The sequence below is a fragment of the Phenylobacterium sp. genome (genome assembly GCF_036821595.1).
Taxonomy (GTDB): Bacteria; Pseudomonadota; Alphaproteobacteria; order Caulobacterales; family Caulobacteraceae; genus Phenylobacterium.
The window spans coordinates 1-51,541 of the sequence record NZ_DAISJG010000021.1 but is presented as its reverse complement, the minus strand read 5'-3'; the positions used below and the strand labels follow the sequence as shown (position 1 = coordinate 51,541).

Annotated in this window: 60 protein-coding genes, 1 tRNA gene, 2 pseudogenes and 1 riboswitch; of the genes and pseudogenes, 36 read left to right on the top strand and 27 right to left on the bottom strand. The window is 70.7% G+C overall.

What is annotated here, in order from left to right; all coding sequences use genetic code 11:
- The coding region (locus tag V7Z97_RS11715) for a TonB-dependent receptor plug domain-containing protein (RefSeq protein ID WP_334163602.1) at positions 1-1,400 on the bottom strand (1,400 nt) is incomplete at its 3' end.
- Positions 1,401-1,754: 354 nt separating this feature from the next.
- Here V7Z97_RS11715 and V7Z97_RS11710 point away from each other — a divergent pair.
- A complete protein-coding gene (locus V7Z97_RS11710; RefSeq protein ID WP_334163601.1) occupies positions 1,755-2,390 on the top strand; it encodes a 2OG-Fe(II) oxygenase family protein in 636 nt (211 codons plus the stop codon).
- Positions 2,391-2,394: 4 nt separating this feature from the next.
- The gene (locus V7Z97_RS11705) at positions 2,395-3,138 is read left to right on the top strand and encodes a 2OG-Fe(II) oxygenase (RefSeq protein ID WP_334163600.1); all 744 of its coding nucleotides are present in this window, start codon (positions 2,395-2,397) and stop codon (positions 3,136-3,138) included.
- Here V7Z97_RS11705 and V7Z97_RS11700 read toward each other — a convergent pair.
- Positions 3,086-3,652, bottom strand: coding sequence for a hypothetical protein (locus V7Z97_RS11700; RefSeq protein WP_334163599.1), 567 nt, complete (start codon positions 3,650-3,652; stop codon positions 3,086-3,088). The two genes, V7Z97_RS11705 and V7Z97_RS11700, sit on opposite strands and share 53 nt — an antisense overlap.
- Before the next feature lie 177 nt (positions 3,653-3,829).
- Between V7Z97_RS11700 and V7Z97_RS11695 the strand changes: the two genes are divergently transcribed.
- The 3 genes from V7Z97_RS11695 to V7Z97_RS11685 are packed head-to-tail and all read left to right on the top strand — an operon-like array spanning position 3,830 to position 6,968.
- Positions 3,830-4,345, top strand: a complete 516-nt coding sequence (locus V7Z97_RS11695) for a hypothetical protein (protein ID WP_334163598.1) — start codon at positions 3,830-3,832, stop codon at positions 4,343-4,345.
- Positions 4,346-4,350: 5 nt separating this feature from the next.
- A complete protein-coding gene (locus tag V7Z97_RS11690; RefSeq protein ID WP_334163597.1) occupies positions 4,351-6,132 on the top strand; it encodes a putative 2OG-Fe(II) oxygenase in 1,782 nt (593 codons plus the stop codon).
- A gap of 50 nt (positions 6,133-6,182) precedes the next feature.
- A complete protein-coding gene (locus V7Z97_RS11685; RefSeq protein ID WP_334163596.1) occupies positions 6,183-6,968 on the top strand; it encodes a TIGR00730 family Rossman fold protein in 786 nt (261 codons plus the stop codon).
- 12 nt (positions 6,969-6,980) lie between these two features.
- On the opposite strand, the gene V7Z97_RS11680 is transcribed toward V7Z97_RS11685, so the two are convergent.
- Both V7Z97_RS11680 and V7Z97_RS11675 read right to left on the bottom strand, forming a co-directional pair.
- Complete coding sequence (locus V7Z97_RS11680; protein WP_334163595.1) at positions 6,981-7,616, bottom strand: sulfotransferase family protein; 636 nt, start codon at positions 7,614-7,616, stop codon at positions 6,981-6,983.
- Between the two features lie 73 nt (positions 7,617-7,689).
- The gene (locus V7Z97_RS11675; protein WP_334163594.1) at positions 7,690-7,974 is read right to left on the bottom strand and encodes a hypothetical protein; all 285 of its coding nucleotides are present in this window, start codon (positions 7,972-7,974) and stop codon (positions 7,690-7,692) included.
- A 156-nt stretch (positions 7,975-8,130) separates the two neighbouring features.
- Between V7Z97_RS11675 and V7Z97_RS11670 the strand changes: the two genes are divergently transcribed.
- On the top strand, positions 8,131-8,451 hold the full coding sequence (locus V7Z97_RS11670) for a hypothetical protein (protein ID WP_334163593.1): 321 nt from the start codon (positions 8,131-8,133) through the stop codon (positions 8,449-8,451).
- On the opposite strand, the gene V7Z97_RS11665 is transcribed toward V7Z97_RS11670, so the two are convergent.
- From V7Z97_RS11665 to V7Z97_RS11650, 4 genes are read right to left on the bottom strand one after another with little or no spacing between them, the layout of a single operon-like run.
- A complete protein-coding gene (locus V7Z97_RS11665; protein ID WP_334163592.1) occupies positions 8,448-8,816 on the bottom strand; it encodes an EthD domain-containing protein in 369 nt (122 codons plus the stop codon). The genes V7Z97_RS11670 and V7Z97_RS11665 overlap by 4 nt on opposite strands.
- Before the next feature lie 36 nt (positions 8,817-8,852).
- A complete protein-coding gene (locus V7Z97_RS11660) occupies positions 8,853-9,416 on the bottom strand; it encodes a demethoxyubiquinone hydroxylase family protein (RefSeq protein ID WP_334163591.1) in 564 nt (187 codons plus the stop codon).
- Positions 9,413-9,919 carry a disulfide bond formation protein B gene (locus V7Z97_RS11655; RefSeq protein WP_334163590.1) on the bottom strand — a complete coding sequence of 169 codons (507 nt, stop codon included), beginning with the start codon at positions 9,917-9,919 and terminating at the stop codon, positions 9,413-9,415. The genes V7Z97_RS11660 and V7Z97_RS11655 overlap by 4 nt, the downstream gene beginning before the upstream one ends.
- Before the next feature lie 28 nt (positions 9,920-9,947).
- Positions 9,948-10,526 (bottom strand): YqaA family protein, encoded by a 579-nt coding sequence (locus V7Z97_RS11650; RefSeq protein ID WP_334163589.1) that lies wholly within the window; start codon positions 10,524-10,526, stop codon positions 9,948-9,950.
- A gap of 114 nt (positions 10,527-10,640) precedes the next feature.
- Between V7Z97_RS11650 and hppD the strand changes: the two genes are divergently transcribed.
- From hppD to V7Z97_RS11615, 7 genes are read left to right on the top strand one after another with little or no spacing between them, the layout of a single operon-like run.
- A complete protein-coding gene (hppD, locus tag V7Z97_RS11645) occupies positions 10,641-11,741 on the top strand; it encodes a 4-hydroxyphenylpyruvate dioxygenase (protein ID WP_334163588.1) in 1,101 nt (366 codons plus the stop codon).
- Positions 11,741-12,814: an isoaspartyl peptidase/L-asparaginase family protein gene (locus V7Z97_RS11640; protein ID WP_334163587.1), complete on the top strand. Its 1,074-nt coding sequence runs from the start codon at positions 11,741-11,743 to the stop codon at positions 12,812-12,814. The genes hppD and V7Z97_RS11640 overlap by 1 nt, the downstream gene beginning before the upstream one ends.
- Positions 12,814-13,947, top strand: coding sequence for a homogentisate 1,2-dioxygenase (locus tag V7Z97_RS11635; RefSeq protein ID WP_334163586.1), 1,134 nt, complete (start codon positions 12,814-12,816; stop codon positions 13,945-13,947). Before V7Z97_RS11640 ends, V7Z97_RS11635 begins: the two co-directional genes overlap by 1 nt.
- On the top strand, positions 13,948-14,319 hold the full coding sequence (locus V7Z97_RS11630) for a cupin domain-containing protein (RefSeq protein ID WP_334163585.1): 372 nt from the start codon (positions 13,948-13,950) through the stop codon (positions 14,317-14,319).
- A gap of 1 nt (position 14,320) precedes the next feature.
- On the top strand, positions 14,321-14,593 hold the full coding sequence (locus V7Z97_RS11625; RefSeq protein ID WP_334163584.1) for a hypothetical protein: 273 nt from the start codon (positions 14,321-14,323) through the stop codon (positions 14,591-14,593).
- A gap of 15 nt (positions 14,594-14,608) precedes the next feature.
- Positions 14,609-15,613 (top strand): fumarylacetoacetate hydrolase family protein, encoded by a 1,005-nt coding sequence (locus V7Z97_RS11620; protein ID WP_334163583.1) that lies wholly within the window; start codon positions 14,609-14,611, stop codon positions 15,611-15,613.
- Positions 15,610-16,107, top strand: coding sequence for a MarR family winged helix-turn-helix transcriptional regulator (locus V7Z97_RS11615; RefSeq protein WP_334163582.1), 498 nt, complete (start codon positions 15,610-15,612; stop codon positions 16,105-16,107). Before V7Z97_RS11620 ends, V7Z97_RS11615 begins: the two co-directional genes overlap by 4 nt.
- Positions 16,108-16,116: 9 nt before the next feature.
- Here V7Z97_RS11615 and V7Z97_RS11610 read toward each other — a convergent pair whose 3' ends face one another.
- The 3 genes from V7Z97_RS11610 to V7Z97_RS11600 form a co-directional block, all read right to left on the bottom strand.
- Positions 16,117-16,437: a hypothetical protein gene (locus tag V7Z97_RS11610; RefSeq protein ID WP_325460169.1), complete on the bottom strand. Its 321-nt coding sequence runs from the start codon at positions 16,435-16,437 to the stop codon at positions 16,117-16,119.
- Between the two features lie 208 nt (positions 16,438-16,645).
- On the bottom strand, positions 16,646-18,520 hold the full coding sequence (gene feoB, locus V7Z97_RS11605; protein ID WP_334163581.1) for a ferrous iron transport protein B: 1,875 nt from the start codon (positions 18,518-18,520) through the stop codon (positions 16,646-16,648).
- On the bottom strand, positions 18,517-18,849 hold the full coding sequence (locus tag V7Z97_RS11600) for a FeoA family protein (RefSeq protein WP_442958029.1): 333 nt from the start codon (positions 18,847-18,849) through the stop codon (positions 18,517-18,519). Before V7Z97_RS11600 ends, feoB begins: the two co-directional genes overlap by 4 nt.
- A gap of 133 nt (positions 18,850-18,982) precedes the next feature.
- Between V7Z97_RS11600 and V7Z97_RS11595 the strand changes: the two genes are divergently transcribed.
- Positions 18,983-19,068: transfer RNA gene (locus V7Z97_RS11595), tRNA-Leu, on the top strand.
- A 19-nt stretch (positions 19,069-19,087) separates the two neighbouring features.
- Here V7Z97_RS11595 and V7Z97_RS11590 read toward each other — a convergent pair.
- Positions 19,088-19,342 (bottom strand): YgaP family membrane protein, encoded by a 255-nt coding sequence (locus tag V7Z97_RS11590; RefSeq protein WP_334163580.1) that lies wholly within the window; start codon positions 19,340-19,342, stop codon positions 19,088-19,090.
- Between the two features lie 14 nt (positions 19,343-19,356).
- The gene (locus V7Z97_RS11585) at positions 19,357-20,637 is read right to left on the bottom strand and encodes an NAD(P)/FAD-dependent oxidoreductase (protein ID WP_334163579.1); all 1,281 of its coding nucleotides are present in this window, start codon (positions 20,635-20,637) and stop codon (positions 19,357-19,359) included.
- 151 nt (positions 20,638-20,788) lie between these two features.
- Between V7Z97_RS11585 and V7Z97_RS11580 the strand changes: the two genes are divergently transcribed.
- From V7Z97_RS11580 to V7Z97_RS11565, 4 genes are read left to right on the top strand one after another with little or no spacing between them, the layout of a single operon-like run.
- Positions 20,789-21,148, top strand: coding sequence for a rhodanese-like domain-containing protein (locus tag V7Z97_RS11580; RefSeq protein ID WP_334163578.1), 360 nt, complete (start codon positions 20,789-20,791; stop codon positions 21,146-21,148).
- 18 nt (positions 21,149-21,166) lie between these two features.
- A complete protein-coding gene (locus V7Z97_RS11575; protein WP_334163577.1) occupies positions 21,167-22,213 on the top strand; it encodes an efflux RND transporter periplasmic adaptor subunit in 1,047 nt (348 codons plus the stop codon).
- Positions 22,210-25,461, top strand: a complete 3,252-nt coding sequence (locus V7Z97_RS11570; protein WP_334163576.1) for an efflux RND transporter permease subunit — start codon at positions 22,210-22,212, stop codon at positions 25,459-25,461. The genes V7Z97_RS11575 and V7Z97_RS11570 overlap by 4 nt, the downstream gene beginning before the upstream one ends.
- Before the next feature lie 47 nt (positions 25,462-25,508).
- Positions 25,509-25,835, top strand: a complete 327-nt coding sequence (locus V7Z97_RS11565) for an ArsR/SmtB family transcription factor (protein ID WP_334163575.1) — start codon at positions 25,509-25,511, stop codon at positions 25,833-25,835.
- Here V7Z97_RS11565 and V7Z97_RS11560 read toward each other — a convergent pair.
- On the bottom strand, positions 25,832-26,197 hold the full coding sequence (locus V7Z97_RS11560) for a DUF1428 domain-containing protein (RefSeq protein ID WP_442958028.1): 366 nt from the start codon (positions 26,195-26,197) through the stop codon (positions 25,832-25,834). The genes V7Z97_RS11565 and V7Z97_RS11560 overlap by 4 nt on opposite strands.
- 71 nt (positions 26,198-26,268) lie before the next feature.
- Positions 26,269-26,691 carry a hypothetical protein gene (locus tag V7Z97_RS11555; RefSeq protein ID WP_334163574.1) on the bottom strand — a complete coding sequence of 141 codons (423 nt, stop codon included), beginning with the start codon at positions 26,689-26,691 and terminating at the stop codon, positions 26,269-26,271.
- Positions 26,692-26,873: 182 nt separating this feature from the next.
- Here V7Z97_RS11555 and V7Z97_RS11550 point away from each other — a divergent pair, with 182 nt between their 5' ends.
- Positions 26,874-27,932 carry a hypothetical protein gene (locus V7Z97_RS11550; RefSeq protein ID WP_334163573.1) on the top strand — a complete coding sequence of 353 codons (1,059 nt, stop codon included), beginning with the start codon at positions 26,874-26,876 and terminating at the stop codon, positions 27,930-27,932.
- On the opposite strand, the gene V7Z97_RS11545 is transcribed toward V7Z97_RS11550, so the two are convergent.
- A complete protein-coding gene (locus tag V7Z97_RS11545; protein ID WP_334163572.1) occupies positions 27,929-28,678 on the bottom strand; it encodes a hypothetical protein in 750 nt (249 codons plus the stop codon). The two genes, V7Z97_RS11550 and V7Z97_RS11545, sit on opposite strands and share 4 nt — an antisense overlap.
- A 318-nt stretch (positions 28,679-28,996) precedes the next feature.
- Between V7Z97_RS11545 and V7Z97_RS11540 the strand changes: the two genes are divergently transcribed.
- From V7Z97_RS11540 to V7Z97_RS11510, 7 genes and pseudogenes are all read left to right on the top strand, one after another.
- Positions 28,997-30,298, top strand: coding sequence for an SLC13 family permease (locus V7Z97_RS11540; protein ID WP_334163571.1), 1,302 nt, complete (start codon positions 28,997-28,999; stop codon positions 30,296-30,298).
- Between the two features lie 41 nt (positions 30,299-30,339).
- The gene (locus V7Z97_RS11535) at positions 30,340-31,230 is read left to right on the top strand and encodes a DMT family transporter (protein WP_334163570.1); all 891 of its coding nucleotides are present in this window, start codon (positions 30,340-30,342) and stop codon (positions 31,228-31,230) included.
- Positions 31,231-31,335: 105 nt separating this feature from the next.
- Positions 31,336-31,899 carry a tetratricopeptide repeat protein gene (locus tag V7Z97_RS11530; protein ID WP_334163569.1) on the top strand — a complete coding sequence of 188 codons (564 nt, stop codon included), beginning with the start codon at positions 31,336-31,338 and terminating at the stop codon, positions 31,897-31,899.
- Between the two features lie 50 nt (positions 31,900-31,949).
- Positions 31,950-32,306 (top strand): hypothetical protein, encoded by a 357-nt coding sequence (locus V7Z97_RS11525; protein WP_334163568.1) that lies wholly within the window; start codon positions 31,950-31,952, stop codon positions 32,304-32,306.
- Positions 32,307-32,372: 66 nt separating this feature from the next.
- Positions 32,373-33,224, top strand: coding sequence for a KPN_02809 family neutral zinc metallopeptidase (gene ypfJ, locus V7Z97_RS11520; protein WP_334163567.1), 852 nt, complete (start codon positions 32,373-32,375; stop codon positions 33,222-33,224).
- A gap of 77 nt (positions 33,225-33,301) precedes the next feature.
- Positions 33,302-33,601 (top strand): hypothetical protein, encoded by a 300-nt coding sequence (locus V7Z97_RS11515; RefSeq protein ID WP_334163566.1) that lies wholly within the window; start codon positions 33,302-33,304, stop codon positions 33,599-33,601.
- A gap of 42 nt (positions 33,602-33,643) precedes the next feature.
- Positions 33,644-33,802: pseudogene (locus V7Z97_RS11510) on the top strand (neutral zinc metallopeptidase); the annotation flags it as partial.
- Position 33,803: 1 nt separating this feature from the next.
- Here V7Z97_RS11510 and V7Z97_RS11505 read toward each other — a convergent pair.
- From V7Z97_RS11505 to V7Z97_RS11485, 5 genes are all read right to left on the bottom strand, one after another.
- Positions 33,804-34,391, bottom strand: a complete 588-nt coding sequence (locus V7Z97_RS11505; RefSeq protein WP_334163565.1) for a hypothetical protein — start codon at positions 34,389-34,391, stop codon at positions 33,804-33,806.
- 70 nt (positions 34,392-34,461) lie between these two features.
- Positions 34,462-35,085, bottom strand: coding sequence for a hypothetical protein (locus tag V7Z97_RS11500; RefSeq protein ID WP_334163564.1), 624 nt, complete (start codon positions 35,083-35,085; stop codon positions 34,462-34,464).
- A gap of 166 nt (positions 35,086-35,251) precedes the next feature.
- Complete coding sequence (locus tag V7Z97_RS11495) at positions 35,252-35,956, bottom strand: aspartate/glutamate racemase family protein (protein ID WP_334163563.1); 705 nt, start codon at positions 35,954-35,956, stop codon at positions 35,252-35,254.
- Positions 35,953-36,969, bottom strand: coding sequence for a D-cysteine desulfhydrase (locus V7Z97_RS11490; protein WP_334163562.1), 1,017 nt, complete (start codon positions 36,967-36,969; stop codon positions 35,953-35,955). The genes V7Z97_RS11495 and V7Z97_RS11490 overlap by 4 nt, the downstream gene beginning before the upstream one ends.
- Positions 36,970-36,992: 23 nt before the next feature.
- The gene (locus V7Z97_RS11485) at positions 36,993-37,433 is read right to left on the bottom strand and encodes a DUF6491 family protein (RefSeq protein ID WP_334163561.1); all 441 of its coding nucleotides are present in this window, start codon (positions 37,431-37,433) and stop codon (positions 36,993-36,995) included.
- 90 nt (positions 37,434-37,523) lie between these two features.
- A riboswitch (TPP riboswitch) is annotated at positions 37,524-37,631 on the top strand.
- Positions 37,632-37,669: 38 nt separating this feature from the next.
- On the opposite strand from V7Z97_RS11485, the gene thiC reads away from it, so the two are divergent.
- On the top strand, positions 37,670-39,514 hold the full coding sequence (thiC, locus tag V7Z97_RS11480) for a phosphomethylpyrimidine synthase ThiC (protein ID WP_334163560.1): 1,845 nt from the start codon (positions 37,670-37,672) through the stop codon (positions 39,512-39,514).
- A 79-nt stretch (positions 39,515-39,593) separates the two neighbouring features.
- Here the strand turns inward: thiC and V7Z97_RS11475 are convergent, their stop codons facing one another.
- The gene (locus tag V7Z97_RS11475; protein ID WP_334163559.1) at positions 39,594-39,803 is read right to left on the bottom strand and encodes a hypothetical protein; all 210 of its coding nucleotides are present in this window, start codon (positions 39,801-39,803) and stop codon (positions 39,594-39,596) included.
- 207 nt (positions 39,804-40,010) lie between these two features.
- Here V7Z97_RS11475 and V7Z97_RS11470 point away from each other — a divergent pair, with 207 nt between their 5' ends.
- Entirely contained in the window at positions 40,011-40,193 is a 183-nt protein-coding gene (locus V7Z97_RS11470; protein WP_334163558.1) for a hypothetical protein, read from the top strand.
- Here the strand turns inward: V7Z97_RS11470 and V7Z97_RS11465 are convergent.
- The gene (locus tag V7Z97_RS11465; protein ID WP_334163557.1) at positions 40,190-40,486 is read right to left on the bottom strand and encodes a DUF1905 domain-containing protein; all 297 of its coding nucleotides are present in this window, start codon (positions 40,484-40,486) and stop codon (positions 40,190-40,192) included. The genes V7Z97_RS11470 and V7Z97_RS11465 overlap by 4 nt on opposite strands.
- A 68-nt stretch (positions 40,487-40,554) precedes the next feature.
- A complete protein-coding gene (gene greA / locus V7Z97_RS11460; protein WP_334163556.1) occupies positions 40,555-41,034 on the bottom strand; it encodes a transcription elongation factor GreA in 480 nt (159 codons plus the stop codon).
- 351 nt (positions 41,035-41,385) lie between these two features.
- Here greA and rnk point away from each other — a divergent pair, with 351 nt between their 5' ends.
- Positions 41,386-41,772, top strand: a complete 387-nt coding sequence (rnk, locus tag V7Z97_RS11455; protein WP_334163555.1) for a nucleoside diphosphate kinase regulator — start codon at positions 41,386-41,388, stop codon at positions 41,770-41,772.
- 75 nt (positions 41,773-41,847) lie between these two features.
- On the opposite strand, the gene V7Z97_RS11450 is transcribed toward rnk, so the two are convergent.
- Together V7Z97_RS11450 and V7Z97_RS11445 are read right to left on the bottom strand one after the other, a co-directional pair.
- Positions 41,848-42,855 carry a hypothetical protein gene (locus V7Z97_RS11450; RefSeq protein WP_334163554.1) on the bottom strand — a complete coding sequence of 336 codons (1,008 nt, stop codon included), beginning with the start codon at positions 42,853-42,855 and terminating at the stop codon, positions 41,848-41,850.
- A gap of 232 nt (positions 42,856-43,087) precedes the next feature.
- Entirely contained in the window at positions 43,088-43,795 is a 708-nt protein-coding gene (locus V7Z97_RS11445) for an HAD family hydrolase (protein WP_334163553.1), read from the bottom strand.
- Positions 43,796-43,934: 139 nt separating this feature from the next.
- Here V7Z97_RS11445 and V7Z97_RS11440 point away from each other — a divergent pair, with 139 nt between their 5' ends.
- From V7Z97_RS11440 to V7Z97_RS11425, 4 genes are all read left to right on the top strand, one after another.
- Positions 43,935-45,722, top strand: coding sequence for a long-chain-acyl-CoA synthetase (locus V7Z97_RS11440; RefSeq protein WP_334163552.1), 1,788 nt, complete (start codon positions 43,935-43,937; stop codon positions 45,720-45,722).
- 105 nt (positions 45,723-45,827) lie between these two features.
- Positions 45,828-46,436 (top strand): hypothetical protein, encoded by a 609-nt coding sequence (locus V7Z97_RS11435; RefSeq protein WP_334163551.1) that lies wholly within the window; start codon positions 45,828-45,830, stop codon positions 46,434-46,436.
- 2 nt (positions 46,437-46,438) lie between these two features.
- Entirely contained in the window at positions 46,439-46,744 is a 306-nt protein-coding gene (locus V7Z97_RS11430; RefSeq protein WP_334163550.1) for a winged helix-turn-helix domain-containing protein, read from the top strand.
- Between the two features lie 10 nt (positions 46,745-46,754).
- Positions 46,755-47,663, top strand: coding sequence for an alpha/beta fold hydrolase (locus tag V7Z97_RS11425; protein ID WP_334163549.1), 909 nt, complete (start codon positions 46,755-46,757; stop codon positions 47,661-47,663).
- On the opposite strand, the gene V7Z97_RS11420 is transcribed toward V7Z97_RS11425, so the two are convergent.
- Positions 47,660-49,162: a sensor histidine kinase gene (locus tag V7Z97_RS11420; RefSeq protein WP_334163548.1), complete on the bottom strand. Its 1,503-nt coding sequence runs from the start codon at positions 49,160-49,162 to the stop codon at positions 47,660-47,662. The genes V7Z97_RS11425 and V7Z97_RS11420 overlap by 4 nt on opposite strands.
- Positions 49,163-49,260: 98 nt before the next feature.
- Between V7Z97_RS11420 and uvrC the strand changes: the two genes are divergently transcribed.
- The 3 genes and pseudogenes from uvrC to V7Z97_RS11405 all read left to right on the top strand — a co-directional run.
- A complete protein-coding gene (uvrC, locus tag V7Z97_RS11415) occupies positions 49,261-51,117 on the top strand; it encodes an excinuclease ABC subunit UvrC (RefSeq protein ID WP_334163547.1) in 1,857 nt (618 codons plus the stop codon).
- A 10-nt stretch (positions 51,118-51,127) separates the two neighbouring features.
- A complete protein-coding gene (locus tag V7Z97_RS11410) occupies positions 51,128-51,400 on the top strand; it encodes a hypothetical protein (protein WP_334163546.1) in 273 nt (90 codons plus the stop codon).
- A 26-nt stretch (positions 51,401-51,426) separates the two neighbouring features.
- Positions 51,427-51,541, top strand: a pseudogene (locus tag V7Z97_RS11405) (CDP-diacylglycerol--glycerol-3-phosphate 3-phosphatidyltransferase); the annotation flags it as partial.

Below are 51,541 nucleotides of genomic sequence, written 5' to 3'. Positions count from 1 at the left end.
GCCAGGCTGGTGTCGCCGAGCAGCGAGTTGGAGCCGTGGGTGTTGCCGTACTGGATGTAGCTTTCCCACTGGCCCTGGATCATCTCCAGGTCGCCGCGGACGCCGGCCTGCAGCTGGTAGCCGAAGAAGTTGAAGTTCGAGACCCGCGGCCCGACTTCCGACAGGCGGCGGTTGAACGTGCCGGTCACGGTCTGGAACAGGCCGTCGCCGTCGGTGTCCGCGTCGGTGTAGGTGCCCGCCGCGTAGGGCGCGCTGCCGGAGGGGATGGAATAGGCGGTGGTAGAGCCCAGGCTATTGAGGGCCTGCTGCGCCGCCGGAGTCAGGAACGGGTTGCCGTCGAGGGTGAAGCGGAAGATCCGGTTGCCGATCGGCGTCGGCGCCAGCTGGGTCGTGACCTTCGAGTTGACGAAGTTGCCCTTCGCGAAGGCCTCGATGCTCTCCGTGATCTCGTAGCGGCCCATCGCCGTCACCGAGTAGCGGTCCTGCGGGGTCTGCAGGTAGTTCACGGGGGCGAAGTTGTAGGTGTCGGGGGCGCCGCGATACAGGCGCACGTCACCGTTCTGCTCGAACTGGGCGGAGTTCGCCGCGTTGTTGGCGACGCCCGGAAGCGTCACGAACCGGCCGGCCACGAAGGGGTTCACACGGCCGGGCTCGTTGGAGCCGGAGCCGGAGAAGATCAGGCCCGAGCCGGCGGCGCGTTGCGCCGCGGACGGTTCGCCGAGCGAGATGGCCAGGGTGCCGCCGCGCTCGCCCTGGGTCAGCGGCTCACGCTTGTTGTGCCCGAGACTCAGCACCACGTTGCCGCGGCCGTCCGCGAAGTTGGCCCCCATGGTGTAGTCCACGGAGTAGATCGGCGCGTCACCGTCGTCGGTGACGGTGTAGCCGGCCGTGAATTCGGCGCCCTCGAAGTTCTTCTTCATGATGAAGTTGACGACGCCGGCGATGGCGTCGGAACCGTACACGGCGGAGGCGCCGCCGGTCACCACTTCGATGCGGTCGATCAGGGCGGGCGGGATCAGGTTCAGGTCGACGGTGCCGGCCTGGGTGGTCGGGGTCTGCCGCTTGCCGTCCACCAGCACGAGGGTCCGGTTGGCGCCCAGGCCGCGCAGGTTGACCGTGGCGGCGCCGCCGCTGCCGTTGTTGACCGTCGAGGTCACGCCCGGCACCGCCTGGGGCAGGGTGTTCAGGAGGTTTTCGGTGTTGACCACGCCGGAGGCCTGGAGTTCGGCGGAGCCGACGGTGGCCACCGGGCTGACCGAGGTCAGGTCCTGGCGCACGATCCGCGAGCCGGTGACGACCACTTCCTCGACATCCTGCGCCATGGCGGGCGCCGAGACGAGAACCGCGCCGAGCACCGTGGACGCCAGCAGGCGTCCTCGGGTGTTCGTTCTGATGTGCATGAATAGCTCCAAAAATGACGCGCAGCGCCGCGCGCATCCCCCCGGGATTTGGTTAGACGCCGCTTCCCCCCGCCAACCTGCTTGGCGAGTCCTGTCATCCCGCGTGAAAGCGCCGCCGGTTACGGTCAAGCTCGCCATAGTCGCGTGCGGCAGCGATACCGCCGTTTTGCGTCACAACGCCTAACACTGTTACATAATGGTCACGCTGCAACGGCGCCGGCTCGCACCCGGAGCGCAGGGCGCATAACCTCGGCCGTGCGCCACCGGAGCGATTCCTTGACCCTGCCGCCCATCGCGATACGCCCCGGCCTCGCCCCGGAGCCCCTGGCCCGAGCGTTCCGGGAGGAGGGAGTCGTGCAGGCGTCGGACTTCCTCGACGCCGCGGCGGCCGAGGCGGTCGGCGCCCTGCTGCCCGGGCTGCCCTATGCGATCGTGGCCCCGGATCCGGGCGGCGAGACCCTGGTCATCACCGACGAGGTGGTCCGTCGATTCGGCGAGCAGCAAGTGCGCAGCTTCCTAGAGGACACGATCCGGCGCGCCTCCACGGGCTTCGCCTTCATCCACCGGTCCTACGCCCTGCAGGACGAGTACGCCCGCGCTCCGACGCATCCCGCCGCGCGGATCACCGAGTTCCTGCAGAGCCGCGCCTTCCTGGACTTCGGGGCGGCGATCATCGGCCAGCCGGTGGCGGGCGTCCGCGTCCAGGCCTCCCACTATCGCAAGGGAGACTTCCTCACCCTGCACGACGACAGCCACGGGCGCGACCGGCGGCTGGCGGCCTTCACCCTGGGATTCACCCGCGGCTGGCGACCCGACTGGGGCGGCCAGCTCCTGCTGCACGACGACGTCGGCGACGTCACCCGAGGCTTCGCGCCGAGGTTCAACGTGCTCACCGTCTTCCGCGTCCCGCAGAAGCACTCCGTGGCCCCCGTGGCGGCCTATGCCACCCAGCCCCGCCTGTCGCTGACCGGCTGGCTGATCGGAGACTGAGCCGGTGGCCCTGGAGCTGTCCCTTGCGTCCGGACTGCAGGCTCATCGCCTCCGGGCGGCCTATGAGCGTGACGGCGTGGTGCAGATCGAGGGGGTGTTCCCGCGCCCGGTGGCGGAGGCCCTGGCCGGGGTCCTGGAGCGGCAGACGTCCTGGTCGCTGGTCCATTCCGGCCCCGGCGGCGAGCACGTGATTCTCCCCCGCGAGGCGCTGGAAGCCGCGGGCGCGGAGGAGATGCGCAAGCGGCTGACCGAGGTCGCCCGGCGCGCCAGCCGCGGCTTCGGCTACGTGTACCTGGTCTACCCGATGATCGACGCCTACCTGGACGGCCGCGATCCCGGGCATCCCCTTCACGCCCTGACGGAGTTCCTGAACAGTTCTGAGTTCATGGACTTCGCGCATGCGGTGACGGGCGAGCCGGTGGTGAAGGTCGACGCCCAGGCGACCCACTACCGGCCCGGGCACTTCCTGACCCTGCACGACGACCGCGGCGTGGGCGAACGGCGCGCGGCCTACACCATCGGCCTGACCCGCGCCTGGCGTCCGGACTGGGGCGGCCAGCTCCTGTTCCACGACGCGCGTGGCGATGTCGCCCGCGGGTTTGCGCCGCGCTTCAACGCACTCACGCTGTTCAAGGTGCCGATGAGCCACTCCGTAGCCGCGGTCGCGCCCTATGCGGCCGCCCCGCGGCTGACGATCACCGGCTGGTTGCGCGACGACCCGCCGTATGCGCCGAGCGGGATGAGGTGAACATCAGGTCCTGGATCGCCCGCAGCTCGGTACTGGCCTGAGAATCGCCTTCCTGCGCCTGGCGTAGCAGCCGCTGCACGGCGGCGTAGGCGCCGCGTCCGCCCGCTGTCGGCCGTCCGCCCCTTACGCCCGCCAGGGTCAGGGCCCGCGCCTGGGTCACCTGGCGAAGGCTGACCGCCTCCACCTCCGCGGTGAGCCGCTCGAGGCGCGCGTCGGGCGTCTCGCTGGCCAGGGGCGCAAGCACGTCGGCGGACACGCCGAACTGCAGGAGGGCGCGCGCCTCCGAGGTGATCTTCTTCAGCCCGCCCCGTGTGGAGCGCTTCCTGGCCCCGAACGCCCGCGCCGCCGCCTGCAGCGCGTCTTCGCTGGCCAGCAGGCTTGCGCTCTGCAGGACCAGGGCGGCGATCGCCACCTGCTTCGCCGCGCAGGGCAGGCCGCCCGCCCGCCCCGTCAACTTGTCGAGCGCCGCCGCCGCCAGAAGGTCGGCGCGCGCATCATCTGCCTGTGAACCCAACAACGCCCCCAAACGACTTGGTTTGTTCGTATTCCCCCGCGCCGGAGTAACATCGTTATGGCCAAGCTTGGAAGACCGACGTTACGACTGCGCCGTAACGTCGCGTGGTTGGGATTTGCCGGCGAGGCGGCCCCACTCTAGCTTGCCGGCCCGTAAGGTCGGGCGGGGAGGGGATAGATGTTGCGGGCTCTGCTGGCGGTCGCCGCCGGGGTAGCGCTGGCCGCGGGTCCGGCCCTCGCCGACCCCGCCGGGGGGGAAGCGGCCCTCGCCGGGCTGGCGGCCTGCGCCGCGCAGCCGGAGCCTGTGCAGAAGTCGGCCTGCTACGATCAGGCCTATGCGACCCTGCGCGAGGCGGTGCGGACCGGCGATGTGGTGATCGTCGAGAAGCGCGAGGCCCAGGCGGCCCAGCGCGGCGCCTTCGGGCTCAGCGTCCCGGCCTTCAACCTCTTCGATCGCGCCAACGGCGGCAAGGCGCTCGAGAGCGTCGCCGGTGAGGTGGCCCAGGCGCGCCGGGACGAGCACGGCCGCTGGATCGTCACCCTGGCCGAGGGCGCGGTCTGGCGGCAGATCGACGACGAGCCGATGCGGGCGCCGCGCCCCGGCTCCGCCGTGGAGATCCGCCGGGCCGCCTTCGGCAGCTTCATGATGAAGGTCGATGGCCAGCGCGGCGTGCGCGCACGCCGCGACGACTAGCCTCCGTGACCCCGCAGGAGACCCGCGCGGCGCTGGCCCGGGCCAAGGCGGCCTTCGGCGCTGGCGACCTTGCGACCGCCGGGCGCCTCGCCGAGGCGGTGGCGGCCAGCGAGCCGGGCCTGGCGCTGGCCCGCCAGATCGCGGCCGTGGTCGCCCGCCGGCAGGGGCGGCTGGAGGATTCCCGCAGTCACTTCGAGGCGGCCCTGGGCGCGGCGCCGGCCGACGCCGGCATCCTCAACGGCTACGCCAACCTGCTTCGCGACCTGGGCGACCTGGCCGGGGCCGCGTCGGCCTACGAGCGCGCCGTGGCGGTCGCCCCAGGCGATCCCGAGGTCTGGGTGAACCTGGCGCTGGCCCGCAAGCGGCTGGAGGACGGCCCCGGCGCGCGTGCGGCCCTCCAGCGCGCCCTGGCCATCGCTCCTGACCATCCGCGCGGCCTGCAGGCCCTGGGCGTGCTGCTGCTGGAGGCGGGCGAGCCGGACGCCGCGGCGGAAGCTCTCGACCGGCTGCTGGCGCGTGAGCCGGCCAATCTGCTGGCGCTCCGCGCACGGGCGCGGGTGGCCGCCGAGACGGGCGACGACGCCGCGGCCTGGATCGCCCGGGCTCGTGCGCTGGCGCCGCAGGATCGCGGTCTCGTGCTGGAGGCGGCGGTGCAGGCCCTGAGGGACGGCGAGGCGGCGGAGGCGGAGGCCGCGCTCGCGCGACTGGTCGCGGACGACCCGGGGCTGGTGGAGGCCCACGACGCGCTGGCCAAGCTCCGCTGGGAGCGGGGCGACGGGGAGACCTTCACCGCGAGCTACGAGGCCGCGGTGCGGGACCGTCCGGAGGATCGGGACCTCTGGCTGGGCTACCTCGGCGCACTGATGCGCGCCGGCCGTCCGGAGGCGGCGCTGGAGCGGCTGCCGGCCGCACGCACTGCGCTGGGGCCGCTGGCTGCGGGACTCGAGGCGGCGGCCGCCAGCGAAGCCGGCGAGCTGGTCCGCGCCGACCGCATCTTCGCCGCGCTCGACCCGGCGGCGGACGCAGGGCTGAGGATCGCCTTCCTCCGTCACCTGCTCCGGGCCGGACGGCCCGAGGCCGTGACGCCCTTCGCCGAGTCGCTGGCCCGCGCTCCGGGCGGCGCGGACCTGTGGCCCTACCTCGCCACCGCCTGGCGACTGACCGGCGATCCGCGCTGGGACTGGCTGGAGGGGAATCCGGCCTTCGTGCGCGCCGTGGATCTGCCGATCTCCGCCGCGGAACTCGACGCCCTGGCCGAGCGCCTGCGCGCGCTGCACCGCACCCGCAACGCGCCCTACGAGCAGACCCTGCGCGGCGGCACCCAGACGCAGGGCAGCCTGCTCGCCCGCCGCGAACCGGAGATCGTCCGACTGCGCGCGATGCTGGGGGACGCCATCCGGGACTATGTGACCGCCCTGCCGCCGCCGGATCCGGACCATCCGCTGCTCGGTCGGCCGCGCGGCGGCGCCCGCTTCGCGGGCTCCTGGTCCGTTCGCCTGGAGGATGCGGGCTTCCACACCAACCATGTCCACACCACGGGCTGGATCAGTTCAGCCTTCTATGTCGTGACGCCGCGCGAGATCTCGGCCGGGGACACCGGCCAGGCGGGCTGGCTCACCTTCGGCGAGCCGCCGGCCGAGCTCGGCCTGGCCCTGAAACCGTTCGGCGCGGTCGAGCCGAAGCCCGGCCGGCTGGCCCTCTTCCCGTCGACCCTCTGGCACGGCACGCGGCCGTTTCGGCGGGGGGAGCGGATGACCGTGGCCTTCGACGTCGTCCCCACAGGCTGAACGGCGCGAAAGCGCTGGCGTGGGCGTCGCACCGGCGGCCATATGGCGGCATGTCCGAGCCCCATCCCAACACCCCCCAGATGGCGTCGCCGTCCTACCGGCTGGCCGTGTTCGACCAGGATTTCCTGCTCTCCCAGGAGATGCGCGGCGTCCGCTTCATGCTGGAGTTCTCTAAGGCGGACCTGGCGCTGAAGGCCTGGGGCGTGCGCTCCACCATCGTCGTCTTCGGCTCGGCCCGGATCGGCGAGAACGGCGATGGCCAGCACGCGCGCTGGTACGCCGCGGCGCGGGAGTTCGGGGCTATCGCCTCGAAGCGCGGCGGGGCCTTCCTGGAAGGCCAGCCGTTCCGCGACAATGTCATCGCCACCGGCGGCGGCCCCGGGATCATGGAGGCCGCCAACCGCGGCGCCTCAGACGTGGGCGCGCCCTCCGTGGGCTTCAACATCACCCTGCCGCACGAGCAGGAGCCGAACAGCTGGTCGACGCCGGAGCTGACGTTCCGCTTCCACTACTTCGCCATGCGCAAGATGCACCTGGCGATGCGGGCCAATGCGCTGGTGGTCTTCCCGGGCGGCTTCGGCACCCTGGACGAGCTGTTCGAGATCCTGACCCTGCGCCAGACCGACAAGGCCCCGAAGATCCCCGTGGTGCTGTTCGATGAGGCCTACTGGCGCTCGATCATCAACTTCGAGGAGCTGGCTCGGCACGGCATGATCTCCAAGGCCGACCTCGACCTCTTCTGCTTCGCCGAAACCGCCGAAGGCGTGTGGGAAGAGCTGCTGAAGCATGGCGTGAAGCCGCACCAGGATATCGAGAGCCTCCGCCCCACGCCCTAGGACCCACGCACCTCAGGCCGGCTGGCCGGCCGCCTGGGCTCGCATGCCCGCGATCATCTGCTTGAACTCCTCCGTGGAGTTCACCCGCGGCATCGGGGTCTCCGGCTCGGGGACGCCCAGGAAGGCGCAGAGCGGGCTCCAGCCTTCGGCCACCTGGTAGACCAGCAGGCGTTCCGGCGCGATCACCTCGCGGACCCGGGCATTGTGCGCCTCGTAGACCGAGATCAGCCGCTCGCGGTTGTGCATGTCCCGGCCGAACAGGTCGTCGATCACCTTCATCACCATGCGCGAGTGCGGATTGGTCTCGTCCTTGGGGATGAGCGGCCCGAAGATGGTCTCCTGCGTGCTGCGGAACCAGGCTTCGGGTTCGCGGACGGTGAGGATCACCCTGGCGTCTGGATAGGCCTCGGCCAGCTCCCGGTAGAAGGTGGCGCTCGGCCAGTCGACGGTGGCCCGGTAGCCCTGGAACACCTCTTCCCAGTCGACCGGCTCGCCGTCGGCGGCCGCCTCCCAGTAGGCGGGCGCCTTGGGGTTCTTGATCACCTCCAGCATGTGGTAGCAGGGGCCGAAGCCGAGCTGCTCCAGGGCAAGCTTGAGCGACAGCGTCCCCGTGCGGCCGAAGCCCGCGCCGATCACCGAAAGCGGCATTCTGGTCCTCCCCGTCGCTTCTCGTTGCGGGGAGCCTGTGCGCCGCGTGGCGCTGAGGCAAGTCGGAAGCCGGCTAGCGGAAGATGTAGATGCCGCCCGTGACGCCGGACGGGGCCTCGGCCAGGCCGTGCACCTCCAGCCGCACGCGGCGCGCGCCGCAGACGCAGCGAAGCCGGCCCTCCAGGTGCTCCACAGGCTGGCGCGCCAGGCCCTGGCAGATCCAGGGCGCGGGATCGACCGCTGCGGTGCGGCCGCAGCGGCACAGGGCCCAGAGACTGGCGCGGGCCTGGGTGGCCTGGGAGAGGCGCGGCGCGCCGAATGGCCGATCGCCGATGTAGTGCGTTGTCCCGTCCGCCATGGCGCGCCTCCGTGGATAGAACAAAAGCAGAACTCCTGTGCTCGTGCGACTCCCTGGAAGCTGTGATTTCCGGGGAGCGCAACCTGAAGGGAGGGTTGCGGGCCGGAACCCGCCCGTCGCTGTCCGGTTGTGGCGGCGACCGATGGGAGATGTCCGATGCAGAACCCCCGAGAGACCCGCACAAATGCGGCCGATTCCGCCCCCGGTGTCGACGACGGCCCGGCGCGCGGAAAGGGCGCGCCTGTGGACAGCAAGCCGGGCGGCCGCAAGATCGTCTGGCTGGTGGTGGCCGCGAGCGTCGCCCTGCTGCTGGTGATCTTCATCGCCCGGCCGATGCAGACCGGCCGGGAAGGCTCGCCGCCGGTGAGCGCGCCGGGCGCCGGCCCGGCGATGATCGGTCCCGGCGCCAGCCAGGGGGAGGTCGAGTCCAGCACCGTACCCGGCGCGGCCGACGACGGCCGCCCGGCGCAGCGCTAGCCGACGACCACCTTCTCCTCGCCGAACCACAGCGGCGAACGCGCGAGGTCGATGAACCTGCGCTCGTCCTCGAGCAACATGCGGCCGGCCGCCTGGGCCTCGGGTCTGCGCCCGTTCTGCGCCATGGCCTCCAGGCTGTCGAACCACAGCTCGGCGACGCCGTCGTAGGGCTCCGGCGCGCCGCGGCCGGCGCGCAGGCCCTCGCTGGCCTCCGGCGGCAGGCTGTGGAGCTGGACGTAGCGGCGGATCTGCAGGACCTCGGCGACGCTGGCGACCAGCGGCCCGTGGGTGTTGAACCAGTAGTCCTGGAACGCCTCGAGGCTGAGGTGCGGCAGCCGCACCAGGCAGAAGGTGAGCTTGATCATGGCGGCGCGAGCGTGCGCCCGCGACGCGGCGTCAGCCTAGACCTTCTCGCTGATCCGGATGGCCGCGCGACACCCCGTGCGGATGACGGCGGAGAGCAGGGCGTAGCCCGGCGCCTCGCGGGCTCCCTCGTCCACGGCGAGGTCGCGGTGGGCGAGCTCGTCCTGGCGGAACTGCTCCAGCTCGATCGCCAGCTCCGGCTCCAGCTCGGCGAGCTCGGCGACCTGACCGGCGTAGTGCTGCTCGATGACGCTTTCCACCGCTTCGGTGCAGGCATGGGCCGCCTTGTCGCCCAGGAGGGCGGTGCCGGCGCCCAGGGCGAACCCCGCCAGCCGCCAGACGGGGGCCAGGGCGGTGGGGCGCACCCGCCGCTCGGTCAGGAGCCGGTCGAAGCGGGCGAGGTGCTCGGCTTCGTGGGCTTCCATCTCGGCGAGCTGGCCGGCGATGCGTTCGTGCCGCGGCGCCTGGCCCAGCACCGCGCGCTGTCCGCGGTAGATGGAGACCGCGCCCAGTTCGCCGGCGTGGTCGACGCGCAGGATCTCGGCGAGGCGGGCGGCGAGCGCCCCCTGGCCCGGACGGGGCGGGATCGGCTTCCCGGTCATCGCTTGGACCTTTCGCGGAAGGCGGCCAGCACGCTCAGGACGGCCAGCCCGAGCGAGACCAGGACGTTCCAGCCAGCCATGGAGAGGCCGGCAAACACCCACGGGGCCTCGTCGCAGGCCGGCGGGCGGACCTGCGCGCCGCCGAGGAAGGCCTCCATGTCGCTGAGGCTGACGCCGCCGCCGGCCGAGGCGCAGGCGCTGGGGCCCGGCCACCACTTCCACTCCGCGCCCGCGTGGTAGGCGGCGACGCCCGCGCCGACGAGGAACACCAACCCCAGAACCCAGCAGGTCGCCTCGCGCCAGCGCGGTCCGCCGGGCAGGCGCACGATCACCATGAAGGCCGCGCCCAGGCCCATGGCCGTCCAGTAGACCTCGCGCTGCCGCAGGCAGAGCGTGCAGGGCGCATAGCCGCCGAAGGTCTCGAAGGCGTGGGCGGTGGCCAGCATGCCGGCGGAGGCGAGGAGCGCCGCAAGCCGCCAGCGGTCGAGGATCGGGTTCAGCATCGCGCGCGATATGACCCCAAGCGGGCCGTCACAGGAAGACCTTCAGGACGAGGATGCCGCCCACCGCAAGGATCAGCAGCACGATCGTGTAGAGTGTCAGGCGTCGCTCGAACTCCTGCAGCATCGCCGGGCCCAGGTACTTCAGGATCGCCGCGACGGCGAAGAAGCGCGCCCCGCGAGACGCCGCCGAAGCCCAGATGAAGGTCAAGAGGTCGAAATTCGCCATCCCCGACGAGATGGTGATGAGCTTGTAGGGGATGGGCGTGAACCCGGCGAGCACCACGAAGGCGACGCCGAACCGATCAAACAGAGCCTTGAACTCCGCCTCTCCTTCCGGGTGTCCGAAGATCTCCAGGATCTTGACCCCGACCGGCTCCAGGAAGAATCCGATGCCATAGCCGAACATCCCACCCGCGACGGAAGCCAACGTGCAGATCGCGGCGTAGAGGAAGGCCTTGTTGGGCCTCGCCAGGACCATCGGCCCGAGCATCACGTCGGGCGGGATGGGGAAGAAGCTGCTCTCGGCGAAGGAGATGGCGGCGAGCGACCGGGGCGCGTGGCGTGAGGCGGCGAGCCGCATCACCCAGTCGTACATCTTTCGGAACATTGGCGATCCGTGCGGGGAGGTGGCGCGTTGTTAGCAGGGGGCGCCGGCGCTGTCTCGCCCGCTGGAACAAACTGGTTTCAGATGATACGAGCCCCGCCGACAGGAGACATGGCCATGAACATCCAGGCGCAGCCGCAGACCCGCGACCTCTTCGAGAATCCGCTCGGCACGGACGGCTTCGAATTCGTGGAGTTCACCTCGCCGGAGCCGGAACGGCTGAAGGGCCTCTTCGAGCTGATGGGCTTCACGGCGGTCGCCAAGCACCGTTCGAAGAACGTGCTGCGGTTCCGCCAGGGCGACATCAACTTCATTCTGAACATGGAGCCGTCCGGCCAGCCGGCGGAGTTCCGGCAGGTGCATGGCCCCTCGGCCAACGCCATGGCCTTCCGCGTGAAGGACGCCGCCAAGGCCCTGAAGCTCGCCGTCGAGCGCGGCGCGAAGCCGGTGCAAGGCCTGGTGGGGCCGATGGAGCTGAACATCCCGGCCATCGAGGGGATCGGCGGCTCCAACCTCTACCTCGTGGACCGCTACGGCGCGCAGGAGATCTATGACGTCGACTTCGTGCCCATCGAGGGCGCGGCGGCGCAGGAGAAGGCCAATTCCAAGGGCCTGACCTACATCGACCACCTCACCCACAACGTGTTCCGCGGCAACATGGCCAAGTGGGCGGAGTTCTACGAGCGCATCTTCAACTTCCGCGAGATCCGCTACTTCGACATCGAGGGCAAGGTCACCGGCCTGTTCTCCAAGGCCATGACCAGCCCCTGCGGCAAGATCCGCATCCCGCTCAACGAAAGCCAGGACGAGCACTCGCAGATCGAGGAATTCCTCAAGGACTACAAGGGCGAGGGCATCCAGCACGTGGCGCTGGGCACGGACGACATCTTCCACTCGGTGGAGTCCATGCGCGAGCAGGGCGTCCGCTTCCAGGACACGCCCGACACCTATTACGAGCAGCTCGACGCCCGCGTGCCGGGCCACGGCGAGAACCTCCAGCGGCTGAAGGCCGACAAGATCCTGGTGGACGGCGCGCCGACGGAAGGCCAAGGCCTGCTGCTGCAGATCTTCACGGAGAACATGATCGGTCCGATCTTCTTCGAGCTGATCCAGCGCAAGGGCAACGAAGGGTTCGGGGAAGGCAACTTCAAGGCGCTGTTCGAGTCCATCGAGCTCGACCAGATGCGCCGGGGGGTGCTCCCCGCGACGGAGGGGTGATGCGGCGTATCGCGGTTCTGGTTTCGGTGGCGGTGATGGCGATGGGGACGGCGGCTCAGGCCCAGCCGAAGTGGGCGCTGGTGGTTCACGGCGGCGCCGGGGTCATCGAAAAGAAGGACCTCAGCCCGGAACAGGACAAGGCCTATCGCGAGGCCATGACCCGCGTGGCCAACACCGGCGCCGACGTCCTGAAGAAGGGCGGAACCGCGCTCGACGCCGTCGAGGCGGCGATCAGGCTCCTCGAGGACGATCCGCTGTTCAACGCCGGCCGCGGCGCGGTCTTCACCGCCGAGGGCCGGAACGAGCTGGACAGCTCCGTGATGGACGGTTCGAACCTGATGGCCGGCTCGGTGGCGGGCGTGACCACCACGCGCCATCCGATCAGCCTCGCGCGGGCGGTGATGGAGAAGTCGCCGCACGTCATGCTGATGGGCAAGGGCGCCGACGAGTTCGCGCGAACCCAGAACCTGGAGCAGGTCGACCCGGCCTTCTTCTACACCGAGCGTCGCTGGCAGGGGCTGGAGCGGGAGCTGAAGCGCCAGGGCCTGCCGATCCCCGCCAAGCCCGTCGGGGCGAAGCCGGGCGCCATGGCCGAGCTGGTCCATGACGAGGACGGCGGCCGCAACGCCGACCTGATCGACCTGAAGAAGAAGTTCGGCACCGTGGGCGTGGTCGCCCGGGACAGCCACGGCAACGTCGCGGCCGGTACGTCCACCGGCGGCACCACGGCCAAGCGCTGGGGCCGGGTGGGAGACGCGCCGATCATCGGCGCCGGCACCTACGCCTCCAACAAGTCCTGCGCGGTCTCGGCGACGGGGACGGGCGAGTACTTCATCCGCCTGACGGTGGCGCGGGAGATCTGCGCCCTCGTCGAGCACAAGGGCCTGAGCCTGCAGGCCGCGGCCGACCAGGTGATCCAGAAGGACCTCACGGCCCTGAAGGGCGACGGCGGGGTGATCGCCGTGGCGCCCAACGGCGACATGGCCTGGAGCTACAACACCTCGGGCATGTACCGGGCGAAGATCGCCGACGGCCAGCCGCTGAAGGTCGGGATCTACAAGGACGAACCCTGATGGCGAACCGCAACTGGATCCCCGTCCGGGGCGCGCAGGGGACCCACTCCCGCCAGGCGCATGCCGACATGCCGGAGGGGACCTACGAGCGGGAGATCTCCAAGGAGGGGTTCTTCGGCCCCGCCGCCTTCATCCACCACAGGCGCCCGCCGACCGGCTGGACCAGCTTCGAGGGGCCGCTGCGCCCCAGGGCCTTCGACCTCGCCCGGCTGAACGCCGCCGAGCCCAGCCCCTGGACGGCCGGGAAGGTGCTCCACAACGCCGCCACGGAGGTTCGCTTCTGGAAGCTGGCCGACCCCATGCCGGCGCTGGCCCGCAACGCCGACGGCGACCAGCTGCTGTTCGTCCACCAGGGTGAGGGCGAGCTCTTCTGCGACTATGGCCGGCTGGCCTACACGGCGGGCGACTACCTCTACCTGCCGCGCGGGACCATGTGGCGGCTGAAGCCGTCCTCGCCCACCGCCATCCTGATGATCCAGGCGACCAACACCCACTTCGGCCTGCCGGACAAGGGTCTCCTGGGCGGGCACGCGCTGTTCGATCCGGCCATGCTGGAGACGCCCGTGCTCGACGAGGCCTTCCAGGCCCACCAGGCCGAGGCCGGCGAGTTCCGGGTGGAGATCAAGAAGCGCGGCGAGGTCTCGGTGGTGACCTACCCGTACAATCCGCTCGACGCGGTGGGCTGGCACGGGGAACTCGCCCCGGTGCGGCTGAACGTGAAGGACATCCGCCCGATCGTCAGTCACCGCTACCACCTGCCGCCCAGCGTCCACACGACGTTCCTGTCGGATAGGTTCGTGGTCTGCACCTTCACGCCCAGGCCCTTCGAGACCGATCCGGGCGCGCTGAAGGTGCCGTTCTTCCACAACAACGACGACTTCGACGAGGTGCTGTTCTACCACGCCGGAGACTTCTTCAGCCGCGACCACATCGAGGCCGGGATGATGACCTTCCATCCCTCCGGCTTCACCCACGGGCCGCACCCCAAGGCGCTGAAGAACATGCTGACCCAGCCGAAGCCGGCCACCGACGAATATGCGGTGATGATCGACACGCGGGACCCATTGGAGGTTGGCGAGGCCGCCGCTTCGGTGGAAAATCCGGCCTATGTGGACAGCTGGAAGACCGCCTAGGTGACCGCGCCCCAGGCCATCGACCTGGCGGAGAAGTTTGCGGGCTTCTCCGAGCACTGGCGCCCGAAGATCGCCGCGCAGCTCAACGGCCAGGACGTGCGGCTGGTGAAGACGCAAGGCGTGTTCCCCTGGCACAGCCATGCCGAGGCGGAGGAGATGTTCCTCTGCTTCCAGGGGCGCTTCCGGGTTGAGTTCCGCGACCGGGTGGTGGAGCTCGCGCCGGGACAGATGGTGGTGGTGCCGCGCGGCGTCGAGCACCGCACGGCGTCCGACGAGGAAGCCCACGTGCTGATCTTCGAGCCGTCCGAGGTGGTGAACACCGGCGACGCCGAAGTCTCCGAGTTCACCGCGTCCGCCGGCGTGCGGGTGTGAGATGGACCTCTTCGAGCAGGACCTGCAGTCCGCGGCCCAGGAGGAGATCGAGCGCGCGTGCACGCTGGGTTGGCGCCAGCTCTCCGGCCACACGCCCTGGGGCGACACCTTCGAGGGCTTCACGCCTGCCGGCCGCGCCGTCTGCTTCGAGCGCAGCTACCTGTGGGACGGCGAGCCTGGCTCGGACATCCGCGTCGAGGTCACCGTCTATGAGCCGCACGCCTATGAGGCGGGCGTGAGCCTCGTGCGCACCATCCATCGCCAAACAGCCTGAGAAAGAGAAAAGCGAATGAAGCTGGCGTCCCTGAAGGGCGGCCGTGACGGGCGGCTGGTGGTGGTCTCCAACGACCTGGCCTGGTTCACCGACGCGAGCCACATCGCGCCGACGCTGCAATATGCGCTCGATCACTGGTGGCGGATGGAACCGGAGCTGCGCGGCCTGGCCGAGAGCCTGGAGCACGGCGCGGTGCCGAAGGAGCGCTTCCACGAGCACGCCGCGGCCAGTCCGTTGCCGCGCGCCTACCAGTGGGCCGACGGCTCGGCCTATGTGAACCACGTGGAGCTGGTGCGGAAGGCGCGCGGCGCGGAGATGCCGGAAAGCTTCTGGACCGATCCGCTGATGTATCAGGGCGGTTCGGACGGCTTCCTCGGGCCCCGCGACGCGATCCCGCTGGCCGACGAGGCCTGGGGCTGCGACCTGGAAGCCGAGGTGGCGGTGGTCACCGGCGACGTGCCGCAGGGCGTCAGCCGGGAGGAGGCGCTGGGCCTCATCCGCCTGGTCATGCTCTGCAACGACGTGAGCCTTCGGAACCTGATCCCGGGCGAGCTCGCCAAGGGCTTCGGCTTCTTCCAGGCCAAGCCGGCGTCCGCCTTCTCGCCGGTGGCGGTCACGCCGGACAGCCTGCCCGGCTGGAAGGAGGGCAAGCTCTCCGGGAAACTGGAGGTCGAGCTGAACGGCCAGCCGCTGGGCGAGGCCGACGCCGGCGTCGACATGACCTTCGATTTCGGGACCCTGATCGCGCACGCGGCGAAGACCCGCTCGCTCACCGCCGGCACCATCATCGGCTCGGGCACGGTGTCCAACCGGGGGCCGGACGGCGGTCCGGGCAAGCCGGTGGCCCAGGGCGGCGTCGGCTATTCCTGCCTCGCCGAGCTCAGGACGGTGGAGACGCTGACCGAGGGCGCGGCGAAGACGCCCTTCCTTAAGGCCGGCGACGTGGTGCGGATCGAGATGCGCGACGCCAAGCGCCACACCCTGTTCGGGGCGATCGAGCAGGAGGTGCGGCCGGCGTGAAGGATCTGGCGGTGAAGGATGGCGAGGAGGCGGGCCTGCGGCTCGACGCCTATCTGCCCTATCGCTTGTCGGTAGCCTCGAACGCGGTGTCGGGGCTGATCGCCCGCGCCTACCAGGACCGCTTCGGGCTGACGATCCCGCAGTGGCGGCTGCTGTGCGTGCTGGCCGAGGACGGCGGCCTGACCCAGGGCCAGATCGTCGCACGCACGGTGATGGACAAGGTGACTGTGAGCCGAGCCGCCCAAGGGCTGGTCAAGCGCCGCCTGGTGGCGCGCACAGAGCACGCCGCGGATGGGCGGTCGCACGTCCTGGCGCTGACGCCCGAGGGTGTGTCGCTGTTCGGCGAGATCGCGCCCCTGGCGCTGGCCTACGAGGCGGCCCTGATCTCGGGGCTCGCGCCCGACGAGGTCGCTCTCCTCAAGCGGCTGCTCAGCCGCCTGCAGGCCGTCGCGGGCCAACTGGCCGGGGAGGCGGAGCCGCCGAGGCTCGCCTGAAGGCTCGTCCTAGTGGACGAGCGCGGCCTCCCGGCAACCCCAGCGGTGCGAGCCCTCGCCGAACGGCAGGTGAAAGCCGTACGCGGCGCGCCTGCGCTCATCCCGCCAGTTCTCTTCGAACGTATGGATGAGGGCGGTCTGCAGCTCCTCGGGGATTTGACGGACGTCGTGGCCCAGGGTGCGGGCCACTTGCTCGATCACCAGAGCCCGGTGCGCTTCGCCGCCGAGCATCAGGAGGACCTCACGGACGTGCTTGGCGAGGGTTTGATTCCCGCGCCCCGGCTTTTTGCCGTTCGCAGTCTCGGAGGAGTTATCCAGGTTCTTTCCCATGGCATGCTTAGCTATGCATGCGTGGGTTTATCGAGCCGTTAAACGTCAAGGCGAACGGATGGTTAATCGCGACCTGGGGTTTCATCCCGGGATTCTCGCGGGGGCGGACCGCGCAGTCCGGCCATGGAATCCCGGAATAGTACGGGATCGGCGCAGTTCCTGACCCGGCGAAGGGCGCTGCAGGATCGGGGCCAGAGCGACCGCCGAACTACCCCCAGCCTAGCGCCACGGCCCCCCGATAGACCAGGAACGAGGCCAGGTAGGCCAGCGCCAGCATGTAGGCGAACATCACGCCCATCCAGGTCCAGGAGTTGGTCTCCCGCTTGACCACGCCCAGCGTGGCCACGCACTGCGGCGCGAAGATGTACCAGGCGAGGAAGGCCAGGCCCGTGGCCAGCGACCAGCTCTCCGCCAGCCGCGCGCCCAGCGCGCCGACGTTGGCCTCCGCGTCGCCGACGGCGTAGACCGTGCCGAGCGCGGCCACGGCCACCTCGCGGGCGGCGAAGCCCGGGATCAGGGCCACCACCATCTGCCAGTTGAAGCCCACGGGCGCGAAGACCGGCTGGATGGCGTGGCCGATCATGCCGGCGAAGCTGTAGTCGATGGCCGGCTCCGTCGCGCCCGGCGGCGGTCCGGGGAAGGTCGACAGAAACCAGACCAGCACCATAAGCGGTAGGATGATCCGCCCGGCCCGGCCGATGAAGATCTGCGCGCGCAGCAGCAGGTTGCGCGCGACGCTCTCGGCCGACGGCAGCTTGTAGGTCGGCAGTTCCATCAGGAACGGCTCCACCGCGCCGCGCCAGAACACCTTGCGGATCACGAAGGAGACCAGGAGCGCGCTGACGATGCCGGCGGCGTAGAGGCCGAACATGACGAGGCCCTGGAGGTTCAGGCCGGGCCCCACCGTGCGGTCGGGAATGAAGGCCCCGATGATCAGGGTGTAGACCGGGATCCGCGCTGAGCAGGTCATCAGCGGCGCCACCAGGATGGTGGTCAGACGGTCGCGCTTCTGGTCGATCACCCGGGCGGCCATGATCCCGGGGATCGCGCAGGCGAAGCTGGAGAGCAGCGGGATGAACGCCCGCCCGTGGAGGCCGGCGCCGCCCATGATCCGGTCCATCAAGAACGCGGCCCGGGCCATGTAGCCGAAGTCCTCCAAGAGGATGATGAAGAAGAACAGCACCAGGATCTGCGGCAGGAAGACCAGCACGCTCCCGACCCCGGCGATCAGGCCCTCCACCAAGAGGCTCTGCAGGAGGCCGTCCGGCAGTACGGCGGCGACAGCCTCGCCGAGCGTGCCAAAGCCGGCCTCGATCAGGTCCTGCGGCGGCCCGGCCCAGGAGAACACCGCCTGGAACATCAGGAACAGCAGGCCGAACAGCACCGCCAACCCCGCCACGGGATGCAGCAGGACGGCGTCCACGCGACCGGTCAGGGTGTCGGGCCGCTCGGGCGGGCGGACGTGGGCCTTGAGGATACGCTGGGCCTCGCGGTGGGCCTGGCGGATTTCCCCGGCGGTGGGCTCGCGCCAGGTGCTGGCGGCGCCGAGCGCGCCTTCGGCGGCCAGGGCGTCCACCTGGGCAACCAGGTCCTCGATGCCGCGCTTGCGGGTGGCGACGGTGGTGACGATCGGGCAGCCCAGCTCCCGCCGCAGGCCGTCCAGGTCGATGCGCAGGCCCTGGCGCTGGGCGATGTCGTACATGTTGAGCGCCAGCACCATCGGCCGGCCGACGGCCTTGAGCTCGAGGATCAGCCGCAGCACCAGGCGCAGGTTGGTGGCGTCGGCCACGGCCACCACCACGTCGGGCGGGACCTCGCCGGCCAGCTTGCCCAGCACGGCGTCGCGGGTCACCGCTTCGTCGGGGCTCCGCGCGCGCAGGGAATAGGTGCCGGGCAGGTCGAGGACGGAGAGCGTGCGCCCCCCGGCCGTCTGCACGAAGCCTTCCTTCCGCTCGACGGTGACGCCGGCGTAGTTGGCCACCTTCTGGCGGCTGCCGGTCAGCGCGTTGAAGAGGGCGGTCTTGCCGGTGTTGGGATTGCCGACCAGCGCGATGCGCGCCATCGGCAGGACGCCTTGACTCATCTGGACTCCAGCAGGACCCACACGTCCTCGGCGTCGCGGCGGCGCAGCGCCACCCGCATGTCGTCGAGCCGCACGGCGATCGGGTCGCGCCGGATCAGGCCCTCGTGCAGGACCTCAAGGTGCGCGCCTTCCACGAAGCCGAACTCAAGGAGCCGCCGCTGCAGCTCCTCCACGCCGACACCGTGATCGCCCGGCCGGCTCTCCGCCCGCACGTCGACGATCACGCCCCGGTCGCCGGGATTGGCGGCGCTGAGGCGCACCAGCCGGCCGTCCGCGTCCGCCGCATGGAGCGGCTGGGCGGCGACCGGTTCGGCGAGCATGTCGTGCATGGGACCCCCGAGGACGTCTTTATTGCGAACGATTATCAGTTACGAACGCAGACGTCCATGACCAAGCGGCGCGTTGACCGGCGCCGGCCCATCGCTAGATTGCCCGCCCGCCTGCGTCTTTGACGCAGATCGGGCCCCAGTGGCGAAATGGTAGACGCGGCAGACTCAAAATCTGCTTTCCGCGAGGGAGTGCTGGTTCGAGTCCGGCCTGGGGCACCAAGCGCGATCTAAGGCCCGGTCAGGGGCGCAGCGGCGTGACGGTGGGGTCCGCCACGACCGGCGCCGGTCCGACGCGGAACGCCGTGCCGGAGCTGAGGCCCAGCTTCCGGAACACCATCGCCGCCGGGCAGAAGCCGGTGAACGACGACTGGATGAGGTTCAGGCCCACGAAGGCGGTGAGCAGCATCCACCAGGGGCTCACGAAATAGGTCAGGGCAAGGCTGGCGAGGATCATCAGTCCGGCGAACAGCAGGACGGCGCGCTCGATGGTCATGGCGGTCTCCGGTCTCAGGTTTTCAGCTTGCGGGCGCCGATGAGGTCCAGCGCCAGCTTCTCGTAGAAGGGCTCGCCCTCGCCGCGCCGGACCTTCCCCAGGAAGTACTTCTCGAAGCCCACCTTCGCGAGGTGGACCCAGCGGCCCTCGGCGGACCAGTTGACGTTGCGCGGCGGGATCTGCGGCTGGGCCATGAAGGCGACGCCGCCGTCGCCGAAGTCCGCCAGGCAGATCGCGTTCCAGGTGGCCTCCGCGTCGGCCGGCCGGCCCTCGATGATGGCCAGCAGGTTGCGGGCGATGGCGGTCACCATGCTCTCGATCATGAAGCCGGTCTTGGGCACCCCCACCGGGACCGGGGTCTTGCCGACCGGCGGGATGGCCACGGCGACGCCCAGGCCGAAGACGTTGGGGAAGGCCGCATTGCGCTGGTTCTTGTCCACCAGGACGAAGCCGCGCGGATTGGTCAGGCCCTCGATGCCGCGGATCGCTTCCACGCCCCGGAAGGCCGGCAGCATCATGGAGAAGGCGAAGGGCAGTTCGTGGTGGGCCTTGACCGAGCCGTCGTCGGCGACCTCCTCCACGTCCATCACCCCCGCCTCCGCCTTCACGACGCGGGCGTTGGTGATCCACTTGATGTGGCGGTCGCGCATCTCGCTCTCGAGCAGGCCCTTGGTGTCGCCCACCCCGTCCAGGCCCAGGTGGCCGATGTAGGGTTCGGCGGTGACGAAGGTCATCGGCACCCGGTCGCGCAGCTTGCGGCGGCGTAGCTCAGTGTCGAGGATCATGGCGAACTCGTAGGCGGGTCCGTAGCAGGACGCCCCCTGGACCGCGCCGACCACGATCGGGCCGGGGTTCTGCGCGAAGGTCTCGAAGGCCGCGGCGGCCTTCTCCGCATGGTCCACATGGCAGATCGACTGGGTGAAGCCGCCGTGCGGACCCAGCCCTTCGATCTCGTCGAAGGCCAATTCGGGACCGGTGGCGATCACCAGGTAGTCGTAGGCGAGGCTCTGGCCGTCGTTCAGCTCCAGGCGGTTCTCGCCCGGATGAACGCGTTTCGCGCCCACGCCCATGAAGCCGATCCCCTTCTTCTTCATGACCGGCGGAAGGTCGACCTCGATGGCCGCCCGGTCGCGCCATCGGACGGCGACCCACGGATTGGAGGGGACGAAGTGGAAGGTGTCGCCCTGGTTGACGACGACGACCTCTGCTTTGGAGCCGACCGCCGCCTTGATCTCGAAGGCCGCGATGGTCCCGCCCAGACCAGCTCCCTGGACGGCGATGATGGGCTTGCTCATGACGGCATCCTGCTCCTCTCCCCGACCCTGACATTGAGCGACGTCAAGGCCGGAGAACGCTGATCGCCCTAACCCAGAACGGGCTTGAAAGGGCCTCGTCATTCAATATATGCGCAAATACGCATATAACAACACGAGCCGAGAGAGACCCATGTCGAACCCACAGATCCGCGACCTCAGCCCGGCCGACGTCCGCGGCATGGTCCAGCGAGACGAGATCGTGCTCATCGACGTCCGCGAGCCGGGCGAGTTCGCCGCCGAGCGCATCCACGGGGCGCTCAACTTCCCGCTCTCCACCTTCGATCCCAAGGCCCTGCCGACCGGCGGCCGCGAGGCGGTGGTGCTGCAATGCGGCTCGGGCAAGCGCTCGGCGATGGCCATCGAACGGTGCCGGGCGGCCGGCCTGCCGGTGGATTCCCACCTGGGCGGAGGCATCCAGGCTTGGGTCGCCGCCGGCCTGCCCACCGTCCGCTACGACGCCGCGACCGGCGCCGTCGTCGACCGCAGCTGATCTTCAGGGGACCCCGTCATGCGCGCCGCTGTGCCCAGTCTTCTCCTCGCCGCCGCGGTGGCGCTCGGCGCGTGCGGCGGAGAGTCCCCGCACGGCCAGGCGCCTGTCTCCGCCGCCAGCGGCGAGCGCCTGACGCTGGCGGAGCGGACAGTGGCCGACCTGAAGCCGGTCGCCGCCACCGTGACCACCAAGGACATGGGCGAGGCGCGCGCCCGCATCGGCGGCACGCTCACCCAGGTGCTGGTCAAGGAGGGCGACTACGTCCGCAAGGGGCAACTCGTGGCGCGGGTCTCGGACCAGCGGCTGACGCTGGAGACCCGCGCCTACGAGGCCCAGGCCGCCGCCGCCGCGGCCGAGGTCGCCCGGGCCGACGCCGACCTGGCGCGCGTCCGCACCCTCTACCAGAAGGGCATCTACGCGAAGGCGCGTCTCGAGCAGGCCGAGGCCGCGGCCAAGGCGGCGCGCGGACAGATGGACGCCTACCGGGCCCAGAGCGCCGCCAGCGCCGAGCTTTCCAACCAGGGCGCCGTGCTCGCGCCGTCGGCCGGCCGGGTGCTGCGCGCCGACGCGCCGGCCGGTTCGGTGGTCAGCGCGGGCCAATCGGTGGCCACCATCACCTCCGGCCGGCCGCTGCTGCGGCTGGAGATCCCGGAGGCCCAGGCCCGCGCCCTGCGGGTGGGAGACCGCATTCCCATCGTGGCGGAGGACCTGCCCGGCGTCGCGCCGGCTGGCGTGATCGATCAGGTCTATCCCGCCGTGACGGCCGGCCGCGTCCTCTCCGACATCACCGTCCCGGGCCTCGACACCGGCCTCGTCGGCCAGCGCGTGCGCGTCCGGGTGCAGGTGGGCCAGCGCCAGGCGCTGGTCGTGCCGCGCCGCTTCGTCTCCACGCGCTACGGGGTGGACTTCGTCCGCCTGATGGGCCGTGACGGGCGCGCCGTGGAGGTCGCCGTCCAGATCGCTCCGGGTCCCGCGCAGGACCAGGTGGAGGTGCTGTCCGGCCTGGCCGCCGGCGATGTCCTAGTCGGTCCGCAACGCACCCTGGCCCAGGGGCCGGCGCGATGAACCTCGGACTTTCCGGCCGCCTGACGCGGGCGACCATCGCCTCGCCGCTCACGCCGCTGTTCCTGCTGGCGGCCATCGCCATGGGCCTGCTGGCGCTGATCTCGATCCCCCGGGAGGAGGAGCCGCAGATCAGCGTGCCGATGGTCGACATCATGGTCCAGGCGCCGGGCCTGCGGGCGCAGGACGCGGCCGAACTGGTCGCCAAGCCGCTGGAGACCATCGTCAAGAGCGTGGACGCGGTGGAGCACGTCTATACCCAGGTCGAGGACGACCGGGTGCTGGTGACCGCCCGCTTCGATGTGGGCGAGGACCCCGACGACGCCGCCGTGCGCATCCACGAGAAGGTCCGCGCCAACTACGACAAGATCCCGGTGGGCATTCCGGAGCCGTCCATCGTCACCCGCGGCATCAACGACGTGCCGGCGGTGGTGCTCACGCTCAGCCCCAAGCCGGGCTACGCCGGCCGCTGGACCGACCAGGCGCTCTATGACCTGGCCGGCAAGCTGCGCACCGAGGTGGCGAAGGTCGAGGACGTGGGCCTGACCTTCATCGTCGGCGGCCGTCCGGACGAGATCCGCGTGGAGCCCGATCCCGAGCGGCTGGCGCTGCGGGGCGTGCCCCTGACCGCGGTCATCGAGGCCGTGCGCCAGGCCAACCGCAGCTTTCCCGCGGGTTCGATCCGCGAGGGCGGCGAGGCGGTGGACGTGGCCGCGGGGCGCACCCTGGCCTCGGCTCGCGACGTGGGCCTGCTCACCGTCGCCTCCGTGAACGGCGAGCCGGTCTATCTGCGAGACGTCGCCCACGTCGTCCAGGCGCCGCGGGAGGACCAGGCGCGGGTCTGGCGCTACGCGCGCGAGGGGGCGGCCTGGAGCCAGACCCCCGCGGTCAGCCTCGCCATCGCCAAACGGGAAGGGGCCAACGCGGTGGTGGTCGGCGAGCAGATCCTCGAGCGCGTGGAGAGCCTCGAAGGCGCGCTGATCCCCGACACCGTGGAGGTGGCGGTGACCCGCGACTACGGCGAGACGGCCAACGAGAAGGCCAACGAGCTGCTCTTCCACCTGGGCCTCGCCACGGCGTCGATCGTCATCCTGATCGGCTTCGCCATCGGCTGGCGCGAGGCGGCGGTGACCGCCTTCGTCATCCCCACGACCATCCTGCTGACCCTCTTCGCCTCGAACCTGATGGGCTACACCATCAACCGGGTGAGCCTGTTCGCCCTGATCTTCTCGATCGGCATCCTCGTCGACGACGCCATCGTCATGATCGAGAACATCGCCCGCCACTGGGCGATGAACGACGGGCGCAGTCGCCAGCAGGCGGCCATTGAGGCCGTCGCCGAGGTGGGTAACCCCACGGTGGTGGCGACGCTCACGGTCGTGGCGGCCCTCCTGCCCATGCTGTTCGTCTCCGGGCTGATGGGGCCGTACATGGCGCCGATCCCGGTGAACGCCTCGGCGGCCATGGTCTTCTCGTTCTTCGTGGCGGTGGTGATCGCGCCGTGGCTGATGATCCGCTTCGCCCGCAAGACCCTGGCCGCGAGCCACGAGCACGACGAAGGCCGCCTCGGACGCGCCTACCGGGGCCTGGCCGGCCGGGTGATCGCCACCCGCCGCAGCGCGACCCTGTTCCTGATCGGCGTTGGCGTGGCGACCCTGCTCGCGATGTCCATGTTCTACTTCAAGGGCGTGACGGTGAAGTTGCTGCCCTTCGACAACAAGTCGGAGCTGCAGGTCGTCGTCGACATGCCCGAGGGGACCAGCCTGGAGGCCACCCAGCGCACGCTGTCCGCCGCGGCCGGGATCGCCCAGCAGGTCCCGGAAGTGGTGTCGATGGAGGCCTACGCCGGGACCGCAGCGCCATTCAACTTCAACGGGCTGGTCCGTCACTACTTCCTGCGAACCCGCCCCGAGCAGGGCGACCTGGCGGTGGCGCTGTCCCACAAGTCCGAGCGGAAGCGGGCGAGCCACGCCGTGGCCCTGGATCTCCGCGAGCGCCTGGCGGCCCTGCCGCTGCCGAAGGGCGCGTCGGTCAAGGTGGTCGAGGCGCCGCCCGGGCCGCCGGTGATGGCGACCCTGCTGGCCGAGATCTACGGACCCGACCCGGAGACCCGCCGCGCGGTCGCCGCCGAGGTGAAGCAGCTCTTCAAGGGCGTGCCCTACATCGTCGACGTGGACGACAGCTGGGGCGAGCCCCGGCCGCGCCTGCGTCTGACGCCCAATCGCGAGCAGGTGGAGTTCTTCGGTCTGTCCGAGCGCGAGGTGTTCGACTCGATCGGCGCGGTGCTGGGCGGGTCCACGGTGGGCTATTCCCACCGCGGCGAGGGCCGCACGCCGCTGGAGATCGCGATCCGTCTGCCGCAGTCCGACCGCACCTGGAGCGAGCGCCTGGCCGTCACGCCGCTCGCCGTGGCCCAGACCGCCGAAGGTCGCCGACTGGTGGAGCTCGGCGAGGTCGTCGAGGCCAGCCGCGAGACCGGGTCCTATCCCATCTACCGGCGCGACGGCCGGGACGCGGAGATGGTCACCGCCGAGCTGGCCGGCCAGTACGAGGCGCCGATCTACGGCATGCTGGCGGTCGACAAGGCGATCGAGGCCCACGACTGGAAAGACCTGCCCAGGCCCGAGATCCGGCTCAACGGCCAGCCCGCCGACGAGAGCACGCCGACACTCCTGTGGGACGGCGAGTGGGAGATCACCTGGGTGACCTTCCGCGACATGGGCGCGGCTTTCGCCGTGGCCATCCTGGGCATCTATGTCCTGGTGGTCGCCCAGTTCAAAAGCTTCCGCCTGCCGCTGGTGATCTTGACCCCGATCCCGCTCACCCTGGTGGGCATTGTGATAGGCCACATGCTGTTCCGGGCGCCGTTCACCGCCACCTCGATGATCGGCTTCATCGCCCTGGCCGGCATCATCGTGCGCAACTCGATCCTGCTCGTCGACTTCATCCGCCACAGCCAGGGCGAGGGCCGGCCGCTGCGGGACGTGCTGCTGGAGGCCGGCGCCATCCGCTTCAAGCCCATCCTGCTGACCGCCCTGGCGGCGATGATCGGGGCGGCGGTGATCCTGTTCGACCCGATCTTCCAGGGGCTGGCGATCTCGCTGCTGTTCGGGCTGGCGTCCTCGACGGTGCTCACCGTGCTGGTCATCCCGGCCATCTACATCGTGCTGCGCGACGACGGCCGTCCGCCCACCGCGCGCGGCGGGACGGAAGCCGAGGCAGCACCGCCGCAGCTCCGGGCGGCGTCGTGAGCGTCGTGCGCCTTCCCGAGCGGGCAGGGGCCGGACATATTCCCCGCATGGACGCGACCGCCGAACCCACGCACTCCGAGCTGCTGGCGCTGGAGGCCAGCGCCAGCGCCGCGGCGCGGCTGATGAAGCTCTTGTCCAGCGAGCAGCGGCTGATCCTGCTGTGCCGGCTGATCGAGGGCGAATGCTCGGTGACCGAGCTGTCCCACTACGTGCGGCTGGCGCCGTCGGCGACCTCGCAGCACCTGGCGAAGCTGCGCGCCGCGGGTGTGGTGTCCACTCGGCGCGACGGCCAGACCATCTACTACCAGATCGCCGATCCGGCGGCGCTCAGGGTGATCGACACCCTGTGCGAAATCTATCCGCGCGCCGGCTAGAACTCCACCACGCTGCGGAAGCCGCCGTAGATCATCCGCTTGCCGTCGAACGGCATGTCGGCCGGCGGGGTCTTGATCCGCTCGTCCTGCATGACCTTGGCGTTGACCTCGTCGCGCTTCTCGCGGCTCTCGTAGGTGATCCAGGAAAAGACCACGACCTCGTCGTCCTTGGCCTGCACGGCCCGCGGAAAGGAGGTCAGCTCGCCGTAGGGCGTGTCGTCGCCGATACACTCCACATACGAGAGCGCCCCGTATTCCTTCCAGACCTCGGCGCCGAGCCGGGCCATCTTCCAGTAGTCGTCCAGCCGGTCCTTCGGCACCGCGAGCACGAAACCGTCCACATAGGGCATGGGAGCCTCCATCTGCCTGTCGTCCTGCCTAGGACGCGCGCGGGAGAGGCGATCCGACACCGCGGGCGGTGAAATGTGAAGGGTCAGGCGTCCGGGAACTGCAGGACGAGCCGCATCTGGCCGGCGGCCGGGGGGCTGAACGGAGCGGTCCGCGGCTTGGCCGGCGAGCCGGCGATCCGCCCCTCGATGCGGTAGGCGCCGGCCGGCAGCTTCAGGAGGAGCCAGGGGGCGTCGCAGCTGGCGCTCAGCACCTCGCGGCCGGCGCGGTCGCGGATCGTGACCTCCGACCCGACCAGGTACTCGTTGAGCGCGTTGGAGACCTCGACCCGCACGGGGTAGGCCAGCCACTTCGGGTCGAGCCGCGTCTGCCCGACGCCGGTGCAGGCGACGGGCACGCCGTTCACCTCGGTCTCCACGTCCACGGGAAGGGCGGCGGGCTGGGCGAACGCGGCGGGCGCGAGGACGAGCGCGGCGAGCGCGCCCAGGGCGGCGGGGCGAAGGGTCATGGAGGTCTCCGGTTCGCGGTCAGGGGACACCGCCGAACCCGCTCCCGCATTGATCACGCTCAAGCTTGCCGCGCCGCTCCGCCGCCCCGCGCAAAATGGCCTGCAGGGCTGACATCTGACGGCAAACTCGCGCCCGCAGTCTGAGGGAGATCCGGCGCGAGACCGGGTGGGAGGAAGAGACCATGACACTGAAGACAACCATCGCACTGGCGGCGCTGGCTGCCGGAGCCGCTGCGGCTGCGCCAGCCGCCGCCCGGGATGTGGGCGGGGTCGCCTGCACCAGCCCGCCGCCGGCCCGCTGCGTGGGCGAGGCCTGCGCCACGACCGGCGACCTCGCCAACCTCGGCAACGCCACGGACCCAAAGACCGGCCGCAAGTTCTTCCTCGACTACCCCTGCGACCTGAAGCCCGGGGAGAAGGTGGTCTTCATCCTCAACCTCCATGGGGCCGGCTCGGTCGGCAACTGGCAGCGCCACTACTTCCCGGTGGCCGACTACAAGGAGACATACCGGCTCGTCGTCGCCACGCCGACGGCCGCCACCATGGGGGCGATCACGGGGGGCCAGGGGCCGGGCGTGCGCCGCTGGGACGCGGCCGCCGACGACGAGCACCTGAAGAACGTCACCGACTTCGTGCTGGAGAGCTTCGGCCGGTCGAACATCCGGTCCTTCTGGCTCGCGGGCCACAGCCAGGGCGGCTTCACCTCCAGCCGGATCGTCTGTTCGGACTACTTCAGGGACAAGGTCGACGGCTGGCTCAGCCTATCGGGCGGACGGATCGGCCAGGCGCCCTTCGTGGCCGCCTTCGGGCCGCCGCAGGCGGACGGCTCACCGCCCGCGCCCCGGCCGCGCCCGCCGCTCAGCGGCGCAACACCGGCCTGCGACTTCTCCCACGTCTTCACGGTCGGCGAGCACGAGATCGAGACCCTGCCCGACACCTCGCCCTGGGCCGCGAAGTACGGATGCGCCGCCCGGGTGCGCCGGCCAGACATCGTCGACGACAAGCCCGGTTACGTCTGGGACTACCAGCGGGCGGGCTACAAGGTCTGGGGGACCAAGGCGCGGCCGGGCAAGGCCGAGGTCTTCGCCTATCCCGGCTGCCGCGACGGCCGCGTGGTCGCCGACGTGGTTCGCATCGACAAGGGCCACACCGAGGGCCTGGAGCCGAAGGTCACCGAGGAACTGGTCAAGCTGATCGTCTCGGCGCCGGGCGGCAAGCTGCAGCAGGTGTCAGCCGACTAGCGTCGCCACTCCCCGAGGACCTTGCCGCCGGCGGGGTCCTCGAAGGCGACGCGGTCGAACTCCACGGTGACCAGGCAGACCGGGCGACGGTCGGCGGTCTCGGCCCGGCAGCGCACGACGCGCCCGTCCGCGCCGGCGGCGATGCGGCCCTCCAGCACCAGATGGTAGACGTGCGGCCCCGTCGGCGGCTCGGACTTCTCGACCACCTGGTAGGGCCGCTCACCGCGCCGGAAGACCCGCGACCCGCCCTCCCGGAACACCTCCGCGAGGCCGAGCGTCTGGGCGGACGGCGAGGGGAGGGGCCGCGCGGCCGGAGCTGGGGCGGCCGCGGGTTCGGCCTTCGCCGCAGCCGGCCGGGGAGCCTGGGCCTTGGGAGGCAGCGCCTTGGCGGCCGGCGTCTGGTCCGGCGCGGGCTCGCCGGCAGGCGGCGGGACCGGCAGGGCCGGACAGCTCTCGCTCTCCAGCCAGGGCCGGGGGATCCAGAAGCCCTCCACCGCCTCGATCGCGGAGGCCTCGGGCAGGGAGCGGGCCAGCGGCGTGCCCGTCCAGGCCACGGTGCGGGCGGTGAGGGTGAGTGTCCCGCGCTCGGCGTCGTAGCGCCAACTCGCGGGCTCCGTGCCCGGCGAGACCCCGAGACAGCCGAAAGGCAGGCGCAGGCGGAATTGGCGGCCGGCCAGGGCGGCCTCGCTCGCCGGGCTTCCGCCCCCTGCTGCGTAGGCGGCTGTGGCCGCGCGGGCTGCGCCCACGAGATCACTGCGTCCGAGGGGCGGAGGCGGCGTCAGCGGGGTGGATGGCGGCGCCGGGACCGGTTCCGCAGGGGCAGGCGGCTCCGGCGGCGTCCGCCGTGGAGCGGCCAGCAGGACGGCGATCACGACGATCGCCAGGAGGCTCACGAAAACGCCAGCGACGATGGCGTTGCGGCGCGGGGTTCTCTGGTTATGTTCCGCCATGGCCCACAGGCTAGAGCATTTTCCGCCGAAGTGGCGGCCGGTCCGGCGTAGAAAATGCTCTGAGCCCAACAGCGCGCCTGCGCCGAGGGGGCTTCGGACCCTGGTGAGAGCGCGATGAGTTTCGAACAGCTCGCGGCGCTCGGGGTGCTGGCCGTCGTGGTCGGCGCGCTGATCTGGGGCCGTCTGCGGTCCGACGTGGTCGCTCTGGCCGGCGCGGCGGCGCTGCTCGCCCTGGGCGTGGTGCGGCCCGTGGAGGTGCAAGGCGCCTTCGCCAGCCCCGCCGTCATCGCGCTCGCCTCGCTGTTCGTGATCTCCTACGCCATGGAACTGACGGGCCTGCTCGGCCTGATCATCCGCGGCGCGGTGCGGCTCTGCGGGCGCTTCGGCCAGGCCGGCCTGTGGGCGGTGATCGCGCTCTCCGGCGCGGCCTCGGCCTTCCTGAACAACACGCCGATCGTGGTGCTGGGGGCCCCGGTGGTCCGCGACGTCGCCGAGTCCCTCAAGCTGTCGCCGCGCCGGTTCCTGATCCCGCTTTCCTACGTCACCATCCTCGGCGGCTCCTGCACCCTGATCGGAACCTCCACCAACCTGCTGGTCAACGACATGGCGCGCTCGGCGGGCCAGCCGACGTTCGGCATGTTCGAGATCACGAAGGTGGGGGTGATCGTGGCGGTGGCCGGCGGCCTCTACCTCTACCTGCTCGGCGGTCGCCTGCTCGAGCGCCCGGGGGGAGGGGAGCCCGTGCCCAACCCGATGGCCGATGACGGCGAGGCGGAGGGCGCCCTGGCCGAACCCAGCTTCTTCGCCGCGGATCGGCCGGTGCGGCCCCTGGGCGCGATCCTGTCGCTGGTCGTGTTCGTCGGGGTGGTGACCGCGGCCACCCTCGGCTTCGCGCCGATCGCCGCGTCCGCCTTCGCCGGCGCGGTGCTGCTCGTCCTCCTGCGGGTGATCAGCGCCGAGGAGGCGTACAAGGGCCTGCGCCCGGAGATCCTGCTGCTGATCGCGGGCATGGTGGTGGTCGGCCTGTCCCTGGAGCTCACGGGCCTGGCCGCCAGCGCCACCGGTGCGCTCGCCACCTGGGTGCAGGCGCTGGGGCCGCTCGCGGCGCTCGCGATCCTCTACCTGCTGACCTCGATCCTCACCGAGATCCTGTCCAACGCGGCGGTCGCGGTGCTGCTCACGCCCGTCGCCGTGGCGCTGGCCGAGAGCCTGGGCGTCAATCCGCGGCCGTTCCTCGTGGCGATCATGCTGGCGGCCAGTGCGTCCTTCGCCACGCCGTTCGGCTACCAGACCAACGTCCTCGTCTTTCAGATGGGCGGCTACCGGTACATGGACTTCGTGCGCATTGGCCTGCCGCTCAACATCCTGACCGCCGTCGTGGCGATCGCCGTCATTCCGGTGTTCTTCCCGTTCTGAGGCCGGTTGACCGGCGCGGCGACCCGCACCACACCGCGGGCGTGTCCTCGCCCGCAGCCCAGAACGTGATCCTCGGCATCGCCTACCGGGTGCTGGCGATGGCCTGCATGGCCTGCCTGTCCGCCCTGGTGAAGTGGACCGGCTCGCGCGGCATACCGGTCTTCGAGATCATCTTCTTCCGCAACGCCTTCGCCTTCCTGCCGCTCGGCCTCTACATCTGGCGCACGACGGGCTTCGAGGTGCTGAAGACGCAGCGCCCGCTGGGCCACCTCGTGCGCTCGGCGGTGGGGTTGACCGGCATGGTCTGCGGCTTCTCCGCCGTGCAGCACCTGCCGCTGACCGAAGCCACGGCCCTGCAGTTCGCCTCGCCCCTTTTCATGACCGCGCTGTCGGCCCTGATCCTGGCCGAGCCGGTGGGCCGCCACCGCTGGGGGGCGGTGCTCGTGGGGTTCGTGGGCGTGCTGATCATGGCCCGCCCGGCGCCCGGCCACTTCAACCTGCCGGGCGTGACCCTGGGCCTGCTGAGCGCGCTGGGCGCGGCGGGCGCCATGGTCGCCATCCGCCAGATCGCCAACACGGAGCGGGGCCCGACCATCGTCTTCTACTTCACCCTGGGCGGCACCGCCCTGGGGCTGGCAGGCAGCCTGATCTTCGGCTGGGTGACGCCCGACCCCACGACCCTCGGCCTGCTGGTGCTCGCGGGCCTGATCGGCGGCGTCGGCCAGCTGTTCCTCACCGAGGCCCTGCGGGTGGCGCCGGTCGGCGTGGTGGCGCCCTTCGACTACACCCAACTGGTCTGGGCGGCGGGTATCGGCCTCCTCATCTGGGGCGAGCTGCCGCGCGTCACCACCCTCGTCGGCGCGGTGATCGTGGCCGCCAGCGGGGTCTACATCCTGCACCGGGAGATGCGGCGGTTCCGCCGCGCCGACTGAAGGCGCGCCCACGTTGACTCCGCCCGCGGCGAGGAGGATTCTGCGGAAGAACGCCGGTACGCCGAGCCCTGCCCGCGCGGCGCCGGCCGTACGATGGAGCGGATCATGCGCAAGGCTCTGGCCGGGCTGGGTGTTCTAACGGCGGTGGCGGCGATCGCTTTCGCGGACGAGGCGTGGGCGGCGGTGACCGTGATCGGCGGCGGCCTGGCCGAGGCCTGCTCGAAGGCCGCGCTCGGCGGCGAGCGGGACATCCAGTTCGAGAAGCTCTGCACCGACGCCCTGGAGAACGAGCTCCTCAGCCCGCGCGACCGGGCGGGCACCTACGTCAACCGCGGGGTGATGAAGCTGCGCCGCTCAGGCTGGGACGGAGCGGTGAAGGACTTCGACACCGCCGTGCGGCTGCAGCCGGACCTGGGCGAGGCCTATGTGAACCGCGGGGCGGCGGCCATCGGCGCGCGGCGCTACGCCGAGAGCCTGCCCGACATCAACCGCGGCCTCGAACTCGGCGTGCAGGAGCCGGCCAAGGCCTATTACAACCGCGCGCTCGCCTACGAAGGGCTGGAGGACGCCAAGTCGGCCTATTTCGACTACCAGAAGGCCCTGGAGCTGAACCCCGAGTGGGAGCTGCCGCGCGAGCAGCTTGCGCGCTTCACCGTCAGCCGCCGCTAGCGGCGGAACGGGCGAGACCCCATCTTCCAGGGCCCGCAAGGAGGCCCGCCATGCGCGTCCTGATCCTCACCGCCGCCCTCGCCGCCGCAGCGCCGGCGTGGGCGCAGTCGCCGACGCCCTACACCGACCAGCTCCGCCTGGGCGAGATCCAGGCGCAGCAGGACCTGGCCCGCAACCGCATGGTGGCCCAGGAGAACGAGCTGATGGCGCTGGACGCGCGGCTGCGCACGGAACAGGCGCTGCGCGACATCCAGGTGCAGCGCAGCCTGCCGCCGCTGCCCACCCTGCCGGACGATCCGAAGCGCCCCCCGCCGGTGCTCGACGCCGCCCGCGTCGCCACCATTCCGGACGACCGGCTGGAGGCCTCCAACCAACGGGTGCGCGAGGCGTCGGAGACCCGTCGCTAGGCCGCGGGAGCGCAGTGGCCCTCCCGGCGTTATGGCCTCGGCTCAGGTAAGCGGCGGAGGCATTTCATGCGCTGGTCGGGCGGACGCGGCGGCGGGAACATCGAGGATCGGCGCGGCCTGGGGCCCGCCGGCGCCGTGGGCGGCCTGGGCGCCGGCGGGGTGATCCTGGCGCTGATCGGCTACTTCGTGTTCGGCATCGATCCCTCCACCACCATGAACGTGGTCGGCGGGGGCCAGCAGGTGGAGCAGCAAGCCGGCGTGCGCGGCACGCCCGCCGACGAGGCCGGCCGCTTCGTGGACGTGGTCGCCACCAATGTCGACGACGTCTGGACCCAGGTGTTCCGCCAGCAGGGCCGGCAGTACCAGCCGCCCGCCGCCGTCGTGATCTACGACCAGGCCACCGGCACCGGTTGCGGGATGGGCCAGTCGGCCATGGGCCCGTTCTACTGTCCGCCGGACCGCAAGGTGTACCTGGACCTGACCTTCTGGCAGGACCTGGAGACCCAGCTCGGCGCCCGCGGCGAGGCCGCGCGCGCCTATGTCATCGCCCACGAGATCGGTCACCACGTGCAGAACCTGACCGGGTCCATGGAGGACGCGCGGCGGATGGGCGCCCGGGGCGCCGAGAGCGGCGCCGTGCGACTGGAGCTTCAGGCCGACTGCTACGCCGGCGTCTGGGCGGCGCACGCCGCGGCCGTGTCGAACGGCCAAGTGGCGCTCGACCCGAAGGACATCGAGGATGGCCTGCGCGCCGCCGCCGCGGTCGGCGACGACACCCTGCAGCGCAAGAGCCAGGGCCGCGTCATGCCCGACGCCTTCACCCACGGCTCCGCCGAGCAGCGCATGCGCTGGTTCCGCGTCGGCGTGCAGTCGGGCGACCCGGCGGCGTGCGACACCTTCCGGGCCGCCCGGCTCTAGTTGCCGCGACCCGCGCCCCAGCCGTTGAGCGAAGGGCGCGTCTGCGCCATCATCGCGGCAGTCGAGAGGGGGCAACCATGATCAGATTTCCGCGCATGAGTGCGCCGGTGTTTGTTGCAGGTGTGGTCGTTGGCCTGGGCCTTGGCGCCACGGCGACCGCGGCCAGCCTGGTGTGGGACGGCGGTCCGGCATCCGCCTTTGTCATCGACAGCAAGTTACAGGTCGGAGTGAGGCCGAATAGTTCCGTATTCGTCTATTGCGTCACCCCGGCCGGCGACCCGCGACCGGATTTGCCACCGGCGGTCGGCGGGAACGGATTGTCAGTTTTCGCAGACGGTGCGCAAGCCGTCGTCACGCAGATGAGCTGCCCGCCCTGACGCGCTCTGCCGATCCGGCGTTCAAACCAGACCCAGCTCGGCGCGCGAGGCGACGACCCCCTGCGGCGCAAGGGCCAGGGCCGCGTCATGCCCGACGCCTTCACCCACGGCTCCGCGGAACAGCGCATGCGGTGGTTCCGCGTCGGCGTGCAGTCGGGCGACCCGGCGGCTTGCGACACCTTCCGGGCCGCCCGACTCTAGGTCAGGCGTTCGCCGAGACGTTCAGGGCCTCGGAGGCGGGCGCCGGGATGTCCTCGATCGTCCAGCACAGGTCGAGGCCGCCGGTGGCCGGGTCGACGTGGTCGCTGATGACCAGCGGATCGTAGACGTCCGGGTTCGAGCCGTCGTTCCGCGCGTGGCAGAGGTACCAGCCCGGATTGGCCAGCGACTGCAGGCGCGTGAAGACGCGCCCGTCGGGCCAGGTGAGCTGCTCGGCCAGCCACTCGCCCGCCTCGTCGGGCTCGTACCAGGAGCCCACGCCCCAGAGTTTGGGCGTCGTCTTCCCATTGATCCCGCAGAGGATCAGCGGCTGGTAGGCCCAGGTCATGAAGAAGTCGGCGCCGGCCGGCTGTCCCGAGCGCTGGGTGTCGATGGCCGTCAGCGTCCAGCGCGGCGGGCCGCCCGGCGTGATGGGGCTGAAGGTGTCGATCCGCCAGCGGCGCGAGAGCCCGGCATTGGTGGCGGTGGAGACCTGATAGTCGCTGCGGTCGGCATAGTAGCCGATGCGGCCGTCGTGGGACGGGAAGCGGTCGATCGGCAGCGCGCTCCTCAGCGCGGCGTAGCTGGTCATGCGGACTCTCCTTGTGAGGGCCGGCGCGCGGCCGGCGCATGAGGTCGGGGTGGCGGATCGGCGGCGCCGCTCAGGCGGGCGTCGCTTTCGCCAGGGCGGCCGCGGCAGGGGCCGAGGTGAACTCCATCGCCCAGTCGAGGTCGATGCCGCCGGTCTGGGGGTCCTCGGTGTTCTTCAGGGTGAGCGCCGACGTCACGATGGGTATGTCCGTGCCCGGAATGGGCCCGTTGTAGCGGTCATGGCAGAGGAACCAGCCCGGGTTCAGCCGCGACTGCAGCCGGACGACGTCCAGGGTCTTCGACGGATCGTCTGGATCGGGAATGGTGCGGTAGTCCGGCACCCAGTGGGCGTTCATCTCGTCGATGTCGAGGCCGATCGCGCCCAGCCGCACCGGCCCGCCCGGCGGGGCGGTGAGCAGCAGGGGCATGTAGGCCCAGGTCATGAAGAAGTCGCCGGGGCCCGGCGGCGGATCCGGCCGCTGGGTGTCCAGCGCCCAGAGGAGCCAGATCTCCTGCGACGTGGGATCGGAAGGATCGGCCCGGGTGATCTCGATCTGCCAGGTGCGGGAATAGGCCCCGTTTGCGGTCCAGACCTGGCCGTCGCTGCGGTCGGCGGCGTAGCCGATCCGGCCGTCGTGCAATACAGGGTTGTAGTAGTCATAACAGCTGCGCAGGGCGCCGATGTGGGTCGCCATGGGTCATGGTCTCCATATTGAGGCGCGCGAAGGCGCCGCCGCGGGAAGACGCTCACTGACTGGACTGACGCTGGACGCCGGAACCTTAGCACACTTCCGGCGCGCGATGATCTAGAAGGCGCGCGGAGGTTGCGTTGGTGACCTCGGTCACACCGGCGTGGGGGCGCTAGGCGCCGTGGTAGGCCGGCAGGGCTTCCCAGCCCAGGCAGACGGCGACGCAGCGGCGCGCGAGCAGGTCGCCGGGATCGACCATGTCCACGCGCAGGTCTTCCTGGGAGAGCACGAGCGGCACCTCGGTGCAGCCGGCGATGACGCACTCGGCTCCGGCCTTCACCAGGGCGTCCGCGTAGGCCTTCATCTCGCGGCGGACCTCGCGGCCGGTGTCGCCGCCCTTGATGCGGTAGAGGGTGGCCATAAAGGCCTCCTGCCGCTCGGCGTCGAGGGTGACCATGCCCATGGCCTGGGCGGCGAGATACTCGCGATAGAGCTTCAGGGCGCCCTTGGTGCCGAGCACCCCGGCCCGGGCGGCCCCCGTTTCGTGCGCCGCCCGCGCGCCGGTCTCGATCATGTCGATCAGCGGCAGGCCGGAGGCGCGCTGGATCAGGTCGGCGTGGGCGTGGGCGGTGTTGCAGGCGATGGCCAGCACGTCGGCGCCGGCGCCTCTCAGCGCCCCGGCCATCTCCGCCAGCACGGGCCCCGCCCCGGAGCCGGGCGTGTTGCGGTCGGGCACCTTGGGGTTGATGTCGACGATGACGCGGATGTGGTCCTGGTCCCGCTCGGCCGGGGTGTAGGCCTGGACCTTGGCCAGGAAGTCCAGCGTCGCCGCCGGACCCATCCCGCCCAGGACCCCCAGCGTCAGGGACTCGGTCACAGCCGCCCCTCCAGCACCGTCTGGTAGCCGAACAGACCCTGGGCGCCGCCGGTGTGCAGGAAGACCACTGTCTCCCCGTCGAAGGCGCCCTTCCGCGAGAGCGCGATCAGCCCCTTCATCGCCTTGCCGGTATAGACCGGGTCCAGGAGGATGGCGTCGGTCCGGGCGGCTAGCGCCAGGGCGTCGATCACCCCCTGGTCCACCAGGCCGTAGCCCTCACCGACGTACTCGCAGTCGGCGACCACCATCTCTCGGGTCACCCGCTCGCGGTAGCCCATGAGGTCGGCGGTGTCCTGGGCCAGGCGGAAGACGTTGGCCTCCTGCACGTCCTTCGGCGCGCGCACGCCGATGCCCAGGACCGGGATGTCCGCGCCCATCATGGCAAGGCCGGCGACGAGGCCGGCATGGGTGCCGGCGCTGCCGGTGGCGGTGACGATGCGGTCGATCTCCAGGCCCAGCTCATTGGCCTGCATCACCAGCTCCATGGCGCACTCTACATAGCCGAGCGCGCCGATGATGTTGGAGCCGCCGCCGGGGATGACGTAGGGCGTCCCGCCGCGCTCGGCGACCTCGGCGGCGACCTCGGCCATGGCCTGGTTCATGTCGGTCCCGGCCGGCACGGTGCGGAGCTTCGCGCCCAGCAGCTCGTCCAGCAGGACGTTGCCCGAGCGGTTGTAGTCGTGGGCGTCGGAGCCCGTCCGGTGCTCGAGGATCACCTCGCAGGCGAGGCCGAACTTCGCCGCGGCCGCTGCGGTCTGTCGGACATGGTTCGACTGCACCGCGCCCTGGGTCACCAGGGTATCGGCGTCGTTGGCGAGCGCGTCGCCCAGCAGGTACTCGAGCTTGCGGGTCTTGTTGCCGCCGCCGGCCAGACCCGTGCAGTCGTCCCGCTTGATCCAGAGCATGGGCCCGCCGCCCGGGGAGCCCGACAGGGCCTCGGTCAGCCGGGGCAGGGGCTCCAGCGGCGTGGGAAGGTGGGCGAAGCGGACGGGGTTGAAGCGGGCGAGGTGCATGCCCCCGCCCTAACCCCCAACGCCTACGGCCGCAACCGCGGCGGCAGGGCGTCCACCTCGGCCGGCGTCAGCCGCACGATGGATTCCACGATGCAGGGCGTGGAGAAGCTGCCGCCGCCCTTGCTGACCGAGATGTCCAGGTCGATCGGGGAGCAGGCGATCGGGCTGCCCGGCGGCTGGCGCATGATCAACGGGTCCGAGGAGGTGGCGCCGGCGAGGCACGCACCCGACATGCCGATCCGGTAGGCGCCGCGCCCCGAGACGTCCACGAACAGGGTGCGGTCGTCGCCGATGGTGTGGTTGCGGATGTCGGCGGTGCGGAAGCAGTCGCCGGGGGCCAGGGCGGTCCGCGCCGGCGGGGGCGGCGGGATCATCGCGCCGGGCGGCGGCGGCGGCGGATAGTAGTCGGCGCAGGCGGCCAGGGTGGTGGCCGCGCCGAGCGCCAGGGCCAGAGCGAGCTTCATTCGATTTCCTCCTCCGGATCACAACATACCACCGTTCCGCGCCGTTCCCGGATTGACCGATGACAAGCCGCCGCTTCGAGCGTAGCGTCGCCGCCGTCCTCGGGGGGCCGCGCTGGAGCGGCTGAGAGGTGGGTGAGCCCACGACCCGTCGAACCTGATCCGGGTCATGCCGGCGAAGGGAAGGAGCCGCTTCCGACCTGACGCCCGTGATCCGTCCCTGCTGAGCGGAGCGCGCGATGAACGAGCCCACCGGAACGCTGGAAGCGACCGCCATCCCCACCGGAGAGCGTCTCGGCTCGCGCAAGGTCTATGCGGCCGGCGAGCTGTTCCCCGACCTGCGCGTGCCGTTCCGCGAGGTGGCGGTGCATCCGAGCGCGAACGAGCCGCCGGTGACGATCTACGACCCCTCGGGCCCCTACACCGACCCGAACGCCTTGATCGACATACGCAAGGGCCTGCCTCGCACCCGGGAGCCTTTCGTGCTCGCCCGCGGCGACGTGGAGGCGGTAGCCGATCCTCGCCAGGTGCGGCCCGAGGACAACGGCGGCGCCACCGGCCCCTACCTCGCCCCGCAGTTTCCCGACGAGGGCCGCAGGGTCTACCGTGCGAAGCCAGGGTCGATGGTCACCCAGCTCGAGTACGCCCGCGCCGGGATCGTCACCGCCGAGATGGAGTACGTCGCCATCCGGGAGAACCTGCGCCGAGAGCAATCGGCGCCCTGCGTGCGCGACGGCGAGGATTTCGGCGCCTCCATCCCCGACTTCGTCACGCCCGAGTTCGTCCGCCAGGAAGTCGCCCGCGGCCGCGCCATCATCCCGGCCAACATCAACCACGGCGAACTCGAGCCGATGGCCATCGGCCGCAACTTCCTCGTCAAGATCAACGCCAACATCGGCAACTCGGCGGTGCTGTCGACCGTCGACGACGAGGTGGACAAGCTGGTTTGGGCGACCCGCTGGGGCGCGGACACGGTCATGGACCTGTCCACGGGCCGCAACATCCACAACATCCGCGACTGGATCGTGCGCAACTCGCCCGTGCCGATCGGGACGGTGCCGATCTACCAGGCGCTGGAGAAGGTCGGCGGGATCGCCGAAGACCTGACCTGGGAGGTGTTCCGCGACACCCTCGTCGAACAGGCGGAGCAGGGCGTCGACTATTTCACCATCCACGCAGGCGTGCGCCTGCCGTTCGTGCCCCTGACGGCGAAGCGCGTCACGGGGATCGTCTCGCGCGGCGGCTCGATCATGGCCAAGTGGTGCCTGGCCCATCACCGCGAGAGCTTCCTCTACGAGCGGTTCGAGGAGATCTGCGAGATCATGCGGGCCTACGACGTGTCGTTCAGTCTCGGCGACGGTCTGCGGCCGGGCTCCACGGCCGACGCCAACGACGAGGCGCAGTTCGCGGAACTCCGGACGCTGGGCGAGCTCACCAAGATCGCCTGGAAGCACGGCTGCCAGGTGATGATCGAGGGGCCGGGCCACGTGGCCATGCACAAGATCAAGGCCAACATGGACGAGCAGCTCAAGCACTGCCACGAGGCGCCGTTCTACACCCTGGGCCCGCTCACCACCGACATCGCGCCCGGCTACGATCACATCACCAGCGCCATCGGGGCGGCGATGATCGGTTGGTATGGCACCGCCATGCTCTGCTACGTGACGCCCAAGGAGCACCTGGGCCTGCCCGACCGCAACGACGTGAAGACGGGCGTCATCACCTACAAGCTGGCCGCCCACGCCGCGGATCTGGCCAAGGGCCACCCGGGCGCGGCCATGTGGGACGACGCGGTCTCCCGGGCCCGCTTCGAGTTCCGCTGGGAGGACCAGTTCAACCTCGGCCTCGATCCCGAGACCGCGCGCCTCTACCACGACGAGACCCTGCCGAAGGAGGCGCACAAGACCGCCCACTTCTGCTCCATGTGCGGGCCGAAGTTCTGCTCGATGAAGATCAGCCAGGACATCCGCGACGCCGCGCGGGGCCAGAACGAGATCGACACGGGCATGGCGGAGATGTCGAGGAAGTTCCGCGAGACGGGCGGCGAGATCCTGGTGCCGGTGGCTCCAGAGCCCGCGGAGTGACGGCGCCGCTTCCGCCGTGACGCGGGCATGAAAAAGGCCCGCGCGGGCGGGCCTTTCCTCGCGGTTGCTCAGCGCGGGATCAGTCGCGCTGCTCGGCCTTGGCCTTCTCGGCGGCCGGCCACACCCGCACGCACACCGCCAGGGTCACCGAACCCAGCACCGCGGCGGCCGCGCCCATCCACTGGACCGGACTCATGCCCAGGGAGGCGTAGTGCCCGGCCATGCCGCCCGAGGCGAACACCAGGACCGCCGAGCCCCACTCGGCCGCTTCCTTCGACGTGAAGTTCATGACGTGACGCCCTCAATCCAACCCAGACGAGACGATGGTGCAGGGCCGAGAAATAGCCGCCGGGCGCGAGGGTCCGCCATGCGGCACGGGCGCGCACGAACCCGGGCCCGCCGATGCTTCGCTTACGTACTTTCCACAGGGTGCGGTTTTCCGCCCGGTCTGGCAGGAAGCCCGCTGTTCGCCTGAAAGCAGTGTTTCTTCAACGTGATGCATAAGACCTACGAGCTCTATTTCCAGGACGACGAGCAAGCCCCGCCGGCGTTCGAGGCCCTGACGTGCGCCAATGACGCGGAGCTCGTGACGGCGCTGCGGCGTCGCCTGGCCGAGCGGCAGTCTAAGTCCGTGGTCGTCCACGAGTTCGGCCGCGAGCTCTTCACGCTGAACGCCTAGAGCAGGATCTCCACCGAGAGCCGCACCCGGTCACCGGCGGCCACGCTCTCCCGCGCTCGCACCTGCGCCTTCACCGGCAGCAGAAAGGAGCCCGATTTCGAATCCGGAAAGATCGAGGTGCGCCAGGAGGTCTTCCCGATGGTCGCCTCGACACGCACCGAGCCCCAGCCGCGCGTCCGTCCCCCGACCAGGGCGCGCACGCCCGCGGCGGTCTCGGCGGGCAGGGTGACAAAATGCCAGGCGGCCTTCTCCCCCGGCCACAGCCACAGCTCGCATTCGGCCTCGTACCGCACGGCTGCGTTCCTCTTGAGTCGCGCAGGCAGAATAGCAGCTGGGTCCGGCGTCCGGCGCAACCGGGGCCTCAGTCGACGGCGATGATCTCCACCTCGGCGCCGTTCACTTCCGCCACGTCGCCCACGACCCTGCCGAGCAGGGCGCGGGCCAGGGGCGAGACGTAGCTGACGCTGCCCTTCGCCGGGTCGGCCTCGTCCTCGCCGACGATGCGGAAGCGCTGGGTGCGGCCGTCCTCGCGCTCGATCTCCACCGTGCGGCCGAACTGCGCCTTGCCGGGCTCCGGCTCGGGTTCGGTGAGCTGGGCGCTGGCGCGGCGCGACGACCAGTAGCGCAGGTCGCGGGTCGCCCGCGCCATGGCCGTGCGGTCGGCGCTGATGCCCCCCTCGGCCTGGGCCGCCGCATAGGCCGCCCGCGCGGCGGTCAGTTCGGCCTCGATGGCCGCCAGCCCCGAGGCGGTGACCAGGTTGGCGTGCGCCGAGACCGGCCGGTCCGGCAGGTCCGCCGCCTGGGCCTCGTAGTCCTCTTCCTTGGTGAATGCGACCGCCATGGCTCTGGTCTAACGCGCGACCGCGCCAGACGGAACCGCCGCCGTTTGACTTCCCGGCCGGCGAGGCCCATCTTCAATGCAGCATGTCCAACTCGGCCAACATTCTGCGTCGAACCTGCCACGCCGGGCGTGTCGTCGCAGGCGGCTGACCCCGAGCCCATGTAGAGCCTGAGAGCCGGGCTCGGGGAATTCGAGAAAAAACCACCCTCACATCACGAGACTCCCTCGCGGCGGACCGGGTTCCGGCGCGCGGGACTTCATGACAACTGGATTCCGCCCAGCGACAGCTGTGCGCAGGCGAGCGCCTGCGCGCGTCGCGGCTTCCGGATCCCGATCGAAGGAGCCCCAGCCATGCTGGCCCAAGACCTGAAATCTCCCCCCGTCTATGTGACCGAGGCGGACTACGAGCGGCTCGCCAATCTGGCGGGCCTTGGCCGCACCCTGGGGGCCGAGCTCCTGGGCCGCGAGCTGGACCGCGCCGTGGTGGTCCGCGCCGACGAGGCCCCGCAGCGCTTCGTGCGGCTGGGCTCGGCCGTAACCTATCGCGACCTCACCTCCGGCGAGACCCGGCGGGTGACGCTCGTCTGCCCGGACCAGGCTGACATCGACGCCGGGCGGCTCTCCGTGCTCTCCCCGGTGGGGGCGGCGCTGCTCGGCCTCTGCGCCGGCGCCACCTTCAGTTGGAGCGGAGCCGACGGACGGCCGCGAGTGGTCGCCGTCGAAGCGGTGGAGGCCTGACATGGCGCTGAGCCCCAAGTGAAAAGGGCGGCGCCCTGCGGGAGCCGCCCTTCTCTTGGTCCCCAACGGAAGGGGTTACGGCTGGGGGGTCGCCTCGAGCGGCGTCGCGTCCGGCGTGGTCTCGGTCGTCGGGCTGGCGCTCGGCGCCGGGACCGGCTCCACCGGCGCCAGGTCGATGGCCGGCGGGGCGGTGGGCGTGGGCGTGACGGCCGGCGGCATGTCGGCGGCGGCCGAAGGTGTCGTGACCGCGGTCGAGCCGCTCAGCGTGGAGTAGGGCACCGGGCCGCCCGGCAGGGTCGCTGTCGTGCTGGCGTTCACGCCGACGTCGTCAGCCGCCGGGGCCGTGGCGGCGGGGCGGGTCCGGGCGGTGGCCGCCGTCGTGCTGCGGGCCGTGCTGCGCGCGACGGGCGTGCTGCGCTCGGCCGGGGCGGTCGCCGCCGGGGCGGTCGCCGCCGGGGCGGCCGGCGTCACCGGCGGGGCGGCGGTGTTGGCGGCCATCTCCATCGGAGCCGGGGCGGCCATGGTCGGGCCGGCCGCGGCGGCCATCCCTGTCGGCTCGCCCGGCGCAAGCTCGGCCACGCCGGTGTCCTGCGGCTGGCTGGCGTACCAGCCCGCGGCGGCCAGACCGCCCAGGGCGACGACGCCCGCGGCGAGCGCGGCCGCCGGAAGGCTGGACTTCTTGGCTGCGGACGTGGTGCGGGCGGCCGGCGCCGCCATCGGCTCGGGCTCACGCGTGTGGACGGTCTCCGCACGCGTCGGCTCGACGTAACCGGCCTGGGTGCGGTTCGCCGGCTCCACATGGGCCGGCTCGATCCGCTCCGGCTCCACGAAGGTGCGCGGCTCGGTCATCGGCCGCGTCGTGGTGACCGGCGCGTCGAGCGGATTGACGGTGGAGGCGGTGGTGGCCCGCGTGGCGATGGGGCGATCGAGCGGGTTTGCGCCGGCCGCGACGGCGGCCGGCTTGTCGAGCGGCGCGTCTAGCGGATTCGGGCCGGACACGGCGGCGCCGGTGATCGGGCGGTCGAGCGGCGCATCCAGGACAGAGTCGCCGGTGCGCGAGGACGGGGTTTGATTCATGGACATGCTCAGTCCCTCCAGGAAATCTGTGGAGGTGGAAACCCGGCACGGCGCAGCCGGTTCCGCAATCGTGATCATTCAGCTTGGCTATTCTAGACTATCCACCTGCTCTCCGGATCAAAGTCATCAGGAATGGCGGATCGGGTTAGTCTTGAAATACAGAGACGTGGCGCTGTGAATGCCTACATCGTCTCCGCCAAGGCGGCGGGAATCTGGCGAGCGTCGCCGTGGAATGGCCTTATTCTACAAGCTCGGCGATGGAGCGGATAATGCGGTCGGGCCGCACCGGACTGTCGGGCGGCAGGCCCTCACCCAGGTGATCGTGCCAGATGGCGTAGATGCCCATCCGCTGGGGCGCCGCCACCTCCCACTCCAGGTTGTCGCCGACCATCCAGGCGTCCCGGGGACCGACGCCGAGCGCCTGCAGGGCGTGGAGGTAGGCGCGCTCTTCGGGCTTTCCGAACCCATGCTCGCCCTCGATCTGCACGTGGTCGAAGCGGGGGGCGAGCTCGAACCGCTCCACCTTGGCCCGCTGGGGCGCTGCGTCGCCGTTGGTCACCAGGGCGAGGCGCACGCCGCGCGCCTTCAGGGTGTCGAGCGCCTCCAGGGCGCCCGGGAAGAAGGCCGCCTGCGCCTCGCGGTAGGCGTGGAAGCGCTCCGCAAAAGGGCGGGCGAGGCCGGCGGGGGCGCCGAGGTCGCGGAAGACCAGCCGGGCCACCTCGATCCGCGCCGCCTCCAGGCGGAAGCGCCACTGCCGGTGGCGGTTCTCGTCGGACCAGAACCAGCGGAACCTGGCCTCCATCGCCTCGGCGATCTGTTGCGGCGTGGCGTCGCCCAGGTCCGAGCCGAAGGTCTCGGCCACCTCCAGGAGCAGCAGGGGCCGCCGGCCGAACGAGATGATCGTCTCGTCGAGGTCGAACAGGATCGCGCGGGGAAGACCGGTCATGCCCCACCCTACACCGCCGGGGCGCGCGCCGCTGTGGCGCCGGCGCCGCGCGTAACAGATGTGACCATCGGCGCCCCCGCCTTTCCTTGACCGGCCGCCCAGGCCGCCGCCAAGCTCGCGCCTCAGGTCGGAGGACGGGATGCGCCTTAAGGCAAGGCTCCAGCGCGAGTGGCGTTTTCTGCGCGGGCTTAATCGGACGCTGGGACGGGTGAAGTCCATCGCGCCCGATTCGGACAACCTGATCTGCGACGACCTGCAGGCGGCGGTGGAGCGCTGGCGCGAGCGGCCGGCGATCACCTTCGAGGGACGCACCGTCACCTATGCGGAGATGGACGCCATCGCCAACCGCTTCGCCCACTGGGCCAAGGGGCTCGGCATCCGGCGCGGGCAGACGGTGGCGCTCTTCATGCCCAACCGGCTGGAGTACTTCTGCGTCTGGTACGGTCTGTCGAAGATCGGGGTGGTCACCGCCCTGATCAACAACCAGCTTGCCGGTCTGCCGCTCGCCCACTGCCTTAACATCAGCCAGGCGAACCATGTGGTGGTGGATTCCGAGACCTCGCCGGTGTTCGAGGCGGCCCGGCCGCTGCTCGAGCGCACGCTGCAGCAGTGGGTGCTTGGGCCCGTGCACGGCGACCAGCGCGACCTCGTCCAGGCGCTGAAGAGCTGCAGCATGCTGCCGCCCGACCGCAGCGTGCGCGAGGACATGAAGGCGCGCGACACCGCGCTGCTGATCTTCACCTCCGGCACCACGGGCCTGCCCAAGGCCGCCCGGATCACCCATGTCCGGGCCCAGCTCTACATGCGCGGCTTCGCGGGCTCGACGGGAGCGAAGGCCAGCGACCGGATTTACGTGAGCCTGCCGCTCTACCACGCCACAGGCGGGCTATGCGCGCTCGGTGCGGCCCTGCTCAACGGCGGCTCGGTGGTGCTTCGGCGGAAGTTCTCGGCCAGCCACTTCTGGGAGGAGGTGCTCGCCGAGGGCTGCACCATGTTCGTCTACATCGGCGAGCTCTGCCGCTACCTCGTGAATGCGCCGGAACACCCCGACGAGGCCCGGCACAAGATCCGGCTGGCGTTCGGCAACGGCCTGCGGCCCGACGTCTGGCCGGAGCTGAAGCGCCGCTTCCGGATTCCCGAGATCCTGGAGTTCTACGGCTCCACGGAGGGCAATGTCAGCCTGTTCAACTTCGACGGCCGGGAGGGGGCGATCGGCCGCGCGCCCAAGTGGCTGCGCAAGCGCTTCAACGTGCGCCTGATCCAGTTCGACGTGGAGACCGAGCAGCCGATCCGCGGGACCGATGGCTTCTGCATCGAGTGCGGCCCTGGCCAGGTCGGCGAGTGCATCGGCAGGATCGGCGGCGACGCGCGCACCGACTACACCGGCTACGTCGACAAGGCCGCCTCGGAGAAGAAGGTCCTCCGCGACGTCTTCGAGAAGGGCGACCGCTGGTTCGCCACTGGCGACCTGATGAAGTCGGATTCGGACGGCTATCTCTACTTCATCGACCGCATCGGCGACACCTTCCGCTGGAAGGGCGAGAACGTGTCGACCAACGAGGTGGCCGAGCGGCTGCAGGCCGTACCCGGCGTAAAGGAGGTCAATGTCTACGGTGTCGAGGTCGCGGGGGCCGACGGCCGCGCCGGCATGGCCGCGCTGGTCGTGGGGCCGGAGTTCGACCTCAAGGCCTTCGGCGAGCACGTGGCCCGCGAACTGCCGTCCTACGCCCAGCCGCTGTTCCTGCGCCTGCTGCCGGAGATGCAGACCACCGGCACCTTCAAGGTGCGCAAGATCGATCTCGTCTCCGACGGCTTCGACCCGGCGAAGATCAAGGGCCCGCTGTTCTTCCACGATCCCAAGCGCGGCTACGTGAAGCTCACCAAGGCGGTCTTCGAGAAGATCGCAGCGGGAGCGGTGAAGGTCTGATCCCGAAGCGCCGCGTCGTCGTCCGCATGATGTCACACAAAAGAACTTTACAGCACAAAGTACTTTTCGTAGAACGCTGTCATCGGTCCATAGGGAGCGGCTGACATGGCCCAACCAAACCAGAACCTGAGCGACGACATCGCCTTCATGCGCAGCCTGGCCGAGGCCGGCCGTGACCGGCCGATGGTCGGAGGCTCCATCCTGCTGGCTGCAGGCGCCATCTACGGCGCTGCCAGCCTGACCGTCTGGGGCCTGCTGGCCGCCGGCGCCCTGGAGAACTGGATGTACGCGGCCGTCTTCCTGTCGGCCACGGTCCTCTACCTGGCTGCGCTGTTCTGGCTGCTGCGCGGTGTTCCGAGGGATGGCAGCCCCTATCAGGTGGCCACAGGCGTGGCCTGGTCGGCGGTCGGCTGGGCGATTTTCGTCATCGGGATCAGCCTGGGCGTGGTGACCTGGCGGCTGCAGATCCCGAACCTGATGTCGGTCTTCCCCTGCATCCTTATGGCGCTTTACGGGGCCGCCTGGCTGGTCGCGGCGACGCTGATGCGCCAGGCGTGGATGAAGGGGGTGGCCGGTGGCGCCTTCCTGACCGCGGGGGCCGCGGCCTGGTTCGTGGACCAGCCGATGATGTGGCTGCTGTTCGGCCTAGGCCTGCTGGCCCTGCTCGCCGCGCCTGGGCTGGTCCTGATGCGCCAGGCGAAGCGGGCAGCCTGACCATGGCCGACGACTTCGACATCGGCGGCATCGACGAAGTCATCCATGGGCGGTTGAGGCTGGGTGTCATGGCCTACCTCTCCACCGCCGGCGTGGCCGACTTCAACGAACTGAAGGCCCGACTGCAGGCCACCGACGGCAACCTGTCCGTCCACCTGCGCAAGCTCGAGGAGGCCGGCTACGTGGCCATCGACAAGAGCTTCGTCGGCAAGAAGCCGCTCACGCGGGTGAGCCTCACCGACGGCGGTCGCGCCGCCTTCATCCGCTACCTGGACGCCATGGCCAAGCTGGTCGGCTCCAACCTCTAGGAGACCAAACGTGCGCAAGTTCCTCATGACCCTGGCCGCCGTCGTGGCGCTGGGCGGGCCGGCCGCGGCCCAGGCCGATCCCAACCGCCTGTTCGCCGACTCGGAGATGGTGATCCGGGACAGGTTCAGCGCGGAGGTGATCGGAACGGGCCCCGACGTCGTGCTGATCCCCGGTCTGGCCTCGTCGCGAGCGACCTGGCGGGCGACCGCGGAACGCCTGCGCCGCTCGCACCGGCTGCACCTGATCCAGGTGGCGGGCTTCGCCGGCGAGCCCGCGCGAGCCAACTCCGAGGGGGAGGTGCTCGCCCCGACCGCAGACGCGATCGCCGCCTATCTTGTGGAGCAGAGGCTCGCGCCCGCGACCATCGTCGGCCATTCGCTCGGCGGGACGATGATCCTGGACCTGGCGCAGCGCCGGCCCGAGGTCCTGAAGAAGGCCCTGGTGGTCGACGCGCTGCCGTTCCTGGGGGGCATGCAGGATCCAAAGGCAACGGCGGAGAGCGTGAAGCCCATGGCGGCCCGGATGCGCGACGCCATGATCTCGGCCAAGTCGTCCGCGACCGCCGCCAACCTGGAGCCGCAGATGCGGGGGATGTCAAAGGACGCAGCCACGCGGACCCTGGTAGCGGAGTGGGGCGCGGCGAGTGACCGCAAGGTCGTGGCGCGCATGATGTACGAGGACATGGTCCTCGACCTGCGGCCCAGGCTGGGGGAGATCCGCACGCCGATCCTCCTGCTCTATCCGGACAACACGCCCCTCAACGTGCCTTCCGGCATGATGGAGAAGCTGTACCCGGCCCTCTACGCCGCCGCCCCCACCGTAACGCCGAAGCCGGTCGCCGACTCTCAGCACTTCGTCATGCTCGACCAGCCCGAGGCCTTCGCCGCCGCGCTCGAGGAGTTCCTCAGCCGGCCTTAGACGCCCTTCACCGGGAGGCTGACTGCGCAGCCCAGACCCTGCGGCGCGAAGTCCAGCACCGCTTCCCCGCCCATCTGCCCGCGCAGGCTGCGCTCGATGAGGCGGGAGCCGAATCCGCGGCGACCCGGCGGCGAAACGGGCGGCCCGCCGATCTCACGCCAGCCGAGGTCGAGCCGACCCGCCTCCACGGTCCAGCGGACGTCCACCCAGCCGTCGGCCACGGAGAGCGCCCCGTACTTGGCCGCGTTGGTGGCGAGCTCGTGGAACAACAGGCCCAGCGTCAGCGCCTCGGCGGGGGCGAGCGCTACGTCCGGCCCCTCCAGCCGGTAGCGCTCGGGGCCGAAGGGCTTGAGCTCCACCAGCACCACGTCGCGCAGGTCGGCGCTGCGCCAGTTCGTGGCGGTAAGCAGGTCGTGGGTGGCGGCGAGCGCCAGGATGCGGGCCTCGAACGCCTCGCGGAAGGCGGCGGGGTCGGGGCTGGTGCGCAGGGTCTGGGCGGCGATCGCCTGGACGGTGGCCAGGGTGTTCTTCACCCGGTGGTTCAACTCGTCGAGCAGCAGCTTCTGCTGCCGCTCCGCCAGCACCCGGTCGGTGACGTCGCTGCCCTCCACGAAGACGCCCCACGCCTGGCCGTCGGGGTGGGTGATGGGCTGATAGATGAAGTCGACGAAGCGCTCCTCGAGCGCTCCGCCGGGCGTCCGCTGGAGCCGCACGCTGAGCGCCTGGCCGATGAAGGGCTCGCGCTTCTCGAGCACCCCCTGCAGGAGCTGGATGAAGCCCTGGCCGCGCACCTCCGGCAGGGCGTCCTCCACCTTGCGGCCGATCACCTGCCGGTGGCCGATGAGCTGCTGGTAGGCGTTGTTCACCAGGGCGAAGGTCAGCTCCGGGCCGGTCAGCACCGCCATGAAGCCGGGCGCCTGCATGAAGAGGTCGCGCAGGCCGCGCGTCTCCTGGGTGAGGGCCGCGTTGAGGGCGGTGACCTCCGCGGCGCGCTGCAGCAGGTCCGTCTCGCCGGGCGCGGGCGCGAGGTAGCTCTCGCCGCCGGGGCCGTAGGCCATCTCCTTGAGCCGCTGGAGCTCGGTCACATCGACCGTGTTCTGGACGATATATCGGGTGCGGCCGTCGGGCCCGAGCAGGGGCACGTGCGCCGCCGACCAGTAGCGCATCTCGAACCCGCCGCCGCGGCTGACGGGCCGCTCGATCGGGTAGGGGATCAGGGGAATGGAGTCGGGCCGGCCGGTCTCCAGCACGCGCTCGAAGGAGTCCCTCAGCCGCCGTCCGCTTTCGCCAGGATTGGGAAAAAGCTCGAACAGCGGCCGCCCGATCAGGTCCTCGCGCCGGCGCTCCAGGGTCGTGCAGTAGGCTTGGTTCGCATCCACGTACCGCAAGTCGCGGTCGAGGATCATGTAGGGGCTGGGAAGGACGTCGAAGAGCGCCGTGAAATCGGGCGCGTCGCCCGTCGCGGCCGGCGGCGTCGTCAACTCTTCACCCGCGAGCATCCAGACGCACCTCCCCCGAAAACCGCAGAACGCCCACGGCCAAGCCGCGTTCCAAACGCCGCGCTGCCATGCGGGCCGAACCGCCCTATATGTGACCCATGCTCGACACCCCGCCCCTGAAGGGCGCCGCCCTGATCAAGGATGAGGTCAAGCGCCTGCCTGACCGCCCCGGCGTCTACCGCATGGTCGGCGAGGACGGCGAGGTGCTTTACGTCGGCAAGGCGCGCTCGCTCAAGAAGCGCGTGCTGCAGTACGCGCAGGGCCGCTTCCACACCCAGCGCATCGCCCTCATGGTCGACCAGACGCGGTCCATGGAGTTCGTCACCACCAAGACCGAGACCGACGCCCTGCTGCTGGAGATCAATCTGATCAAGCAGCTGAAGCCGCGGTTCAACGTCCTGCTTCGGGACGACAAGAGCTTCCCCGAGATCGTCATCCGCCGGGACCACGAAGCGCCGCAGCTTCGCAAGCACCGCGGCGCGCACACCATCAAGGGGGAGTACTTCGGCCCCTTCGCCAGCGCCTGGGCGGTGAACCGCACGCTCAACACCCTGCAGAAGGCCTTCCTCCTGCGGTCCTGTTCGGACAGCGTCTACGAGACCCGCACACGGCCCTGCATGCTGCACCAGATCCGCCGCTGCGCCGCGCCCTGCACCGGGCTGGTCAGCCTGGAGGACTACAACGGCCTCGTCGACCAGGCGCAGGCCTTTCTGCGCGGCAAGAGCCGGGCGGTGATGGCCAGCATGGCCGAGCAGATGCAGGCCGCCTCAGACGAGATGGAGTTCGAGCGCGCCGCGCGCCTGCGCGACCGCATCCGGGCGCTGGCCTCCATCGCCCAGGAGCAGCAGATCAACCCCGAGACCGTGGACGAGGCGGACGTCTTCGCCCTGCACGCCGAGGGCGGTCAGGCCTGCGTCCAGGTGTTCTTCTTCCGGGCGGGCCAGAACTGGGGCAACCGCGCCTACTTCCCGCGCGTGGACAAGAGCGACGAGGACCCCGACGTCATGGGCGCCTTCCTCGGGCAGTTCTACGACGACAAGCCGATCCCGAAGGTGATCCTGGTCAACATCGAGCCGGCCGACGGGGAGCTGCTGGCCGAGGCCTTCTGCCAGAAGTCCGGCCGCAAGGTGGAGATCAGCCGGCCGCAGCGGGGCGAGAAGAAGGGGCTGGTGGAGCATGCGCTCACCAACGCCCGCGAGGCGCTGGGGCGGAAGATGGCCGAGAGCTCGGCCCAGTCGAAGCTGCTGGCGGGCGTCTGCGAGGCCTTCGGCCTGGAGGGCCAGCCGGAGCGGATCGAGGTCTACGACAACAGCCACATCATGGGCACGAACGCCGTCGGCGGCATGATCGTGGCCGGGCCGGACGGCTTCCAGAAGAACCAGTACCGGAAGTTCAACATCCGCTCGACCGAGCTCACCCCGGGCGACGACTACGGCATGATGCGCGAGGTCCTGCGCCGTCGCTTCTCGCGGCTGGTGAAGGAAGAGGAGGAGGGCAATGAGGCCGTCCGTCCCGATCTGGTGCTGATCGACGGCGGCGCGGGCCAGCTCGCCGCGGCCATGGAGGTGATGGCCGACCTGGGCGTCGACGACATCGCCGTGGTCGGCGTCGCCAAGGGGCCGGACCGGGACGCCGGGCTGGAGCGGTTCTTCATGCCGGGCAAGGAGCCCTTCATGCTCGAGCCCAAGTCGCCGGTGCTCTATTATCTGCAGCGCCTGCGCGACGAGGCCCACCGCTTCGCCATCGGCAGCCACCGCACGCGCCGGTCCATGGACCTCAAGAAGAACCCGCTGGACGAGATCGAGGGCGTGGGCCCCGGCCGCAAGCGCGCCCTGCTGCACACCTTCGGCTCCGCGCGGGGCGTGAGTCGCGCCTCGGTCGAGGACCTCGCCAAGGTGGAAGGCGTGAGCCTTCCGCTCGCCCAGCGCATTTATGCGTTCTTCCACAAGGCCTGAGGAGGCTTCGATGCGGATCGGGATCCTGGGGGCGGCGCTGGCGCTGGCGTCGGCGGGCCAGGCGGCGGCCAGCTCGCCCGTGGCCTGGGAGGAGTTCCGGGCCGACGTGCGCAAGCAGTGCCTGCACCGCGCCCAGCGGCTGGGGATGAAGTCGCCGAAGGTGGTCGTGCATCCCGTCGGCACGCAGAACTACGGGATCGCGGTTCTCATCGAGGGGAACGACAAACGGATCTGCCTCTACAACAAACAGCAGAAGACGGTGGAGCTTACGCCGGGTACCTAAGGAACGATCCATGCGTTGGAGAGGCCATGAAGTCCCTTCCGAACATCCTGACGTCGCTGCGCCTGGTCCTGGCGCTGTTCATGTTTCTGGCGCTCGCCGCCGCGGCGGGAGGGATCCCCTATGTGTCCGAGCGGCTCGACC

Excerpts from the sequence above, each read along its gene's own strand:
- V7Z97_RS11695 (WP_334163598.1), top strand. The coding sequence starts at position 3,830 with ATGTTGCGGGCTCTGCTGGCGGTCGCCGCCGGGGTAGCGCTGGCCGCG.
- V7Z97_RS11685 (WP_334163596.1), top strand. The coding sequence starts at position 6,183 with ATGTCCGAGCCCCATCCCAACACCCCCCAGATGGCGTCGCCGTCCTAC.
- V7Z97_RS11680 (WP_334163595.1), bottom strand. The coding sequence starts at position 7,616 with ATGCCGCTTTCGGTGATCGGCGCGGGCTTCGGCCGCACGGGGACGCTG.
- V7Z97_RS11675 (WP_334163594.1), bottom strand. The coding sequence starts at position 7,974 with ATGGCGGACGGGACAACGCACTACATCGGCGATCGGCCATTCGGCGCG.
- V7Z97_RS11670 (WP_334163593.1), top strand. The coding sequence starts at position 8,131 with ATGCAGAACCCCCGAGAGACCCGCACAAATGCGGCCGATTCCGCCCCC.
- V7Z97_RS11665 (WP_334163592.1), bottom strand. The coding sequence starts at position 8,816 with ATGATCAAGCTCACCTTCTGCCTGGTGCGGCTGCCGCACCTCAGCCTC.
- V7Z97_RS11660 (WP_334163591.1), bottom strand. The coding sequence starts at position 9,416 with ATGACCGGGAAGCCGATCCCGCCCCGTCCGGGCCAGGGGGCGCTCGCC.
- V7Z97_RS11655 (WP_334163590.1), bottom strand. The coding sequence starts at position 9,919 with ATGCTGAACCCGATCCTCGACCGCTGGCGGCTTGCGGCGCTCCTCGCC.
- V7Z97_RS11650 (WP_334163589.1), bottom strand. The coding sequence starts at position 10,526 with ATGTTCCGAAAGATGTACGACTGGGTGATGCGGCTCGCCGCCTCACGC.
- hppD (WP_334163588.1), top strand. The coding sequence starts at position 10,641 with ATGAACATCCAGGCGCAGCCGCAGACCCGCGACCTCTTCGAGAATCCG.
- V7Z97_RS11640 (WP_334163587.1), top strand. The coding sequence starts at position 11,741 with ATGCGGCGTATCGCGGTTCTGGTTTCGGTGGCGGTGATGGCGATGGGG.
- V7Z97_RS11635 (WP_334163586.1), top strand. The coding sequence starts at position 12,814 with ATGGCGAACCGCAACTGGATCCCCGTCCGGGGCGCGCAGGGGACCCAC.
- V7Z97_RS11625 (WP_334163584.1), top strand. The coding sequence starts at position 14,321 with ATGGACCTCTTCGAGCAGGACCTGCAGTCCGCGGCCCAGGAGGAGATC.
- V7Z97_RS11620 (WP_334163583.1), top strand. The coding sequence starts at position 14,609 with ATGAAGCTGGCGTCCCTGAAGGGCGGCCGTGACGGGCGGCTGGTGGTG.
- V7Z97_RS11610 (WP_325460169.1), bottom strand. The coding sequence starts at position 16,437 with ATGGGAAAGAACCTGGATAACTCCTCCGAGACTGCGAACGGCAAAAAG.
- feoB (WP_334163581.1), bottom strand. The coding sequence starts at position 18,520 with ATGAGTCAAGGCGTCCTGCCGATGGCGCGCATCGCGCTGGTCGGCAAT.
- V7Z97_RS11600 (WP_442958029.1), bottom strand. The coding sequence starts at position 18,849 with ATGCACGACATGCTCGCCGAACCGGTCGCCGCCCAGCCGCTCCATGCG.
- V7Z97_RS11590 (WP_334163580.1), bottom strand. The coding sequence starts at position 19,342 with ATGACCATCGAGCGCGCCGTCCTGCTGTTCGCCGGACTGATGATCCTC.
- V7Z97_RS11585 (WP_334163579.1), bottom strand. The coding sequence starts at position 20,637 with ATGAGCAAGCCCATCATCGCCGTCCAGGGAGCTGGTCTGGGCGGGACC.
- V7Z97_RS11580 (WP_334163578.1), top strand. The coding sequence starts at position 20,789 with ATGTCGAACCCACAGATCCGCGACCTCAGCCCGGCCGACGTCCGCGGC.
- V7Z97_RS11575 (WP_334163577.1), top strand. The coding sequence starts at position 21,167 with ATGCGCGCCGCTGTGCCCAGTCTTCTCCTCGCCGCCGCGGTGGCGCTC.
- V7Z97_RS11570 (WP_334163576.1), top strand. The coding sequence starts at position 22,210 with ATGAACCTCGGACTTTCCGGCCGCCTGACGCGGGCGACCATCGCCTCG.
- V7Z97_RS11565 (WP_334163575.1), top strand. The coding sequence starts at position 25,509 with ATGGACGCGACCGCCGAACCCACGCACTCCGAGCTGCTGGCGCTGGAG.
- V7Z97_RS11560 (WP_442958028.1), bottom strand. The coding sequence starts at position 26,197 with ATGGAGGCTCCCATGCCCTATGTGGACGGTTTCGTGCTCGCGGTGCCG.
- V7Z97_RS11555 (WP_334163574.1), bottom strand. The coding sequence starts at position 26,691 with ATGACCCTTCGCCCCGCCGCCCTGGGCGCGCTCGCCGCGCTCGTCCTC.
- V7Z97_RS11550 (WP_334163573.1), top strand. The coding sequence starts at position 26,874 with ATGACACTGAAGACAACCATCGCACTGGCGGCGCTGGCTGCCGGAGCC.
- V7Z97_RS11540 (WP_334163571.1), top strand. The coding sequence starts at position 28,997 with ATGAGTTTCGAACAGCTCGCGGCGCTCGGGGTGCTGGCCGTCGTGGTC.
- V7Z97_RS11530 (WP_334163569.1), top strand. The coding sequence starts at position 31,336 with ATGCGCAAGGCTCTGGCCGGGCTGGGTGTTCTAACGGCGGTGGCGGCG.
- V7Z97_RS11525 (WP_334163568.1), top strand. The coding sequence starts at position 31,950 with ATGCGCGTCCTGATCCTCACCGCCGCCCTCGCCGCCGCAGCGCCGGCG.
- ypfJ (WP_334163567.1), top strand. The coding sequence starts at position 32,373 with ATGCGCTGGTCGGGCGGACGCGGCGGCGGGAACATCGAGGATCGGCGC.
- V7Z97_RS11515 (WP_334163566.1), top strand. The coding sequence starts at position 33,302 with ATGATCAGATTTCCGCGCATGAGTGCGCCGGTGTTTGTTGCAGGTGTG.
- V7Z97_RS11505 (WP_334163565.1), bottom strand. The coding sequence starts at position 34,391 with ATGACCAGCTACGCCGCGCTGAGGAGCGCGCTGCCGATCGACCGCTTC.
- V7Z97_RS11500 (WP_334163564.1), bottom strand. The coding sequence starts at position 35,085 with ATGGCGACCCACATCGGCGCCCTGCGCAGCTGTTATGACTACTACAAC.
- V7Z97_RS11490 (WP_334163562.1), bottom strand. The coding sequence starts at position 36,969 with ATGCACCTCGCCCGCTTCAACCCCGTCCGCTTCGCCCACCTTCCCACG.
- V7Z97_RS11485 (WP_334163561.1), bottom strand. The coding sequence starts at position 37,433 with ATGAAGCTCGCTCTGGCCCTGGCGCTCGGCGCGGCCACCACCCTGGCC.
- thiC (WP_334163560.1), top strand. The coding sequence starts at position 37,670 with ATGAACGAGCCCACCGGAACGCTGGAAGCGACCGCCATCCCCACCGGA.
- V7Z97_RS11475 (WP_334163559.1), bottom strand. The coding sequence starts at position 39,803 with ATGAACTTCACGTCGAAGGAAGCGGCCGAGTGGGGCTCGGCGGTCCTG.
- V7Z97_RS11470 (WP_334163558.1), top strand. The coding sequence starts at position 40,011 with ATGCATAAGACCTACGAGCTCTATTTCCAGGACGACGAGCAAGCCCCG.
- greA (WP_334163556.1), bottom strand. The coding sequence starts at position 41,034 with ATGGCGGTCGCATTCACCAAGGAAGAGGACTACGAGGCCCAGGCGGCG.
- rnk (WP_334163555.1), top strand. The coding sequence starts at position 41,386 with ATGCTGGCCCAAGACCTGAAATCTCCCCCCGTCTATGTGACCGAGGCG.
- V7Z97_RS11450 (WP_334163554.1), bottom strand. The coding sequence starts at position 42,855 with ATGTCCATGAATCAAACCCCGTCCTCGCGCACCGGCGACTCTGTCCTG.
- V7Z97_RS11445 (WP_334163553.1), bottom strand. The coding sequence starts at position 43,795 with ATGACCGGTCTTCCCCGCGCGATCCTGTTCGACCTCGACGAGACGATC.
- V7Z97_RS11440 (WP_334163552.1), top strand. The coding sequence starts at position 43,935 with ATGCGCCTTAAGGCAAGGCTCCAGCGCGAGTGGCGTTTTCTGCGCGGG.
- V7Z97_RS11435 (WP_334163551.1), top strand. The coding sequence starts at position 45,828 with ATGGCCCAACCAAACCAGAACCTGAGCGACGACATCGCCTTCATGCGC.
- V7Z97_RS11430 (WP_334163550.1), top strand. The coding sequence starts at position 46,439 with ATGGCCGACGACTTCGACATCGGCGGCATCGACGAAGTCATCCATGGG.
- V7Z97_RS11420 (WP_334163548.1), bottom strand. The coding sequence starts at position 49,162 with ATGCTCGCGGGTGAAGAGTTGACGACGCCGCCGGCCGCGACGGGCGAC.
- uvrC (WP_334163547.1), top strand. The coding sequence starts at position 49,261 with ATGCTCGACACCCCGCCCCTGAAGGGCGCCGCCCTGATCAAGGATGAG.
- V7Z97_RS11410 (WP_334163546.1), top strand. The coding sequence starts at position 51,128 with ATGCGGATCGGGATCCTGGGGGCGGCGCTGGCGCTGGCGTCGGCGGGC.